This is a genomic window from Shewanella sp. DNRA4 (assembly GCF_012843185.1).
GTDB classification, from domain to species: domain Bacteria; phylum Pseudomonadota; class Gammaproteobacteria; order Enterobacterales; family Shewanellaceae; genus Shewanella; species Shewanella xiamenensis.
In genome coordinates, this window is record NZ_JABAIP010000015.1 from 115,343 (window position 1) to 156,641 (window position 41,299).

The window sequence follows — 41,299 nt, forward strand, 5'->3', positions numbered from 1 at the left end:
CAAAAAGCCGAGCTTCCCACGGAATTACTCGCCATTCTAAAACAACACGAGCAAGCTTAAGCTACCGAGTCGATGGCTACATTGCCATAACACTTTAGGCCATATCAGAGGGAGGCTGTATGTCAGAAAAAGCACCAATTGAAATCACCGTTGAACACCAACAGGATAAACAACGCTTTGTGATCCCCGTTGACGGTCATGAAGCCGTGCTGGAATACCGACTCAATGGCCAGCACATCGATTTTAGTTGCACCTTTGTACCCAACGAGCTGCGTGGCAAAGGTCTTGCCGAACGTTTAGTCCGCCACGGTTTGAAGTGGGCAAAAGCCCAAGATTACGAGATAGAAGCCAGTTGCTGGTATGTGCAGAAGTTTTTGAAAAACTAATTTCACAACGACTTAGTGATATCGCCGCAAAGGAATGCCGCCACGTGAAACTATCTCAATTCTGCCATGGTTTACTACTTGTTAGCCTAACGCTCTTGTCCGGCTGCCAACAACGCCAAGCCATTTTGATCGTTCAAGGTGTTGAGCCCATAAAAGTAAAGGCTATTGAAACCGCCTTAATACAATCCGGCTGGCGGGTGAGCCAAAGCCCTATTGCTATTCCGGCAGAATTCCCTGATGCGGTACTTGCCACCAATCCCGCTTATCGTGATACCCAAGCTATCTCTGATATTAAAAATATCCTCAAAGGCCAAGGTTTTACCGAACCGACAGAGTATAAATTTGCCGAAGGTAAGCACTTTTTCAGTATGAATAATATCGGTATTGACTTACGTAACAGTGAACAGGCTTTGCAACCTTTGCAACCAGACTTTATCAGAACAGATCATTGTGCTGCGGGCGATGCAACCCTGAATCTTTCGCCTCAAGGCCAAGCCGTGCTCGAATATGAGAGGCCCATTAATGATAATTTTGAATTAGAACAACACACAGGAACTTGGCAATTCGATGGTGCGCAACTCAGTGTCACATTAAATCGAGCCCAGCAGGTGTTTAAGTTAACCCACGAGCAAAGGCCTATTTGGTGTGGTCTCAGCCCTGCGGATATCTACACGCCAATCCAAGATTCTAATTTCAAAGTGCTTAACTGCACCCTTTTGCTTATCTATCTTGAGTAGAGCCTTAAGCCGTATCCGAGCTTAAGCCTTTATTTTTACATTTAAAAACACTTGTACTGCACAGAGCTAAATCCAATACACAGGGTAATGGCGCTTGGGATCGGTGGAGAGATTATTCACGACCAGCGCCACCAGCAATAACAGTAGTGAGCCGAGGAATACTGGCATCAACGCATAGAGAAACCCGAGTTGATGTACGTTCTCACCGCCTATCACAGCAATTAATGCCGTTGCACCGCCCGGTGGGTGCAGCGTGCGAGTTAAATACATCAATGCGATGGCTAGTGATACGGCTAGAGCACTCGCGAGCACCATATAATCGGCAAACACTTGATAAACAGCCACACCAATCAGTGCCGATAACACACTGCCGCCAATCAAGTTACGTGGCTGAGAAAACTCTGCCAGTGGCGCGCCATACACTAATACCGCCGACGCCCCAAATGAGCCAATCACAAACATAGTACCGAGTAGATTATCGCCCATATAAGTGGCTAGGCTGGCGACTAAATAAATGCCACAAAAGGCCCCGACCCATGACCAAACGATCTTTTTCAGGGGTTGTCGTGGCGGACAGATGTCCTTAGAACGCATTCGGGTGAAGTAAAATCTCATGCTAAATCCGGCCAAGAGGAATAAAGGCGCGGATAAGTGATCCGCATCACATTTGCGGCCGACAAGGTAGCGTTTTCACCACGTAATTGCAATTACGTGGTGAAAGTGAACGCGAATTTAAGCCGCTTCACCATTGAGGCTGGCTAAGATTTCACGAATATCTTCGGGAATAGGGCGACTCTTCTCGCAGCTGTAGTCGTAGTGGACTAAGGTGGTTTTCACTTCCGCAGTTTTACTGCCAGCTTGCCAACAGGTTTGAGTCAGTTCGAAACTGCTATTGCCGATACGACTGACATAGGTTTTCACCGTCACGCTCTTGCCGTAATAAGTCGGCGCGATAAAGGCCACGGTAAAGCCTGCCACTATGAGGTTCCACTGATGCAAATCCAACTCGGGATTAAAAATCTCAAAGATTGGCGTGCGTGCTGCCTCGCACCACACGGGGATCACTGTGTTGTTGATATGACCAAGGCCGTCGGTTTCGGTAAATCTTGGCTGGATGTCTAGGCTGTATTCGGTGACTGACATGCACACTTCCCTTTTGTTGTTCTTATACTTTTATGCTGTGAATGGGATAAACAAGGTGATTGCCCCGTTTATCCCTACCAAGCCTAACAGAAATAAGAAGCGCGATGCTAGAACTGGCAGCTCGCGGTATCTGGGGTTTGCTTGCCGTTAGCATCGTACTTTTTCATACAGCCAGCTTTACCCATATCATAGATTTTTTCGTATTTGAGCTTGCCACTGCTGTCGTAGGACTTAAACACACCATGACTTTTTGGGTTTTCTAGGTGATAGATTTTGCGCCCCTTGGTCACATGGGAAAAATCCGAGAACCCAGGTTCCTCTTGATAGATCACTCCGTTGATATAGCGCTTATGCACCACATGTTGCTCATCAATCCGCACCATTTCATTCGCTAACTTGCCATTTTGGTCATAGCAGACTTTATCCACGGCATAATTACTGTCGAGATCCTCGATACAACTCACGGCACCATTATCAAAATACTCCCGCTGGATACCGCAGCGTGCAATGGCGTTATCCCAGAAATAAGGTTCACCGTTCCAGGTTTCGCCTTCTTGCTGGCAATAGTTCCACAAGCTCTTTAACTGGCCGTTCGGGTAGAAAGTGTAATGGGGGCCAGAGAGGCGGTTATTGATAAGATGACCATATTGGACGAGCGAATAGCCGCCGTCGGTAGAATAGCGGATGCTTGGGCCATATTCCTTACCCGCTTTATAGGTCTGCAAGGACATTAAGCGGCCGTTAGAATCGAATCGATATTCTTTATCGACCGACCCATTGGTGTAATAGGTTAATTCGGATAGCAGGCCGCCACGATATACCCGCTGCTCACCGTCTTTAATCGAGCTAGTCTCGGTATTTTTTGCGTTTAACACGCCCTCACAATCGCCTGCGTAGGGCTCTTTTCGCATCATGCATTCATCCTGCGACGGTTTAAGTTTTACGGCGTCATTAAACTTATACTGACTCAACTCATTCAGATCGCCGTTAGGCTCGAGCCACATTTGTGGGCCATCCAACTCGCCTTGACGATAGTTAGCTACATTGCTGACGATATTTGGCGCTGAGTACCATAAACTTTCACCGTGGAGTCTGCCCTTATCATAATGTTTTAGGGCAAACATAAAATTATCTTTATTGAATAACTTTGCTTCACCTTGGCGTAGGCCATTCTCATAGTTGACTTCGGTCTTATAGAGGTAAGTCACTGATTGTTTGGTGGTAAATGCATCATTCGCATCTGGCGTTCGGATATAGACCCAAGAGCCTGAACGTTTACCATCGAGGTAGCTGCCTTCACCGCTTTGAAAGCGATAATCCCCTTGGGTGACCTTTTCCACCCAAGCGCCTTGCTTCACACCCTTTTGGTATTGGCCTTTGCTGCCATCGGACTCAAGCCACTCACCGTCTTTTACGCCATTCAGATAAATGCCCTTTTCGGACAATTTCTTCGCGCCTTCGGTGCCAGAATCGTAATCAGGGGTATAAATCTCGCTCGGGCCATCGGGCACGCCCTTGTTGTAATGGATAAAGCCGTAGTTATCGGCGTCATCCATAATGGACTGCAATACCCATTTACCCTGTTTCTTACCGTCGAGGTACTCACCCTCCCAATAGGTTTCACGGCTGTCGGCTTCCATCCACTTACCGACTTGTTTACCCAGCTTATAGTCACCGGCATACATCACACTGCCATTGCGGGCATCGTAGGCGGCAAAGTGACCATCAAGTTCGCCTTGAACATAATTGGCTTCACTGGCAACACCAGCCCAAGTACTGCCCATGCTCATGAATTCGTAAAAAGGCCCTGTTCGCGGGATTTTTTCGCTGCCATTTTTAAGCCAATCGACATCGTCGGCCTCATAACCAATGGCGACTAACATAAAACTGCCATCTTCTTCGACGTAGGCACTGCGATCAAACGTGGCGACTAGACTGTATTTTCGTTCACGCCCCTCGGCATCCTTATCGGTGCGAGTCACGGGATAGCGCAGCTTGTATTCCACTGCGGTTTTTACATCCGCCGCTGTGCCTTCAGAATTGCGATAACCAATTAGTGTTGGTTTGAGCTTAGAGGTACCATCCAAAATCGCTTTAATATCAGGATCTTTTACCCCTTCCGCCTCATAGGTCATACGATACTGCTGTGGTGGCAGCTGGCTTAACACCTTGCGAACCCCACCCACGGTAAAGGTGCTAATGGTTGGTACAACTTCATCGAGCACGGCTTGCAAGCGTGGCAATTTAGTTAGCTCTTCACCCTCAAAGCCATAACCCCGTAAATGCTGACCATCGGCATCCTTGAGCATGACGATAACTTCCTTAGTACCGCCCTTGTCAAAGTCATGGTAAAACACCGCCACGATTTCAGCGCGGCCGTAATCGTCAATACGCACACCGGGCGCATCGCCATAGAGCATTTCGCCCCATACCTGTTGATCTTTTTGATAAAAATTAAGCCATTGGCCATTGGGAAGATCCACAGGACCGTGAACCATTTTGTCATATTCCGCCGCAACCGCAGCAGGAATGACCACAAAAGAAGATAACCACACCGCACCGACAGCGGCGCATAAACGACGAATCGAAAGTTCCATTTAACTATCCTTTACACCGACACCTTGCGCCTCGTGCGCACCAGTAAACGGGGCGAATTTTAAGCTAAGAACTATGCGTCAGGAAGTAGTTGAGACAAAAAAGGCCGCTAAGCGGCCTTTTAAGATCAAATATTTAACAATCAATTATTATACATAGCATTAATTTCATGGGCGTACTTGTGATAAATCATTTTGCGACGCAACTTAAGCGTCGGCGTGATTAATCCTGCCTCCATCGAAAAAGCTTCCGGCAGCAGGGTAAACTTTTTGATTTGCTCAAAACTAGCCAACTCCTGCTGGAGCTGTTTGAGACGCTGCTCGAAATGCTCAACCACATGGCTATGGCGCAGCAGCTCAATAGGCGACTCATACTTTAAGCCTTTTTCCTTTGCCCATGCTTCGAGGGATTCAAAGGCTGGCACAATTAGCGCCGTCACATAGTTACGCGCATCGGCAATCACCGCCACTTGTTCGATAAAAGGACAACACCCAACAGCACCCTCAACCCTTTGCGGTGCAATATATTTACCGTTAGAGGTCTTCATCAATTCTTTAATACGATCGGTAATAAACAAATTGCCGTGGGCATCGAGTCGTCCCGCATCACCGGTTTTTAACCAGCCGTCTTCAAAGGCGGCGGCAGTATCTTCAGGGCGATTGTAATAACCGCGCATCACAGTGTCGCCACGGACTAAGATTTCATCGTCTTTACCCAGTTTAATTTCGATTTCGGGCAAGACTTTACCATTTGACCCCGCGACACGGTTATCCAAAGTGTTACAGGTTACAGTAGCGTTTGTTTCGGTCATGCCATAGCCACAAAGCACAGGAATACCAATAGCATGGAAAAAAGACGCCACATTTAAATCAAGTGCAGCACCGCCACAGGGCATAAACTTTAAGCGTCCACCGAGCACTGCCTGCAACTTGCTGTAAACCAATTTGTTCGCCAAACGCCATTGCAAGGATAACCACAAACCGCCCTTAGCGCGGCCTTGGCTCACTTCAAACTGACGCTCACCAACCCCCATCGCCCAAGCAAATAATTTTTTACGACCCTCTGCGGATTTCGCGACCTTATCCTGTACTGCGCTGTAAACCTTCTCGAGGAAACGCGGCACCACACACAAGGTATGCGGACGCACAGCACTTATCGCTTCTTTTACTCTTTGGGTATTTTGCAGATACACATTATGGCCACCACGGCATAAAACGTAGAAACTCCAGCTACGTTCAAACACATGGCTTAGCGGTAGGAAAGCTAAAGACACATCGCCAGCATTAAAAGGCAAAATCTGATCGTGCTGACGCACAGTCGAAGCCATATTGCGGTAATCCAGCATGACGCCTTTAGGATCACCCGTGGTGCCAGAGGTATAAATCAGGGTTAACAGATCATCAAGATTCGCGTCTTTTAAACGTTGCTCCAGCTCGGCACTTTGGTCATATGCCTGCGCTAGCACGTTATCTAAATGCCTATGTTGAGGTTTATCCTGAGCCAACTGAACTGCGGCATCGAACACAATCACATGCTCTAGGGTTGGACACTGTTTTTGTAGCTCGCAGGCCAGCGCATATTGCTTAGCGTCGTCGACAAAAATCACCTTAGCCGCCGCATCATTAATGATAAAGCTGGCTTGCTCTAAGGTACTGGTTGGGTAAATAGGCACGACAATGGCACGGCTTTTCAGAATGCCGATATCGGCACAGGTCCATTGTGGGCAGTTTTGTGACAGGATCACACAGCGGTCTTGCACTTGTACGCCGAGTTGAATCAACACTTGTGCAATTTTATGGCTGATCTCATCAAATGCCTGCCAACTGACTTGATGCCAAGGGGCTGCCATTTCAAAACCTTCCAGCGCAATAGCCTCCTTTAACGACTGGCTTTGCTGCTGTAATAGTCGAATTACGTGATATTGTTCGAGCGACATGAGTGACTCACCTTTTAGCTTACAAGTGTTCCGCTTTTGCAGCATTCTACCTGAAGGCAAGCTAAAAACTAAGAGTTTTTGCTCTAATCTTGTGCAAATGTCGCCCAAATCACGTCATTTAAGGCCGATTACAGCCCAACGATATCGCCCCGCCATAACTTTTTACGGCCGCCAAACAGGGCAATTTGCCCCAACACAACCAGTAAAAGATCGCCTATTAACCAATAATATAGATGACCATCATGCTGCAATGCCGCTAAACTGATAGACACCCATAGTGAATGCCCCAGCACCACCAGCATAGTCAAGCTAACCTGTAACACTCGGCGGCACAGGCAACCTAGCCCTAACACCAAGGCACAAGCCCAATAGGTGCTCATCACTAAATGCGCCAGCAATGGCGCACTTATCCCGCCATTGAGCCAAGTAATAAACACACTACAGAGCAACATGCCGACACTGATGAGATACAGCAATCGTTGCTGCCCTCGGGCAAAAGCATTAACCAAACCAGTTCTGCCATCAAAACCCGGCATCAACAACAGTAACTCTGTTGCACGCGCTCGTTGCACCCGACTCCAATGCACCAGCGAACAGCTGATCACACAAAACTGCGCCAGTAGCAGTAACACCGGAAAATCCCAATTAAACTGATGGGATAACACCCCCAGCGCCAATGTCAGCACGGGCAGCAACAATAGCAATACGGTTAACATCGGCCCGATAAAAAAGTTAACCGGATGCAAATAACGCTCGAAACGGCTCAAAAACCGCATGGATTGCAGATTAGGCAACCAAAACCAGCCCATTTCTAACCCGTTGAGATACACACTGCGTGCTTCCACCCGCCAAGGTAACACTAGGCAGCGGCGCCAAATCAGCACTACCAACACAAACAACACTATGATGCTCAGCCACAATGGTACTTGCTCAGCCAAAGCGCTAGAAAACGGCACTAAAATAAACAGTAAAAATGAGGAGTAAAACCATTGGGTTTGCCGCAGACACAGCAAGATAAAACCTAAGCTTATCCCTTGGGCAAACACCAGTAACGACAGGCTAGAGGTAAAGTCAAACAATACGCATAAAAGCACCGCAAGGCTAAACACGCCAATGAGCATCACCTCGCACTGGATAAAAATATTCTGCCGATAACGGGGGATTAAGATTGAGCACTCACTCGCCATCAAGCGAATCAACTGCCATGCGACCGCAGCTGAGGTAGAGACAATCCCCATGCCGACAAAAATATCAAAACTCTCCTTCTGCCCAGCCCATCCCGCCAAAACGCTCAGGGCTAAGCCAAATAATCCGGTACCCAAAAAACTCACACTGCCCACGTCAAATAACCACAGGCGCAGCATGCCGTTAAAGGGATTGATTGAATGCTGTGTTGCAGGCTTATCAGTAGGTTGCACAAGCGGTTTAGCTGAACTCATTTGTGTAACTCCACAAAGAGTTGCTCCAAATTAAGCGCTTCGCTTCGCTGCACGCCGGGAAAATTGAGATCGACAGCACCACTATCCACCAGCACAGAATCACCATCACGGCTCAAAATACGCACCTGCTCAGGCAACTCCGTACCCGCCGCGAGTTTGAGTAGACGCACCTCTTCCCGCAGGGCATCGATTTCCTTAAACAGCACTAATTCGCCCTGTTTAATCAGTGCCACATGACTCGCGACCCGCTCTAAATCTGAGGTGATATGGGATGAAAACAGCACCGCCGAGCCGGATTCGAGGGCCAAGTCGAACAAATCGACCATAAATTTGCGTCTGACGATAGGATCGAGGCTGGCCACAGGTTCATCGAGGATCAACAGTTCGGGGCGATAGGCCATTGCCATGATCAGCGCCAAGGATTGGCGCTGGCCGACGGACAGACGTTGTACCTGTTGGCTGACATCTAACTCAAAGCGGGCAAGCCAATCTTGCTCTAACTGCATGTCCCAATGGGGATAAAAGCTGCGGTGTAAATCAAGGGCGCGCTCAACGGTAAAACCTTCATAACCAAAGGGCTGTTGTGGCACATAACCAAGGCGCTCCTTTGCGGCTGACGAAAGTTGCTCCGGCGTCTCACCTAAGGTGCGGATTTCGCCAGAATCCGGCGAGAGGATCCCCAAAGCGCAGCGCATTAAGGTTGATTTGCCCGCACCGTTTTGTCCCAATAAGCCAACCACCATCCCGGCAGACAAGCACAAGGACAGATCCTTTAACGCCTGTTTTTCAACGCCATTTTTTCCACGAAAAACTTTGTTTACCTTAGAAAACTCAAGTATTGGGGGAAACTCTTGATCCATCGAATTGCGTCCTTTTTATTCTCGTTTTCGCTTGGGCCGACTAGGCTTGCCAGCGATCGTTAATCAATTGCAGCAACTCGGGCAGGCTCACGCCCAGCTGCTTGGCTTGTGCCAATAAGCCATCTAATTGCGGCTCAAGCAGACTCACGCCCGACTCCATCGCCTCGGTACGGGCAGCAACCCGAGTCGCCTGCCCACGGCGGCGTTCTAACCAGCCCTGATCCACCAATTGCTGAATTGCGCGAGATACTGTCATCGGGTTCACCGCAAGGTATTCCGCAATCTGGCGCACTGAGGGTAATACGTCTTCCTCTTGCAGTTGGCCGCCCACAATCAAGCGCACGATTTGCTCGTGTAATTGCTTGTAAATTGGCTCACCACTGCTGGGGTTGACATTTAAAAGTTCTAACATTAGGCTTTACACACTGTATTAATACATTGATACACCGATACACTGTATTTAAAGTATCACACTCATCCTGAAATGCAAAAAGGAAAGCGCTCATGATAGATAGCATGATCCACAGGAAGTCCCATAATACCAGCGCTTGCGTTGCGATTAAGCGTTCAAATACAGGCTGGCATAAACATATTTCAACTCGCAAAATCATAGGCTTGAGCACACTTATGCTCGCTATGGCAAGCGCAACGGTTTGGGCAAGTGAAAAATCAGCGCCTTCAACAACCCCCACAAATACCTGTTATGTGGACGGTGTTTCGGACCGTTTAAACTGCGGCTTTGTGACTGTGCCAGAGAATCCCAACAAGCCCGATGGCAAACAGATCCAAGTGCATTATGTGGTCCTGCCTGCGGTGAAAAATGTCAATCATGAAGAAGCACTGCTGGCGATAGCAGGCGGCCCAGGTCAATCGGCCATCGATAATGCGGCAAGCTTTGATAGCATGCTGAATAAAGTGCGTCAGCAGCGGGATATTTTGCTGATTGATCAACGCGGTACAGGTCGTTCGAATCCACTCAATTGCGACCCTGGTGCACAAACCCCACTCGCTATCAACGATGACAATGTTGACAGCGTAGTCGAAGCGCAAAAATGTCGCGATCAATACCCCGACACAGACGTCACCCAATACGGCAGTCTCAATGCCGTGGCAGACTTCGAAGCCGTGCGCGCTCATTTAGGCTACAAAAAGCTGCACTTATACGGCATTTCTTACGGCACACGCATGGCGCAGCTCTATATGCGTTTGTATCCCGAGCACTTAGCCACAGTTACCTTAGACGGCGTAGTGCCGATGCAGCAAAGCGTATTAGAAATCGGCTCGGCAATTGAGCGCGGCTTTGACTTATTGTTTAAAGATTGTCAAGACACCGCGGCCTGCCATGCCGAGTATCCAGAGCTCAGGGCCGAGTTTGACCAAGTGGTCGCAAGACTGACCGAAGGGCCAGTGATGGAGCAAGTACACGACCCGGTCACGGGTGAAAAGACCTTACTCACGCTCACCCGCGCGAAGTTTTATGGCGCGATCAGAATGGCACTGTATCAAACCAATGTGCGCGCCTTAGTGCCCCATGCGATTCATCAAGCCGCCAAAGGTAACTATCAACCGCTACTCGGATTGTATGCCTTAACTACCGATGGTGCAGGCATGGCAATGGGCATGCACGCCTCCGTAGTTTGCGGTGAAGACATCCATCGCATCACCCCAGCGATGCGTGAACAGGCAAAAACCTCCTATGTTGGCAAATCTATGCTCGAAGGCCTAGAGGCATCATGCTCTGTGTGGAAAGTGCCGCCCGTCGATGCCAGCTTTAGCGAGCCTATTAAGAGTGCTATCCCCACACTGTTGCTGTCGGGCGAAATAGACCCTGCCACACCACCAAGTTGGGCGGAACTTGCGATGGGAAAACTCACCAACGCTAAACACTTGGTCGCGCCATACGCCACCCATGGCGTGGCCTATCAGTCCTGTGCCAATAACTTAATCGCCGAGTTAGTGCGTACTGGTTCGGTTAAAGATCTCGATGGTGAATGTTTGAAAAAGGATGTGCGCCGTAGTTTCTATTTAAATGCCAGCTCGGTTGAGCCACTCGCGACCGAAGATGCAACCCAATCTGCCAAAGATAAGCCCAGCACTGGAGCCAAGGAGTAAGTCATGATCAAAGTATCCCATCTTTCTAAGCGCATCGGCGAAGTGCAGGCCTTAAACGATTTGAGTTTTGTTGCCGAAAATGGCCAGATCACCGGCCTACTCGGCCCTAATGGCGCGGGTAAAACCACCTGTTTACGCACCATTTTTGGCCTGTTAAAGCCCGATACTGGCACGGCTGAAATTGAAGGTATCGATGTCGCCATCGACCCGATTGGTGCTAAGCAGCAACTCGGCTTATTCCCCGATCCATTTGGCCTGTATGAGCGCCTCACGCCGCGGGAATATATCCGTTACTTCGCCGAACTCAGCGGGTTATCTGCGAGCGACGCCAAAGAAGCCACCAGCAAGGTTATCGCCAAACTGCGCCTCGAAGATATTAGCGATCGCCGCTGTAAAGGCTTTTCCCAAGGGCAACGAATGAAAACCGCCCTCGCCCAAGCCATAGTCCACAGCCCGAGCAATATTATCCTCGACGAACCGACCCGTGGGCTGGATGTAATGAGTACCCGTTTGCTGCGCGATATTCTTATCGACCTTAAAAACCAAGGGCATTGCGTGCTGTTTTCCAGCCATGTGATGCAGGAAGTCGCGGCGCTGTGCGACCAAGTGATTGTGATGGCACAGGGCCGAGTGGTGGCCATCGGCAGCCCAGAACAGCTTTGCGCCCAAACGGGTAAAGCCTCACTCGAAGATGCTTTTATCCAGCTGATCGGCACCGATGAGGGCATTGCCGCATGATGACTCACAGCATCAACGCTCACACAAATTGCGATAACACCTGCTTCGACTTAAATAGCGAACAGATAAACTTGGGATAAGGAATAATCATGAACAAAATCATCGCAATGGTTCGCAAGGAACTGATAGACGCCGCCCGCGATAAACGCTCTGTGATGGCGGGGCTCTACTACGCCATCGGTACGCCGCTGATCATGTGCGGCCTGTTTATGGTGCTTATTGGCCAGCTGACCAGCCCGGACGATCTTAAAATCAGCATCACTAATCCCGACAAAGCGCCGGATTTAGTGCGTTTTTTATCTAACAAGGGCATTACCCAAGGCGAAGCTGGCGCGAAGGATTTGAAAGCCATCGAGCTGATTATCAGCCCCGACTATGCTAAGCAGATGAACCAAGGCAAAGGCGCAGAGATCACTATCGTGGCCGATAACTCAGAGGAAAAACTGCAAAACTCGATTCGCCGCTTAGAGAAACAGTTGCAGGCCTACAGCGCCGAAATGGGCAGCCTGCGCTTAATCGCCCGCGGTATCGACCCTCGCGTGGTGCAGCCCCTGAAAGTGAATGTGCACGACCAAGCCACCACCGACTCTAAGGGCGGGATGATCTTAGGCATCGCCATTTTCACTATGATTTACTCAGTGTTTATCTCGGGGATGAACTTGGCCATCGACACCAGCGCCGGTGAGCGTGAACGTAACTCTTTGGCATTGTTACTCAGCCATCCGCTAACCACGCGCCAATTAGTGCTCTCTAAAATCATTGCTGTCGGTCTGTTTGCCCTACTCGGCTTAGTGTTGATTTTATTAGTATCTAAGGTCGCCTATACCTTCGTGCCTTGGCAGGAGCTCGGCTTTAGCGTCAGCATTACCAGTGAATTTATGGCGTTGATGCTGCTGGTCGGTATCCCAGTTGCCCTGATGGCTGCCTGTTTGCAATTGTTTGTGTCCTTTATGGCCAAAACCTTTAAGGAAGCCCAGTCCTATCTAACCATGGTGCTGTTTGTGCCCTTGGCACTGTCGATGGCCGCCAGCTACAACATCGCGCCCGACGTCCTGCAATGGTTGCCCGTCTCGGGTCAGCAACAGGCACTGATGGACTTTATTAAAGGTAAAGATATGAACATGCTGCAATTGCTGGTATCGACGCTGGGCACACTCGCCATTGCGGTAATACTGGCATTCGGCATGGAAAAATCGTTAAAGAGCGAAAAAGTGATCTTCGGTTTATAACACTATCAACCCACAGAGGGCGCGCCGCGCCCTAACATTGAGTTAAGGAGCCAATCATGGAAAAAGAATTTATTATCATGGTCATTATGGTGACCTTTATTATCGGTGTAAGCGCTACAGAGATGTTTAAGCATTACCTAAAAATGCGCCAACTGGGTGGCGGAAACGATCGACAGCTTGAGGATAAACTCACCCAGCTGAGTCTACAAAATCAGGTACTGATTGAACGAGTACAAGTGCTGGAGCGCATAGTGACAGATGCAGAGGACAACGCCGCTAAAACCACACTGGCACAGCAAATTGAGGCATTAAAATAGTCGTTAATGCACCGCAGTTAAACTCGTATTACAGAGTATTAAAGCTGTGTCTATAGGCGCTAAGTCAAGCTGCGTAGTTGCGACTTAGCGCGACCACAACAGCCCACAACGAATGCCAATAAAAAACCCAAGCTAGACTTGGGTTTATGCAATCTTACAGCGCGGATTATTTTGCCTTAGGTCTAAAAGGCTTAATCACGGCCTCGTTACACTCGAGGTACGGCCCTTCCATCAGGTCGATACAGTAAGGAATCGCTGGGAATACCGCATCTAAACATTCGCGGATTGATTTAGGCTTGCCCGGCAGGTTCACAATTAATGAATCCCCCCGTAAGCCCGCGGTTTGGCGCGAGAGAATCGCCGTCGGCACAAACTTTAATGACTCAGCGCGCATCAACTCGCCAAAGCCCGGCATCATGCGATCGCACACGGCCTCAGTTGCCTCGGGCGTCACATCGCGTTTTGCTGGGCCAGTACCGCCCGTGGTCACAATTAAGCAGCAATCCAGCTCATCGGCCATCTTGATCAGGGTCGCTTCAATCACATCCTGCTCGTCGGGGATCACTTGATAAATCGGCTCCCACTCGCTGGTGAGATAATCATTGAGGGTGTCGATAATCGCCTTGCCCGAGATATCCTCATAAATCCCCGCGCTGGCACGATCGCTCACCGTTACAATCCCGATTTTTGCTTTGCTCATAGGAAATCCCCAATCATGTTGAAATAAAACCATATCGACCGAAAGCAGAGGAGAAACCTATGCTCCTTCGACTATAAGCCGCAGCTAAAATAGCATAAATGCTCGGCCAATGGGGCAAGTAAAACGTGATGAAGTTCGCGCAATATGCTCGAAAAAAGCTAAGACAAGCCATAGCTCACCTTAGCTTAATAGTTTGGAGTGAAGGGTTAACTCACCTGCGACAATGTGGGTAAAGCAGGGAAAGCGCCCTTCTGACAACAGGTTACGGCGCCGCAACGCACCGCAAACTCAACCGCCTTGCGCAACTGTGCCTGACATGCAAGTCGATGTTTTAAGGTTAAATGCTCGAGATCAAACTCCAACTCAGAACCCAGTGCAAACAAAAATCCCGCCATAAAGCTGTCGCCCGCCGCCGTGGTATCTACGGCTTTAATTTGGGGGACTGGCACGCTAAATCGCTCATCTACTGTGATGCACTGCACTGGATTGCCGCCGTCAGTAATTAGAATCACTTCAACACCTTGCGCCAAAAAAAACTGCAAATAATCTTCGAAACTCTTGTTCCGCGTTAAGGCTAAATAGTCGGCCTCTTCACGGCTCATTTTCAGCACTTGTGTGTAACGAAAACACTGCTCTACTCGCTCTGCAAGCAATGCGGTATCGGGCCAGAGTGATAAGCGCAAGTTAACATCAAAACTCACTATCTTATTGAATGAATTAGCGCAACGGGCACCATAGATGCTCGCGTTAAAAATGCTCGCTTCGGTAAAGGTGTTGGAACAGAGATGAAAAACATCCATCTGTGGCCATGGAATGACATCGAAATGGCGCTGACTATAGCAAAGATCGGCAGTCCCTTGGCGGTTAAACTCGAAGGTTCGTTCACCATTCTCATCCAAATTTACCACCACTGTCGCTGTAGGCACACCTGGCACTTCGGCCAAATAATCTGTAGCAACGCCTTCGTTTTCGAGGGATTGTTTTAACATTACGCCATAATCATCGCTGCTAATGCCGCCAGCAAAATAACTCTTACCGCCCAGTTTGGCATAACCTACAGCCACGTTTGCAGGCGCGCCGCCCGCAATGGCTTGATGAGATTTGTCGTTAGCCTCTGTGGGTAATAAATCCACTAACACCTCTCCAAAACTGAGTAATACCGTCATATGGATCCCTTTATATTTCTATTAGTTAAGCAAAAAGCCCATGCTGGATGGGCCTTTTAAATTGTCGGTTTTAAACCTCAAACCCGCCGGAGTTAAAACTCGTATTTCAAGGTTGCACTCGTGGTTCTGCCATTTATGGTGCGAGCGCGGATAATATTGTTATCAGGAATCGAACCTTCCTCAGCCTCTGTGATACCCGTGGCGTCAAACAGGTTGTTGACGTTTAAGGAGACACTTAAGGCCTGAGTTAAGTTGTAGGTTGCAAAGGCATTGACCTGATTATAACCATCAAACTTGAGGTCATTATTATCTTGTGCATAGGAGTCAGTAGTGCCAATCAGGTTGATGCCCACTGAACCTTGGTCAAAGTTATAACGGCCCATCAGTGAATAGATAAAGTCGGCCTGTCTTCTTGGAGTATTACCCACAACATCTGGTGTTAAAGCGTCCTTAGCAATCTCAGCATCGGTCCAAGTGACATTGCCCCTAAAATCGAAGTCACCGATAAAATAGGCCGATTCAATTTCAATTCCTTTGGCTTTGTACTTACGGTCGAAGAAACGCTGACTCGTCGCCTCAAAGTTTTGCTCTTCGGTCTCGGAGTAGAAAGCGGTCGCGAACACCGATAAGTCATCGTAACGGTACTTAACGCCTAACTCATATTGATCCACATTATCGACCGCATCTTCTTTTGCCACTGAACCATCGGCACGAACCTTACCAAATAACAGGCGATCCGCGTTGGCACGGCCGCCATGACTCAAGCGACCAAAAGCAGCTAAATCGCTGTCAAACTGATAGTTTGCGCCGAGTGAATAGGAGGTGTAGCTCCAGTCATAATTCACGGGTTGCGGATTGGCATTATCAATAGAAGAGACACTTTGCTCAGGAATAGAGATTACGCCATCCAAGTTCATATCGACTTGCGATTGCACATTGCCAGCGTAGAAACCACTGGCATCGCCGCTGTCGTAACGCACACTGGCATCCAGCGATAAATCCCCAAAGCTTGACGCGACCGCAAGATAAGGCGCCTTAATGTTGTATTCTGTATCGTAATTACGTTGGCAACAATTACCCCAATAAGGCACACCATAGCCGTAGAGCCCAGCATCGGAATAGGCGGTACCATCGGCAGCCACAACATCAAGCAATGCGGCGTTATCCCCTTTGACTTCCATCAAATAGGAGTTCCACATCCAAGTCATATTGATATTTTGGGTAGCATTGTAATAACCCAAAGTAACGTTGGTATCGTCAAAGGTTTTCGTTAATTTTAAGTCGTTTACGATTGAGCCAAAGTCATTCATCTTAACGTCGAAGGTATGGATCCGCATGGCGAGTCCATCCATAGGATTGCCCGCATCAGGGCCATTGGCATAAATCAACTTGGCGCCAGTGCCCGCAATACTGGCCGCAATGTCGGCACCATTAGCCACTTCGGCTGGGAATGGCGCCATAAAATTGCCGCTCACATCCGAGAAACGGAAGCGGTTTTCGACCTGCCAGTCATTGCCTAAATCAAAAGACGCTTCTAATCCCACTGAGTTAACCTCAGGATTCATCCCATCGCGCATATCACCGCGACGACGCTCACCATCGGCGCCTAAACTCAGGGTTGAGAGAAAATAAGCTGACTGGATGGCATCGGATTTCGCATTAAAACCTGGAACAGAGCTACCGTCCAAATACATTGGCATGGGTAAGTAGCCAATACTTTTATCATCTAAATGTTTGAAATAAAGACGAACATAGCCACTATCGAACTCTTTGGTTATGTTAGCTTTTACCTGACCACCTTTGTTGGCGTCATAACCTGCTTGGCGAGGGCCTTCACCAGTACGCACAAAACCACCCACATGGAAACGCAGGCTGTCATTGATGCTGGTGCCATATTCAAAGTCGGTACGGAAGGTATCGTAGTCCAAGCCAAAGGTGGTCGACACGCTGCCAGCATCTGAACTTCCGGTTTTACTGATCACGTTAATAATGCCACCGGGAGCATTACTCGCCGCAGTGGATGCCGAACCACCACGAATAGATTCAATGGTTTGTACTGTAGAGTCTAAACGTAAAAAGATATCCGCATTACCAAAGGCAATATCGCCAAACTGTAGAATTGGTAAACCATCTTCTTGAATTTGAAGAAACTTAGCACCACCCGATGCCACAGGTAAGCCACGTACAGCAATGTTAGCATTACCTTCGCCGCCCGTTGATTCCACCTTCATCCCTGGAATGATCCGAAATGCTTCGGCGGATGAACGTGGAGTACTAACCTCCAACTCGGCGAGTGATACGCTGCTGACTGACACGCTCGAGTCCATGACGCGGGTGCCACGGGCCACGCCCGTAACAGTAATGCGCTCAAGGCCTAACGCATCTTTCTTGGTTTCTTCCTGTGCAGGTGCATCGGCAGCCCAAAGCTGAGAACTCACCAAGACGGCGATTGTGCTTAACAAGAATTGTTGTGATGTGCGATTTATCATTTTTATGTCCCCACCCATATTTGAGAAGCCGCCCCTCTCCCCACGGCGACTTCTACTGAAATTGTTGTTAATCGATTAGCCTGTTATTTCACTTTACTAAAAAACATCTTAATCGATTAAGTTAACAAGTTAGCAACTAAATAACAAAAAGCAAGTGTGTTTTTTGTACAGACCCACAAACTTAAAGTGAGAACAATAGATAGTTAATTGATTAATCGGAGAAATGTGACAGAAAAAATTTTTCTTTCACATTCCAATTTAAGCGGTTTCACGGCCCAACAATGATTGGGTAGGATCTTTAATCAGATTAACGCCCGCTAACAGGCACAGTAAAACGGCAAACCCAGTTGCGAGGTAAAAGCCATACTTCACATGGCCGAAAATATCCCCAACTAACCCCATACAAAGGGGAGCCAGCGCCGCAGAAACCGCGGTAAAAAACAGGATTACCCCTGCCACAGAACCGTGCTGCGCCACGGGGAAACAACTGATCCCCTTGGAGTTTAAGGTGGGATATATCATTGACATAAACAGCCCAGAGAGGGGCAAGAGAATAACGGCTGCCTCAACCCCATAGAGCATAGAACCGAGATAGCAAAGGCTAATCGCTAAGCTAAACCAAAACATAACCTGTTGCCACGAAAAGTGATTTAGTATCCATCCGCCCAAAAACCGCCCACCTGCTCGCAGGGTAAAAAAGAGGGTCAAGGCATAAGCCGCCAGTGCAGTGTAATCCCCCTGATACTCTTGCAGCAGGCTAGGCATCCATACATAAATCGCCACTTCGGTGGCCACATACAAACCAATCGCAAGGGAAAACCCTAATGCATAAGGGTTTTTCATCATACTGAAGGTGTTCGCCAGATTAATTGTTTCCGTCGAGGATTGCTTAACCTGCGGATAATCGGCCCTAAACGCCAACCAACAAAGCAGCAGACAAAATACACCCGCCCCAAAATACAAATACTTCCATGACACACCACTGATAAGCAGATAGCTGACGATGGCTGGCCCCACCATCGCGCCAACCCCAAAGAATCCTTCGACCGTGTTCATGGTGCTGGAATGTTGTTTTGGTGACCGAGAGATATCACCGATCAGGGCTAAAGCCCCAGTTTTAAATACCCCAATTGCCAAGCCCACCAAGGCCAATAGCATCAGGAAATAATAAAACGACTCCCCAAGCGCAAATAAAAAACAGGCAATAGCGAACAACAACAACCCTAATAAAATGGTTAGTTTACGCCCTATTTTATCCGCCAAAAAACCCAGAAACAGGCCACTTATTGCGATAAAAATCATCGGCATATAATGGAAGGCGCTCGCCTGAGACAAAGAGAGGCCAAATTCAGCAATCAGCTGCGGGATGATCACGCCCACGGCATCGGAGGTCATAGCAAACATAAAAAACATTAAATACGTCAGCACTCGAATACGAGTGTGATGGCGATTTTCTACAGAATTTGAATCACTTACCATACTGTTTCACCTTATCGTTATCGCGCCTAACTCCCTTTGAAGCTGGCTAAGCCCCAAACAGCTTTAGGCATTATTTATGTACAGCAGTGAGCTAATCCCCCCAAAACCTAAGACTAACTCAAAAATAAAACAAACCACTTGAATAATGTTTCACATTGGTTAAATATACAACTTAATCGATTAAGTTTGTTTGCGCAATTTATAAATAAACGCGGGCAAACTTTACTCTGGGAAGGCTACTCAAACGTGGGCAAAGTATGAAAAATCAAGTGCAATTGATCACCTATGTCGATCGGATAACCGGTGCCGGACTCAAAGAACTCAAATCCTTGCTCAATAACGAGTTACAGGGGTTATTTGGGGGCGTTCACCTACTGCCCTTTTACTATCCTATCGATGGCAGCGATGCGGGTTTTGATCCCATAGACCATGTGCAAGTGGATTCACGCTTAGGTGATTGGGACGATGTCAAAAGCATAGGCGAAGAGTTCGACATTATGGCCGACTTGATCGTTAACCATATGTCTGCGGAGTCTCCCGAGTTTAAAGATGTGCTCAAGCATGGCAAACAATCGGCTTACTGGGATTTATTCCTAACCAAGGACAAGGTATTCCCCGAGGGATTAAGCGAGCAGGATCAAGAAGCTATCTACCGCCCCCGCCCAGGGAGCTGCTTTAGCACTTACACCTTAGCGGATGGTTCAACGGAAGAGTTTTGGACCACCTTTACCCGTAACCAAATCGATATCGACGTACACTCCGCAGCAGGTAAAGATTACTTAAACCGCGTATTGGCGCGATTTAACCACAGCAAAGTCAATTTAATCCGCTTAGATGCCGCAGGTTACGCGATCAAAAAACCCGGCACTAGCTGCTTTATGATTGAGGAATCCTTCGAGTTTGTGGATAAATTAGCAAAGCAAGCCAATCAGTTAGGCATGACAACCCTAGCCGAAATTCACTCCCATCATATGACGCAAATCGATATCGCCAAACGGGTCGATATGGTTTACGACTTTGCATTACCGCCGCTGATTTTACACACGCTCTTCAGCCAAGATTGTCGTGCCCTGAGCCACTGGCTTGAAATGGCGCCTCGCAACTGCATTACCGTTCTCGATACCCACGATGGTATCGGCATTATCGATGTGGGCCCAATGGATGGCTTACAAGGATTATTGGACGAAAAACAAATCGATAATCTGGTTGAAACCATACACAGCAACAGTCAAGGCGAGAGTTTACAAGCCACAGGGGCAGCCGCCAGCAATGTCGACTTGTATCAAATCAACTGCACCTATTACGATGCCCTCGGGCAAAATGACCTAGATTACTTGATGGCTCGAGCGATTCAGTTTTTCGCACCGGGTATTCCGCAGGTGTACTACGCAGGCCTGCTTACCATACCCAACGACATGGTATTGCTAAATCAAACCCATGTTGGCCGAGATATTAATCGCCCCTATTTAAACCGAGAAAAAGTGCAACAAGCCCTGCAAAAACCAGTGGTTAACGCTCTTATTCAATTGATTAAACTGCGTAATAGCAGCGCCGCATTTAATGGCCGTTTTACGATGGCAGCCAGTGGAAAATCACTAACACTCACATGGTCTGCGGTAAATGCGCAGGCGAGTCTTAATCTCGACTTTGCCAATAAACAAGGGCTGATCACCCTGCTTGATGAGCAAAGCATCGAAACCCAAATCAGCTTAGCCGACCTGCTCACCCCAGCGCAGGGATAAATACCAAACATAAAACAAAAGGCGCTTTAACAGCGCCTTTTGCATTTAAAAATCAATATATTAACAGCTTTTACCTAAACGTAATTCATACCCTAATACCTGAGCATGTACGGCATCGTCGATAAACATCTGCGCCGCCATTTGGCCTTTTTGTTCAGAGTATTGATAAACCGTAGTCAGCGGAGGATTCGAGCGAGTCGCCTCATCAATACCATCAAACCCCACTACACGAATATCCTCAGGGATCGCTAATCCCATCGCCTGCGCCTCACCCAGCACACTAAGAGCAATTAAGTCACTCATGCATAAAAATACGTTGGGTCTTGGGGTCGAATTCAGCGCCTCCTTGGCCGCTATCCGTGCATATTCCGCATTACTTTCAGGAATATTCCAAATCCGATCATTGCCAAGGGTAATACCGGTTTCCTCAATTGCCTGTAAATATCCCTGCAACCTCTGGTGTGCAATCGACATATCGATTTCGAGCAAATTCAAATCGTAAACTCGGCAGGTTAAATGGGTATCGAGCAGTCTTAGGCCTAATATTGCAACCTGATCGGTAGGTGATTTTAATGCCAATTTTGCCACTTCATAGGCGGCTAACTTATTGTCAATGCTGACAGCGGCGTTGCGGTGGATATCAAAATCCACTGTAACCACCTTTTTCTTAACCTGTTTCAATTGCTCAGCAAGCAAGGCATTGCGGGGGCGACCATAACAAATAAACCCATCCACAAAATCTGCCACCGCATTTACACTGTCAGAGCTGCCCGAAAACAGCAATAAGTTGAGTTTTTCCCGCTCCAATACCGAAGCCACCCCCTTCATAAACTTACTGGCGACAGGATCGGACACCATATATTCAACACTATCGGACAATACCAGCGCGACGGTATCAAATTTGCCTCGGCGTAAGGATTGCGCCGCCTTGTTTGGGCCAAAGTAACCCAATTTAGAACAGGCGGCTAAAATTTCGTTGCGGCGTTTTTCCGATAGTTGATCGGGACGATTAAAAGCATTAGAAACAGTGGCGTTAGAGACACCTAGCTCGTTAGCTATGCTTTTTAAGGTCCAGTTTTTAGTTGTCATGCAGAATTCCTGGCAAAGAATGGGGTCACAGCGGAAGCTAACCTATCGCAAATACTACACAGCTTAAATCCGTCGTGCACCAACAAATCTACTCATGATCCCTAAGCGCTGTGGCGGGCGAGAGATACCCTACAATCGCAGAGCTGAGCGCCACCAAGGCCGCCGCGATAAAACCCCATTGGAAGGCGTGATGCACAACCTCAATGGGTAGCTTTTTTATCGCCGCAATCCCCACCTGCGCCCCTTCGAGCGGTAACAAGCTATATAGCAACAGGCTGAATAAGGCCGTACCAATTGCCGCGCCCATGGAGCGACACAAGGACACCATAGCGGTAATTTGGCTTAAACGCGCCTTGCCCGACACACTCTGCACAACTAACTGCACGCTGGGCATCACGGTTCCTAACCCTATGCCCACCAGCACACCTAATCCGCCAATAAGATCCGCATTGGGCGGGACTAAACCGATAGAGAGTAAACCGATAGAAGCCAGCCCCATCCCGAAGGTCGGCAACCATTTAGGTGCTACATCTCGGCTCAACAACCGGCCCGCAATAGTAGAACCTGTCACTATACCAAAGGTCATTGGTATCAATAGCAAGCCCGTTTTGGCCGGATTGGTTTGCAGACCAACCTGTAAGTAAATGGGTAAAAAGAAGATCATCGCAAACAGACAGGCGGCAAACAGCGCAGCGGTTAATAGCGGCATATAAATGGCTTTGTTGGCGAGTAAATCCAGCGGCAAAAAAGGACTCTCACGCTGACGCTCCCACCACAACAGCAAGGCGGCGCCCACAAAGATGAATCCCATAAAGCCTAAGCTTGTGGCCGATAGCCAAGCAAAGTCTTGCCCTGCCACAGACAACCAATACAGCAGCGCCGTAATGATAGAAGGAAATAACAGCACGCCAAGCAAATCAAACCGACCCAGTCGTACAGGTTTAATACTCTGTTTATGCAAGCGATTAAGTCGCCAAACCGCCAGCATAACCAAGGGAATATTCGCCCAAAATAACCAGTGCCAAGAATAGGCATGCACCACAAAACCACCAATCACTGGGCCGCCAACACTGGCGAGGGTAAACATAGCGGCAAAATAGCCCTGAAAACGCGCCCGTTGCCGTATCGGCACCAATTCCCCCACCAGGGATTGGGACAGACTCATTAGCCCGCCACCGCCGAGGCCTTGGAGAATCCTTCCGGCAATCATATGGTCCATCGTCCCAGCGCTGGCGGAGACAATTGAGCCTAACGCGAACACCGCCAAGGCAATCATCAAGATTTTGGCGCGGCCAAAGTTATCCCCCAGCCAGCCATAAATAGGCACACTGGCCGCCATTGCCAACATATAGCCGATAGTGATCCACGAGGCTTGCCTGAGGCCACCCAAATCTTCAACGATGGCAGGGGTTGCGGTGGCGAGTAGGGTTTGATCGACCGCCGCCAAAAACATGGGTAAGAACACGGCGGAGAAAATCGCCAGAAAAACCGAAGTGGGTAGAGGCTCATGTTGGGACGAAGCAGACGCTGGGGTCATAGAGTCTCTACCTGTGATTAAGGCTTAAATTCGCCTTGCATTCCAATACTTTGATGCCCAATAGCTATTAAGTAGGCTCGAAATTTTTACCCCTTGGCTCGTCGAGACATGGAGAAAATTATTCCCGCCCACATAAATGCCGACATGGTGCGTGCTCCAGCCAGTTTTAAAGAACACTAAGTCCCCCTTACGCAGTTGATCCCGCGCCACGGGTTTACCAAGTGCTTGCTGCTCCTCCACTGTACGCGGCAGAGTCATACCCAACATTTTTTGGTAAGCGACCGACACAAAGGCCGAGCAATCGATGCCTTTCTTGGTCGCCCCCCCCAAACGATAAGGGACGCCGCGCCATTCGGAATGCAATTCGGCGATATTGCTATCGTTCCATACCGAGACGGGTTCAACTTGCTTGACCACAGGCTTAGGTTCTGGCGCGCTCGCACAGGCACCAAGACCTAAGGCTAAGATAACTATCAGTAATCGTTTCATTAGCGTAAAACTCATCGCGGGCAATTCTTGCGTAATATCGGGTGCTATCAAAGCGATAACTAACATACCGTGAAAAAATCGATGGTAACAGCCTAAGCTAATCTCAAGCTTAAAACTATAACGCCGTCCACAATAAGCGAATACCCACCAGCACCATTAAAATCAAGATGATGCGTTTAAACAACCTATCGCTGATCTTATCTTGGATCGACAACCCCAGTTTTACCCCTAACCAAGCCAAAGGCGCAAGTAACAGAGAAATCAGAATGTTACCTTGGTTAATTTGCCCGAGCAGACTGTAGGGCACTAACTTAACCAGATTCACCACCGCAAAAAATACCACTGCCGTGGCTAAAAACTCTTGTTTGGCCAAGCGTAACGGCAGCAAATAGGCATTGAGTGGCGGCCCGCCTGCATGGGCCACAAAGCTGGTAAAACCTGCGGTTAAGCCGCAGAGTCGCCCCACCAAATGTGAAGGGGTAGCTTGGGTTTTATCCCCTAAAACCAAGCCATAAAGACCAAATCCTAAGGACACACAGCCCAAAATCGCCCGTAAGTAATCTTCGTTTAATCGGTCGAACAACCAATAGGCTATGCCTATACCCACAATCGCCGCGGGTAAGAGGATCCATAATTGGCGTGGATTATGTTGGCCCCACCACGAACGAACACTTAAAAAATCCATATAAATCAGCAGTGGTAACATGATTGCCGCCGCTGTCGCCGGGCTTATGGCCAGCGCTAACAGGGGCACAGTCAAGCCACCGACGCCACCAGCAAAACCCGATTTAGAGATCCCAGTGATCAACACCGCAGGAATCGCCACTAGCCAAAAAACAGGGTCTGTTAACATCCCTTATTCCCAATATTGCGTTAAAGTCATTAAGGTCGAGCGTGAGTAACAGAGCTTGAGGGCGATAACACGCCTCGCTGCACCAGCATAAATGTTAAATCTATCCGTGTCTAAATGAAGATAAGGAGTCGATATGAGTCAAATGCAAACGTCGCCGTTTTACGGCGGCCCAAGGGAATGCCCCGTCGAAGATGGGCGGATCCAAATCCAACATATAGCCTCCAAAATCGGTGATGTAGGCGGGATACCCGTAGCGCGGGCTATTCCACAAAAACCGCGTCGACTCATAGGCCCTTGGTGTTTTCTGGATCATATTGGCCCAGTCACCGACGGCCCCTTAATGAATGTGGGCGAGCATCCCCATATCGGCCTTCAAACCTTCACTTGGATGCTGGAGGGGGAAATCATGCACAGGGACAGCCTAGGTAGCGCCCAAGTGATCCGCCCGAGGCAAGTAAACCTGATGACCGCGGGCCATGGCATAGCCCACACCGAAGAGTCCGTCGAAGGTCATCGTATTATGCATGCGGTGCAGCTATGGATTGCGCTGCCGCTGGAACACAAAGACACAGCCCCGAGGTTCGACCATTATCCCCAGCTGCCGACTTGGCAGGAGGCGGGCGCCGAATTCACCCTATTAATTGGCTCGTGGAAAGATAAACAAGCGCCCACACTGCACTTTTCGCCGATCGTCGCGCTTGATATCTTCGCAGCAGAGGCCACTCAACTAACGCTCAGGCTGGATCCGCGATTTGAATATGGCCTAATGCCGCTCGAGGGCCGATTCGATATCGACGATGAATCCTTTGATAACAATAATCTCGCTTACCTTGGCATGCTGCGCGAGAGCGTAACGCTCGACCTTCACCCTGGTGCACGTTTACTGCTGATTGGCGGTGCACCCCTCGCCGACACCGTCAGTATTTGGTGGAATTTTGTCGGCCACAGCAAGGAAGATATCGCCAGCGCCCAAGCTGATTGGGAGGCCAAGTCCCCACGTTTTGCCACTGTGCCGGGTTATAACGGCAAACGCTTAATGCCGCCGCCCATCCCTTGGTAATCTCGGTCATTAATCCCTGCCGTTAACGCGTTAACGCGAGGCAATCGAGCTAGATTGCCTCGCTTAATGGCGGTATTGCAGCCCTTATCTGATGCAAGGCGGCGAGCAAAACCGCCAACCTGACGCTAAAGCCAGACCACACCCACACGCCAAACCCCAGAAAATTTTACGGATTTTTTACGCGCTATCCCCACAGGCCTTTGCTAAAGTACCCTTAATTTCCGCAACGCCTTAGCCGTTATGACTTTTGCAAACACAGTATCCATCAACCAATTCTGGCGCTCGCATCCCGCGTTATTTACCGCCATATTGTTAGTGGTCGTACTGATAACTAGCTATTTTATTGATGTATTTTCAGGCTCAGCCATTGCTGTACTGCTTATCCTGCAACTCGCTGTGGTCGCTGTGGCCCTGCAATGCAATGCTAACTACGCCTACTTTGTGGCCGTGTTTGGCGCTGTAAGCTTTAATTTTTTGTTTACTGCGCCACGCTATTCGTTGCAGATGTTTAATATCGAAGACATAGTTAATCTAAGCGTGTTTTTGCTGGTCGCCCTGACTAGCAGCAAATTGGCCGAACATTACCGCCTCCAGCAGCACGCACTCGAACAGGCACAGCTCAGAAACAGCATTTTGCTCTCGGTCTCCCACGATTTACGCACGCCCCTTGCGACCATTATCGGCACCTTAACCACACTGAAGGAATACCAAGCCAAGCTCAACCCAGAGCAAACCGAGGAGCTTATCGACTCGGCCGCCGCCGAGAGTCATCGCCTGCACCAATATATCGAAAATCTTTTGCAAGCCACTAAGTTACAACATGGTGCGCTCAAATTTAGCCTAGATGAAGCCAATCTACGCGAAGTGCTACAGCGCACTATCGCTCGCTTTCAAACTGAGCAACCCAGAATCAAAATTCATACTGAGCCAGAGCTACCACCATTAATGATTTGCAGCTCTTTGATTGAACAGGCGATTTTTAATGTGCTCGATAATGCCCTGCATTATTCCCCCACCAACCAGCCTGTGATCGTAAGCCTCTATCGCCACCAAGATATGCTGCGTATCGATATTCAAGACTTAGGACAAGGCATAGCCCCATCTCAAAAGGAGGCGATTTTCGAACTGTTTTACCGCCAACATCCCTCTACCGATGGCGGAGCTGGATTGGGTCTGCCTGTCGCCAAAGGGATTATTACTGCCCATAACGGGCGTATCAGTGCCGAAAATGTTGCTCAAGGCAGCCTGATCCGCATCGCGTTACCGATAACGAAGGAAAGTGCATAAATGGCTTACAAGGTATTAGTGGTGGATGATGAGCCGCAAATCCATACCTTTATGCGGATCTCACTCGAGGCGGAAGGCTTTGAATACATAAGCGCCACCAGCATAGCCACGGCGCTCAAACAGTACCGCAGCCATCAGCCACACCTTATCGTGCTCGACCTCGGCCTGCCTGATGGCGATGGTATCGAACTACTCCATGCACTGCGCCTGCAAGATAAGACCCCCGTGTTGGTTTTAACCGCCCGCGATCAGGAGGAAGAAAAAATCCGCCTACTCGAGGCAGGCGCTAACGACTACCTGAGTAAACCCTTTGGCATCAGGGAATTAATCGTGCGTATCAAGGTATTAGTCCGTGACCTTGTGGATACCTCAAGCACTATCGATATGCTGCAATTTGGCCCGCTCACTCTACAAAAGAGCAGCCATCAATGCTGGCTTAACCAGCAGGAAATCGCCCTCACCAAAAAAGAGTTTGCCCTACTGGTTCAGTTAATGTCCCACCCTGGGCAATTGCTGAAACAGAGCGAACTGCTGCGCAATATCTGGGGCGAAACTCACCAAGAAGATAGCCATTATCTGCGGATTTTAGTCAGCCAACTGCGTAAAAAGCTTAACGATAGTGACGAACAACAACTGATCAAAACCGAGCCCGGTTTAGGGTATCGACTCACCGACCTCGGCCCGCCCTAGGCCAGCTCACCTCACTCTTTAGCTCAACCTCAAAAGGATATGAAATGGCACATTTTACTGTCATCGGATTAGGCCGCTTCGGCGTTGCCGTAAGCAGAGAACTGATCCACTTAGGTCATACGGTTACGGGTGTCGACAATGACCATAAAGCTGTTGAAAAATATGTAGAAAGTCTTACTGAAGCGGTAATTTGCGACTGCGCCGATGAGGCGTCGCTGCGGGAACTCGATCTTACCAGTAGTGAAGTCGTGATTGTCGCTATCGGTTTTGATATGCAATCGAGCTTACTTTGTACCCTGGCACTGAAAAATCTCGGCGTGCAAAATATTTGGGTTAAAGCCAGCAATAAAGCGCACCACACCATATTGTCTAAACTCGATGTCGCGCGGATTATTCACCCCGAGGAAGATATGGGGATCCGCGTCGCCCAGTCGCTAAACTACCCTATGGTGAATAACTTTCTCGCCATCGGCGATGGGCTCTATATTGTTGAAATCCATATTAAAGCCCATTTACATCAAGTCACAGTTGGTCAACTACTAGGGAGCCTACAAGAGAAAAACACCGATGAGCAAACCAATGTGCAACGCAGCCCTAAGGGCAAAGTCGCGCCGCTGATGATTAAGCGCGGGCAGAGCGTATTTAGCAAGATTGATAGTGACTTTAGCCTGCACACTGAGGATGCTCTATTCCTCTGCGGTAGCCGTGCCGAGTTAAAACAGCTCGCTCCAAGGTTGGTGTAACGTGGTTCAATGGCATCCTTCGCTCACCCTAGAGCACACACCTAAAACCAGTAAAAAACTCTTTGGCGCGCCGCCCTTTATCTTAAGTGCAAGCTTTGCTCTGCTGATCTTACTTGGCACTTGCTTGCTAAAACTACCCATCGCCACCGAGTTGCCCATTACTTGGCTGCAAAGCCTCTTTACCGTGACTTCGGCGGTGACGGTCACAGGGCTAGTTGTTGTCGATACCGGCAGTGTGTTCACGCCCTTTGGCCAAGTGATTATCGCGCTGTTAATTCAATGCGGCGGCCTAGGCTTGATGACCTTTGCCATTGTCACTCTGATAGCGCTGGGCGGTAAGATAGGTTTCTTGCAGCAAACAGTGGCGAAAGAAGCGTTTAATCAAACCGATACATCTACCTTAGTCTCGACTGCTAAGGCCGTACTGGTGTTTTCGCTATTGGTTGAAGCCGTGGGTATGCTGATTTTATCTGTCTACTGGAGCGGCGAATTGGGTTGGCAAACTAGCCTGTTTCGCGGCTTCTTTTATACCATTAGTGCCTTTAATAACGCGGGTTTTGCCCTAAGCCCAGATAGCTTAATCCCCTATGTAGCCGACCCAGTCGTTAACCTCACTATTACAGGTTTATTTATTGTGGGCGGCCTTGGGTTTTCGGTGTGGATTGACCTTAAACGCAATAAACGTTGGTCGAAACTCACAGTCTACAGCCGTATGATGATCACCGGCACCATACTGATCAATGCCGTGGCCGTGGTAGCCATTTACCTGATTGAGTACAACAACCCCAACACCCTCGCGCCCTTAAGCGAACTCGGCAAATGGTTAGCCTCTTGGTTTCAGGCCGTAACCCCGCGCACCGCAGGCTTTAATACACTAGCCATAGACAAACTCGAAGACGGCACAACGCTATTAATGCTTGTATTGATGTTTATTGGCGGCGGATCCCTCAGTACCGCCAGCGGCATTAAAGTCGTGACCTTTATGGTGTTAATCCTCGCCACCTACGGCTATTTACGCCGCGATGAAGCCGTGTATGTGTTTAAGCGGGAAATCCCCAAAGACACCATTAGCAAGGCACTCGCCCTGACGATGATCTCCATCGGCGTCACTTGGCTGGCAATATTCGCCCTCGTGCTTACCGAAAAAGCCCCAATGATGGATATCGCCTTCGAAGCCGTATCCGCCCTCGGCACCGTTGGGCTATCCCGTGGATTAACAGGCAATTTATCCAGTGCAGGCCAAGGGATTATCATCTTTATGATGTTTATGGGGCGCCTCGGCCCACTGATGTTGGCCTACTTCCTTGCCAACCCAAGGGTAAAAAAGCTGCGCTATGCAGAAACCAAATTAGCGATTGGGTAAGAAAGGAAGTTGGCTAGTAAATATTTCAAAAGAATTAGCATTTACGTTTAGTATTATGCGTCCATAAATACCTTACTTAATGGATATGTTAAAATTACTACCCAATATGATCTCCTTTTTAATTTCATCGAATTAACTAGAGTTATTGGATTGAGTAAATAGTGCTTGAACTATTTCTAGGTGGTCAACTATACTAGGCGCAAGTGGATTGGGAGTGCCCGGTCGGCGTTACAACCTCGGTGAGATTCATCGAGGTTTTTCGCTATCTAGGGCTGGCAAAAATTAGCCAATAGAGCAATTAAGGGAAATGTTTTAATCCCCATTGATCATATCCTTGTCCAACTGCACAACGCCCACCTTCACAGTAAAATTTTTTGAGCAATATATTGAACGCCTGATTTTCTTGCTGTGAATTAAGAACATGACGACCAATAGGCCTTGCAACTAAGTCAGCTAACTGCAATCCAGCAGAGTTTGACGTTTTAGATGCCATTCTGATTTTAAAAGGCAAGTCTTGCTGGTATTTGTTTTCACCATCACAAATACGACGAAACTCCAATTCAAGCGCATTGTCTTCTTTCTTACCTCGACACTCGACGATAACATGAGTTTCAAGCTTTTCTTGTCCCTTTTCCGAAACTAAGTCGTATAAGGTTTCCAAACAGTGTTTTAATGCTATATGGTAGGGATTTCCAACTTCTTCTGGATTACGAATCTTGTCTTTCTCAATAACACAAGAAGCAAGAATAAAGTTACTACTATCAATAAGTTCACTTAGCCTACCTAAAAACTGGTTCTTATCCGCTCGGTTTTTGAAGATGGTAAAATCACCTTTCTCCTTACGGATTTCATGTTCATGTAGAATCACTAAATCATGACCAAAGTAGTCAAATTTAAGTTGCTGCAATTTAGGAACAACATTTGATAAATAATGCCCTTTGTAAAAAATACAAAATGCTAACACAAAAACAGGGTAGTCCTTATCTATTGAAGTCAGACTGTGATCTCCACTTTCATCGACATAAACCACAAAATCACTAAACCCTCTCTGTTGACCGATTAGTGGGCGCAGTTCGCTTGGCTGGAGGTCATTATTACTCATGCTTTCACAATCCTTTTCTTCTTTCTCGGCTTAAGTTGCCACAACACATTAAGCCTTAATCTTTCCGAGGGAATACTTTAAAACTAGCTCGATAATAGCGGACCCACACCATTTATCACAAACCACTGGTAATTTGATATTTCAGAATAACAATATCAGCACACAAGTGCGTCTTAACTTATAATAACCAGGGTTAATCTCATAAAATCAGCAATGTAGCGGCAATTAAGTTTTGCCATTATTATCAATTACATAGTGACAACAAAGGGGTAAACAAGTCACCCAAAGAATACAAACTTTATTGTTCCCAAACAGACTAAACCGCTTGTCCAGCTGCCACGCCAGATGCCCAGGCCCATTGAAAATTAAACCCGCCTAACCAACCACTTACGTCCATCACTTCGCCGATAAAAAACAGGCCGGGGACTTTTATGGCTTCCATGGTTTTGGAGGACAGTTCATGGGTATCCACGCCGCCGAGGGTCACTTCGGCGGTGCGATAACCTTCGGTGCCATTCATTAAGACTGTCCAGCGGTGCAGATCGTCGACCAGCTTGGCGCGCTCTGCATGAACCAGCTGATTTAAGGCTTTGTTGAGTAAAGCCTCATCGAATAACACTTCCACCAGCCGCTTAGGTAACCACTGGCTTAAGGTATTACGCAGACTCTGTTTAGGATGTGCGGCCAGTTGTTGCTCTATGGCCTGTGCGGCATCCATATTGGGTAATAGATTGATTTCTATAGTTTCGCCCGCTTTCCAATAGTTGGAAATCTGCAAAATAGCGGGGCCAGATAAGCCTCTGTGGGTGAAAAGTAAGGCTTCGCTAAAGGCTGTGCCATCTTTGGCGGTAATACGGCTCGGTACGGCAATGCCCGATAGCGGTTCGAAGCGAATTTTATCTTCACTGTGCCAGGTAAAAGGTACAAGTCCCGCGTGGGTTGGCAACACTTTAAGGCCAAATTGCTCGGCCAGTTGATAACCGTAAGGTGTGGCGCCCAGCTTTGGCATAGATAAGCCGCCCGTGGCGATCACTAAGGAGTCGCAACTTAACTCGCCATTTGAGGTGTTTAGCTCAAAGCGGCCAGCCTCGGTTTTGCTCACCGCCAGAATATCGGTACGCAGCTTGATACTCACGCCCGCCCACTCACATTCGGTCAGCAGCATAGTGACTATCTCTTTGGCCGAGTCATTACAGAACAGCTGGCCATGATCGCGCTCGTGGTATTCAATGCCGTGGCGCTCAACCAGTTCGATAAACTGCTGCGACGGATAACGCGCCAATGCGGATTTGACAAAGTGCGGGTTACCACAGATAAAGTTGGCGGGTTCGACTTTAAGGTTGGTGAAGTTACAACGGCCGCCACCGCTGATAAGGATTTTACGCCCAGCCTGCTTGGCATTATCGAGTACCAGTACATCACGACCTCGGTAACCCGCTGTTGCAGCACACATTAATCCTGCGGCGCCGGCTCCGATAATAATTACATCATGATGTTTCACACTTATACTCCAGTCGATAAATTGATTTGGCTATTGCCATCATCCCAAATAGTTCAAAGACTGAGTTACGCTATTGGTCTTTGATATTGGGGTAGATATTCCGCGTTCAGCATCCAGCCTTAATGGATACAGCCAATGCAGACTGCTGCCAGTACATTAAGGCGATAGCGATCGGACATAAAAAAGGGCGCTATTTTAGCACCCTTTATTTTATTCAGCATCATCACGACTCGCGCTTTATTGCGCTGGCGTTTCTGATTTCTTTTCTCTGCTGAGCAGTTCTTTGGCGGCATCCAAGGGCGCTTTGCCTTGGTATAACACTTGGTAGATTTGCTCGGTGATCGGCATTTCGACGCCCATGCGCTTCGCCAGGGTAAACACTTCTTTAGTATTGCGATAACCTTCAACCACTTGGCCAATTTCGGCCTGGGCGGTATCCACATCGCAGCCTTTACCTAAGGCTAAACCAAAGCGGCGGTTACGGGATTGGTTGTCGGTACAAGTTAACACTAGGTCGCCTAATCCAGCCATGCCCATAAAGGTGGCAGTACTGGCGCCTAAGGCTTCGCCTAAGCGGGTTAACTCGACTAAACCACGGGTAATTAACGCCGTTCTGGCATTAGCACCAAAGCCAATACCGTCGGACATCCCCGCGCCAATGGCGATAACGTTCTTCACCGCGCCGCCTAATTGCAGGCCGATAAAGTCGTCGTTAGCGTAAACACGTAAACGTTTAGGGCTGTGCAGCAATTCCACTAGCTCAGCGGTAAATTTAGGACAGGTGCCCGCAACCGAAATCGCCGTAGGTAACCCCATGGCTAATTCTTTCGCAAACGTCGGTCCTGACAATACCGCCAGCGGATATTGCTCGCCTAACACATCACGGGCCACATCTTGCAGCAAACGTCCGGTTTCAGGCTCGAGTCCTTTGGTCGCCCATACGATGCGAGCATCTTGGCGTAACAAAGGTTTCGCTTGGGCCAATACCGAGCCAAACACATGGCTAGGTACGACAATCAGCACATTATTGCTGGCCGCTAAAGCTTTGGCTAAGTCGGCTTCGATATGTAAACACTCAGGAAAGGCAATACCCGGCAAGAACGCTTGGTTGCATTTATCCTGAGCGAGCGTCTGCATATGGGCAGGATCGTGCCCCCACAACAAGGTTTTATGACCATTGCTGGCTAAAGAGATGGCAAGGGCGGTGCCGTAAGAGCCCGCCCCTAACACCGTGATATCGGCAGAGTTTTTCATGTAATTAAGCGTTAGCTTCTTCGGCTGCGGGTGCAGCTGCTGCGGCTTGACGTTGTTGCACGTATTGTGCGAACAGCGCGTCGAAGTTTACTGGTGCTAAGTTCAGTTGTGGGAAAGTACCACGACCCACTAAGCTACCTACAGCTTCACGCGCATATGGGAATAGAATGTTAGGGCAGTATGCACCTAATGAGTGAGCCAGTTGTGGCTCAGTCAGACCTGCGATTGAGAAGATACCCGCTTGTTGTACTTCACACAGGAATGCAGTTTCGCCAGCGTTTTGTGCAGTCACAGTCAAAGACAGAACCACTTCGTATACGTCGTCGGCTAATTTAGCGCTGCGAGTGTCTAAATCTAACTTAACTTCTGGATTCCATTCTTTTTGGAATACAGCTGGGCTGTTAGGTGTTTCGAAAGAAACATCTTTAGTGTAAACACGTTGGATGTTGAATTGTGGGGCTTGTTGTTCGTTGTTTGCTACTTCAGCCATAATTTCCTACCTATCCTATCAATGTTATGCCAGCGCTTTTGTGGCTGGCTTTTTGTCAATTTGCTCGGGCTTATTACGAGGCCTGTATTAGATCTCAGTACCGTCCCTACTTTCCCTTAACGGGTACTTGTGAAGTCAATCTAAACACTTAATAAAGCCCTTAGTGACTGCAGGATTAGTATGCCAAACAATGATGACGCTACTGCTGCACAATCAATTAACTATGCAGCAGAGCGCATAACTGCCGCCGACAACTTATCTTTTGCTTTTTGAAACAGGCATATTCGCTGCCTGCCATTCACCCATACCACCTTTCAAGTTATACAGGTTTTCAAAACCTTGTTTACTTAAAAGCTGAGCCGCTTGAGACGAGGTCATGCCAGCATTGCATACCAGTATAATGGGACTACCTTTAAACTTTTCAAGGGCAGAAACCTGATTATTTTTGATATCCGCGAGCGTAACGTTAACTGCATCAACAATATGGCCCTTGCGGAATTCGTCATTAGAACGCACATCCACGACTTTGGCGTCTTGTCGGTTCACCATAATAGTGAGTTCTTGATGAGTAACATTTTTGATTTTTGAAAAGCTCGATTTGATCACACTGACCACAAGCATTACAAACAAACCCACCCAAGCCAGACTTAGCATAGTGTGAGCCTTAAAAAATTCGATATATTCTTGCATGGTTACAGCCCGTATAAATGGCGAAAAATTCGATAAGGGCACAGAGTATACCCATTGCCTTGGCAGATTGCAGCAGTTTAGTCACAGTTCTAGAACACAGCTCAGCCCTTGCGCCATCTCGCTTCTCTTGGCGCTCACAGAATCCGCTGAAATAGCCATTCGATGACCTTAATCTAGGTAAAGCGCTTTTTCGTACCCCGCTTACGTAGTAATATTTAACCAATTTCAGATTTCTTTAGCTTCTTTAAACTTTAAAGGTATCACCATGACGACAACTAAACGTCCAATCGCGTTGTTGATCCTCGATGGCTGGGGTTACCGTGAAAATACGCATATGAATGCGGTTTACCACGCTAACACGCCAGTGCTCGACCGTCTCAACGCCCAATATGCCCACGGTTTAATTTCTGGCTCCGGCTTAGATGTAGGCTTGCCCGATGGACAGATGGGGAACTCTGAAGTCGGCCATATCAACTTAGGTTCTGGCCGAATCGTTTACCAAGAACTGACGCGCATCAGTAAAGCCATTGCAGATCATGAGTTTGAACAAAATCCCGCCCTATGCAATGCCGTAGACGCTGCAGTTAAAACCGGTGGTGCGGTGCACATTATGGGCCTGCTCTCTCCCGGTGGCGTACACAGCCATGAAGAGCATATCGAAGCCATGTGCCGGATGGCCGTTGCTCGCGGTGCCACTAAAGTGTATTTGCATGCCTTTTTAGACGGTCGTGACACACCACCCCGTAGCGCCAAAGGTAGCCTAAGTCATTTTGATGATCTGTTTACTACATTGGGCCATGGCCGTATTGCCTCGATTATCGGTCGTTACTTTGCCATGGACCGCGATAACCGTTGGGACCGCGTGTCACAGGCGTACGATCTGATCACCCAAGGCAAGTCAAAATTCCAATACGACAACGCTGTTACCGCATTAGAAGCCGCCTACAGCCGCGATGAAAACGATGAGTTTGTGTCTTCATCGGCAATTACCGATGCGAGCGGCCAAGTTGCGACCTTGCAAGATGGCGATGCACTGATATTTATGAACTTCCGTGCCGACCGTGCCCGCCAAATCACCCGCAGCTTTATCAATCCAGATTTTGACGGCTTTGCACGTGCGGTAACGCCAAAGGTTAACTTTGTCACCCTGACGGAATACGCCGCCGATATCAAAGCGCCGATTGCCTACCCGTCTGACAACTTAATCAATACCTTAGGTGAAGTGCTACAAAATCGCGGTCGTACTCAGTTACGTATCTCCGAAACTGAAAAATACGCCCATGTAACCTTCTTCTTCAACGGCGGTAAGGAAGAGCCATTCAACGGTGAAGATCGCATCCTGATCAACTCACCTAAAGTGGCAACCTACGACTTACAACCCGAGATGAGCTCAACCGAGTTGACGGATAAGTTAGTCGCGGCGATTGAATCCGCCAAATACGATGTGATTATCTGTAACTATCCGAACGGTGATATGGTGGGTCATACTGGCAACTTCGATGCGGCGGTTAAAGCCTGCGAAGCTGTTGATGCCTGTATCGGCCGCGTAGTTGATGCACTGGCGAAAGTAGGCGGCGAATGTATTATTACCGCTGACCACGGCAACGCCGAGCAGATGACCGACGAGACCACTGGCCAAGCCCATACGGCGCATACCAGTGAACTTGTACCCTTTGTGTTTGTTGGCCGTGACGCCACCATAGATGAAGGTGGTAAACTGAGCGATGTCGCCCCAACGATTCTGCACCTGATGGGTGAAACCATTCCCGCAGAGATGACGGGTAAGCCCTTAATCCACGTAAAAGAGTAGTTGTTACCTAGTGAGCACTCGACTCCCCGTTAAAGCCAGCATTATTGCTGGCTTTATGATGTTATCTTTCTCGGTCTACGCTTCTGATTTGGAGAAGCGTCAGTCCGAGTTGAAATCCATTCAAGCGCAAATCAACCAACAACAAAGCGCGCTCAAAAACACTAGTAAACAGCGGGAAAAGTTACTCGCTCTGCTGCGTAGCGATGAAGAGGCGATTGCGGCGGCAGCCAAAAAGGTCAATAGCACCAAAAACAGTTTGGCGCAGATTGATACTAAACTCGCCGAACTCAAACAACGCCAAGAAGAGTTAGAAACCCTCAAGGTCAGCCAGCAAAAAACGCTCTCAAAACAACTCTCGAGCGCCTATCTTGCCGGTAACCACGATTACACTAAGATGATGCTGAATCAGCAGAGTCCCGCCACGATTGAGCGGATGTTGGCCTATTACCAATACCTCAACAAGGCACGCATGAACTCGATTAACGAGTTAAAGAAAACCATCACCGAACTAGATGAAATTAAAGTCTCGCAAACCAGCAAGCAAAAACAATTAACTAAGCTGATGGCCGAGCAACATGTGCAATCTAAGCGCTTGAACCAAGAACAAGATCAACGCCAGCTCACCCTAAAAGAATTACAGCGCACCCTGAACACCAAAGGCGCCGAACTCGAACAACTGCAAATTGAAGAGGCCAGCTTAAAACGAGTGGTTGAGCAAGCGCTTAAGGCGATGCGTGATAACCCCTCGATGGAAGGCTTCGATAAACAAGGCGGAAAACTCAAATGGCCGACCAAAGGTCGCGTCAGTGCCAGCTTTGGCAGCCCGAGATCCGGCCAAGTGGTGTGGAAAGGCACTATGCTCTCAGCACCCGAAGGGCAAAATATTCGCGCGGTTTCCGGCGGTAAGGTCATCTATGCCGACTGGCTAAAAGGCTTTGGCATGGTGATGGTGATCGACCATGGTAAAGGTTATATGAGCCTCTACGGCCATGCTCAGGCCCTGTTAAAAAGCCCTGGGGACATGGTCAAAACTGGTGAAGCGATTGCTTTAGTCGGACGTTCGGGTGGACAGACAGAGCCTGGCCTATACTTTGAAATAAGGTATAAGGGGCAAGCGGTCGATCCAGCCAAGTACTGTCGTTAATCAGTACTGTTGCTAAGGTAGCCGTCCCCATCAACATCGGGGACGGCTATGAAACATCTAATCCGCAATATCGTCTGCCTTGGACTCGGCCTAAGCCTAGGCCTGTCCATTAGCCTCTCCAGCCAAGAGAATGCCAAATCATATCAGAGTGACTTCGACTACCCGCTATTGCAGGATGTATTAGAAACGGTCGAAACCTATTACGTTAAAACCGTTTCCAAAGATGAGCTGGTGCAAGCGGCCATTAAAGGGATTTTTGAGCACTTAGATCCCTATTCCAGCTTTTTAAATCACCAAGAGTTACTCGACTTAAAAGACTCAAATCGCGGCGAATACTTCGGCTTTGGTTTTGAGGTCGCTAGCGATAAAGACCATATCAGCATTATCGCGCCCTTTGCGAACTCGCCCGCCGAACAGGCAGGTATCCAAGCGGGTGACATCATTATCAAGCTAAATAACACGCCAACCACCGAAACCAATCTTGCGGATATCCTCAATCAAATCAAACAACATAGCCTCAGCAATCAGAGTATTCACCTCTCACTGAAGCACCATAATGATGACGCCCAGTTCGAGGTATCCCTTAAGCCCAGCACTATTACGATTCAATCTGTCGCCAGCAAATTACTGGATGGTAATATCGGCTATATTAGGCTCAGCAGCTTTCAAGAAAACTCCACCGAGGATATGGTGCGCAGTTTAAGCCAGTGGCAAAACGCGCATCTTACGGGCTTGATTTTAGATTTACGCAATAATCCCGGCGGCTTGCTGGATCAGGCAATCAAAATTGCCGACCTGTTTCTAGCTAAAGGACGAATCGTCTCTACCTCAGGCCGCTTCTTCGATGCCAATTCCGACTATTACGCCTCCCCCCAAACCATGCTGACCAATGTGCCTATGTTAGTGCTGATCAATAAAGGCTCAGCCTCCGCCTCCGAAGTCCTCGCCGCAGCCCTACAAGAGAATGGTCGCGCCAAGCTGCTCGGTGAAACCAGCTTCGGCAAAGGCACAGTACAAAGCCTGATCCCCATACTGAACGACGGCAATGCCATCAAGCTCACTATCGCCCAGTACAACACACCCAAAGGGGAAAACATCCACGCTATCGGCATAGTGCCAGATATCAAAGTTGCAACCGAAACTGGCTCCAATCAAAAGAATATGGCTATAATCGACGCCATCTCAGCACGAACCGATGTCAGCCAAGACAACATAGTCATTTCCGCTATTTCTTGGATACAACATCATGACTAATAAGAAGAAATAGTGCGTCTATTTTATATATTGGCCCTTTGGGCTATCAGTATTGCGCCAAGCAATGCAGCTCAAATCGCCTTGATCATCGATGATATCGGCTATCGTCACACCGACGAAGCCGTGCTTTCACTCCCCAGCGCAGTCACCTTATCGGTGCTGCCACACACGCCGCTCAGCAATAAGCTAGCCAAAGCCGCACACGCCAAAGGCCACGAGATTATGCTGCACTTACCCATGCAGGCGCTCAATGGTAAAGCCTTAGGGCTCGGCGGTTTAACCAACAAAATGAGCGAAGCAGAGATACGTAGCAGTGTACTTACTGCTATCGCCAGCGTGCCCTTCGCTAAAGGTGCCAACAATCATATGGGGAGCCTGCTGACGCAGCTCGATGATCCTATGTTATGGGTAATGGAAACGCTAAAGCAGAAGCAGCTCTACTTTATCGATAGCATGACAACCAAATTCACTAAGGCGGGAGATAAGGCAGATTTACTCGGCGTGCCACTGCTACGACGCCAACTCTTTCTCGATAATGACGTCAGTGCAACAGCACTGGAAAAACAGTTTAACTTGATGATAAGCCAGGCTCACGCGCAAGGCAGTTTAGTGGCCATCGCGCATCCTTACCCCGAAACCATTCACTTCTTAAAAACGAACTTAGCACGCCTAAAGGCGGAAGGAATTGAGCTAGTACCGACATCACGCTTGTTGCCCATCGAACTAGCCCATGAGAAAGGCGCTAATCCAACTGTAAGACAGAAATAGTCATATCTGGCAGCAATGCTAGCAACTCATTTCGATTGCTTACAATGTCCTCCAAGCTGTATTGATCGAGCACACTTAAATACGCCTCAACCGCTTTGGCTAATACGCCCTTCAACTGACAGGCGGGAGTGAAGCGGCAGTAAGGTTTGCTGCAATCAATCGGTGCCAGCGAGTTCTCTAACGCACGAATGAGTTGCCCAAGATTAATCTCGCTCGCTGGTTTCCCTAAACGAAAGCCCCCCATCTTACCGCGTATGGTTTCTAGATAACCTAACTTGCCTAAGTGATGCACAATTTTCGAGACATGATTTGGTGACAAATCGAAGACCTCGGTAATCTCAGCGATCCTAAAAAGGGTTGTTCTATCGGGCTGAACCGCCAAATACATCAGCGTGCGAACACCAAAGTCGGTATAGCGTGTTAACTGCATAATTCACCTGTCAGCAATAAACTATTGAGATGTTTGAGATTCAAGGTTTGTGATCAACCAAAGCGCCTCTTCGTTAGAATCCCCACAGACATCTAAAGACGCTTCAAAATCACTACAAACCGCAGGACGATCAGGCGAGCCGAAAATCAAACACAAATTATCATCACTGAGCTGCACACAGCGCTCCCCAGCCGCCTTACCATTTGGCATTCCAGGGATCCCACTGCTAATTGAAGGTGCAATACAACAAGCACCACAGCCTAGGCGACAATTCATTTTATTACTCGTAAAAATTGGTAAACATTATACCGTTTAATTTATCTGTGGGCAGAAACACAGTTCAATACTGCCAAGTGGCGCACAACCACCTCACCCACAAATGAAAAACTGACCTGTCCAGCCGTAAAAACAAGCTGTCTATCATAACGAAAACGGCTCAATTCTTTTAATAAAAATGATGATATCAGAATAACTTACAAGAATGAGACAGAGTACAACACCGTTGATAGTTAGTCTGAGTAGATTTATCCGGCGAATAAACGAAAAAAGCCTCATCTTTCGATGAGGCTTATTTCTTTATGTTGGCGGAGCGGACGGGACTCGAACCCGCGACCCCCGGCGTGACAGGCCGGTATTCTAACCAACTGAACTACCGCTCCTTTAACTTAACGTTTGCA

The 41,299-nt window shown here is 48.3% G+C and carries 39 protein-coding genes and 1 tRNA gene (1 of these 40 only partly in view); 17 read left to right on the top strand and 23 right to left on the bottom strand.

Features of this window, described 5'->3' with window-relative positions:
• The 3 genes in view from HG547_RS16765 to HG547_RS16775 are tightly spaced (at most 59 nt apart) and all read left to right on the top strand, a layout consistent with a single transcriptional unit that may run on beyond the window.
• Positions 1-60, top strand: the final stretch of a protein-coding gene (locus tag HG547_RS16765) for a thioesterase family protein (RefSeq protein ID WP_169548491.1). It extends 369 nt beyond the left edge of the window; only the last 60 of its 429 coding nucleotides appear in the window; its start codon lies off the left edge, out of view; the stop codon is at positions 58-60.
• Between the two features lie 59 nt (positions 61-119).
• The gene (locus tag HG547_RS16770) at positions 120-386 is read left to right on the top strand and encodes a GNAT family N-acetyltransferase (RefSeq protein ID WP_169548466.1); all 267 of its coding nucleotides are present in this window, start codon (positions 120-122) and stop codon (positions 384-386) included.
• A gap of 44 nt (positions 387-430) precedes the next feature.
• Positions 431-1,123: a hypothetical protein gene (locus tag HG547_RS16775; RefSeq protein ID WP_169548467.1), complete on the top strand. Its 693-nt coding sequence runs from the start codon at positions 431-433 to the stop codon at positions 1,121-1,123.
• A 66-nt stretch (positions 1,124-1,189) separates the two neighbouring features.
• Here HG547_RS16775 and HG547_RS16780 read toward each other — a convergent pair whose 3' ends face one another.
• The 7 genes from HG547_RS16780 to HG547_RS16810 form a co-directional block, all read right to left on the bottom strand.
• The gene (locus HG547_RS16780; protein WP_037416221.1) at positions 1,190-1,738 is read right to left on the bottom strand and encodes an HPP family protein; all 549 of its coding nucleotides are present in this window, start codon (positions 1,736-1,738) and stop codon (positions 1,190-1,192) included.
• A gap of 117 nt (positions 1,739-1,855) precedes the next feature.
• Complete coding sequence (locus tag HG547_RS16785) at positions 1,856-2,266, bottom strand: thioesterase family protein (RefSeq protein WP_169548468.1); 411 nt, start codon at positions 2,264-2,266, stop codon at positions 1,856-1,858.
• Positions 2,267-2,373: 107 nt separating this feature from the next.
• Positions 2,374-4,863, bottom strand: coding sequence for a hypothetical protein (locus HG547_RS16790; RefSeq protein WP_169548469.1), 2,490 nt, complete (start codon positions 4,861-4,863; stop codon positions 2,374-2,376).
• A gap of 140 nt (positions 4,864-5,003) precedes the next feature.
• A complete protein-coding gene (locus HG547_RS16795; protein WP_037427964.1) occupies positions 5,004-6,797 on the bottom strand; it encodes a long-chain fatty acid--CoA ligase in 1,794 nt (597 codons plus the stop codon).
• Positions 6,798-6,925: 128 nt separating this feature from the next.
• Positions 6,926-8,236: an ABC transporter permease gene (locus HG547_RS16800; RefSeq protein ID WP_169548470.1), complete on the bottom strand. Its 1,311-nt coding sequence runs from the start codon at positions 8,234-8,236 to the stop codon at positions 6,926-6,928.
• Entirely contained in the window at positions 8,233-9,096 is an 864-nt protein-coding gene (locus tag HG547_RS16805; protein WP_169548471.1) for an ABC transporter ATP-binding protein, read from the bottom strand. Before HG547_RS16805 ends, HG547_RS16800 begins: the two co-directional genes overlap by 4 nt.
• Positions 9,097-9,136: 40 nt before the next feature.
• A complete protein-coding gene (locus HG547_RS16810) occupies positions 9,137-9,508 on the bottom strand; it encodes a GntR family transcriptional regulator (RefSeq protein ID WP_037416203.1) in 372 nt (123 codons plus the stop codon).
• Between the two features lie 92 nt (positions 9,509-9,600).
• Between HG547_RS16810 and HG547_RS16815 the strand changes: the two genes are divergently transcribed.
• The 4 genes from HG547_RS16815 (at position 9,601) to HG547_RS16830 (ending at position 13,492) form a co-directional block, all read left to right on the top strand.
• Positions 9,601-11,208 carry an alpha/beta hydrolase gene (locus HG547_RS16815; protein WP_169548472.1) on the top strand — a complete coding sequence of 536 codons (1,608 nt, stop codon included), beginning with the start codon at positions 9,601-9,603 and terminating at the stop codon, positions 11,206-11,208.
• Positions 11,209-11,211: 3 nt separating this feature from the next.
• On the top strand, positions 11,212-11,946 hold the full coding sequence (locus HG547_RS16820) for an ATP-binding cassette domain-containing protein (RefSeq protein WP_037416198.1): 735 nt from the start codon (positions 11,212-11,214) through the stop codon (positions 11,944-11,946).
• Positions 11,947-12,035: 89 nt separating this feature from the next.
• Positions 12,036-13,175: an ABC transporter permease gene (locus HG547_RS16825; RefSeq protein WP_037427971.1), complete on the top strand. Its 1,140-nt coding sequence runs from the start codon at positions 12,036-12,038 to the stop codon at positions 13,173-13,175.
• Positions 13,176-13,231: 56 nt separating this feature from the next.
• A complete protein-coding gene (locus HG547_RS16830; protein ID WP_037416192.1) occupies positions 13,232-13,492 on the top strand; it encodes a phage-shock protein in 261 nt (86 codons plus the stop codon).
• Positions 13,493-13,658: 166 nt separating this feature from the next.
• Here HG547_RS16830 and mog read toward each other — a convergent pair whose 3' ends face one another.
• The 4 genes from mog to HG547_RS16850 all read right to left on the bottom strand — a co-directional run bounded on the left by mog (position 13,659) and on the right by HG547_RS16850 (position 19,326).
• Positions 13,659-14,192 (bottom strand): molybdopterin adenylyltransferase, encoded by a 534-nt coding sequence (gene mog, locus HG547_RS16835; RefSeq protein WP_047540360.1) that lies wholly within the window; start codon positions 14,190-14,192, stop codon positions 13,659-13,661.
• 206 nt (positions 14,193-14,398) lie between these two features.
• The gene (locus HG547_RS16840; RefSeq protein WP_169548473.1) at positions 14,399-15,358 is read right to left on the bottom strand and encodes a carbohydrate kinase; all 960 of its coding nucleotides are present in this window, start codon (positions 15,356-15,358) and stop codon (positions 14,399-14,401) included.
• Between the two features lie 92 nt (positions 15,359-15,450).
• Positions 15,451-17,847 carry a TonB-dependent receptor gene (locus tag HG547_RS16845; RefSeq protein ID WP_169548474.1) on the bottom strand — a complete coding sequence of 799 codons (2,397 nt, stop codon included), beginning with the start codon at positions 17,845-17,847 and terminating at the stop codon, positions 15,451-15,453.
• Positions 17,848-18,105: 258 nt separating this feature from the next.
• Positions 18,106-19,326, bottom strand: a complete 1,221-nt coding sequence (locus HG547_RS16850) for an MFS transporter (RefSeq protein WP_169548475.1) — start codon at positions 19,324-19,326, stop codon at positions 18,106-18,108.
• Between the two features lie 257 nt (positions 19,327-19,583).
• On the opposite strand from HG547_RS16850, the gene gtfA reads away from it, so the two are divergent.
• On the top strand, positions 19,584-21,068 hold the full coding sequence (gtfA, locus tag HG547_RS16855) for a sucrose phosphorylase (protein WP_055646920.1): 1,485 nt from the start codon (positions 19,584-19,586) through the stop codon (positions 21,066-21,068).
• 60 nt (positions 21,069-21,128) lie between these two features.
• Here the strand turns inward: gtfA and HG547_RS16860 are convergent, their stop codons facing one another.
• The 4 genes from HG547_RS16860 to HG547_RS16875 all read right to left on the bottom strand — a co-directional run bounded on the left by HG547_RS16860 (position 21,129) and on the right by HG547_RS16875 (position 25,036).
• Positions 21,129-22,157 carry a LacI family DNA-binding transcriptional regulator gene (locus HG547_RS16860; RefSeq protein WP_037416178.1) on the bottom strand — a complete coding sequence of 343 codons (1,029 nt, stop codon included), beginning with the start codon at positions 22,155-22,157 and terminating at the stop codon, positions 21,129-21,131.
• Positions 22,158-22,245: 88 nt separating this feature from the next.
• Positions 22,246-23,694 (bottom strand): MFS transporter, encoded by a 1,449-nt coding sequence (locus HG547_RS16865; RefSeq protein ID WP_169548476.1) that lies wholly within the window; start codon positions 23,692-23,694, stop codon positions 22,246-22,248.
• 24 nt (positions 23,695-23,718) lie between these two features.
• The gene (locus HG547_RS16870; RefSeq protein WP_037427995.1) at positions 23,719-24,183 is read right to left on the bottom strand and encodes an NlpC/P60 family protein; all 465 of its coding nucleotides are present in this window, start codon (positions 24,181-24,183) and stop codon (positions 23,719-23,721) included.
• Between the two features lie 115 nt (positions 24,184-24,298).
• On the bottom strand, positions 24,299-25,036 hold the full coding sequence (locus HG547_RS16875; RefSeq protein WP_169548477.1) for a sulfite exporter TauE/SafE family protein: 738 nt from the start codon (positions 25,034-25,036) through the stop codon (positions 24,299-24,301).
• 133 nt (positions 25,037-25,169) lie between these two features.
• Between HG547_RS16875 and HG547_RS16880 the strand changes: the two genes are divergently transcribed.
• From HG547_RS16880 to HG547_RS16900, 5 genes are all read left to right on the top strand, one after another.
• Positions 25,170-26,096: a pirin family protein gene (locus HG547_RS16880; RefSeq protein WP_169548478.1), complete on the top strand. Its 927-nt coding sequence runs from the start codon at positions 25,170-25,172 to the stop codon at positions 26,094-26,096.
• Between the two features lie 240 nt (positions 26,097-26,336).
• Positions 26,337-27,383, top strand: a complete 1,047-nt coding sequence (locus HG547_RS16885; protein WP_169548479.1) for an ATP-binding protein — start codon at positions 26,337-26,339, stop codon at positions 27,381-27,383.
• Positions 27,384-28,073 (top strand): response regulator transcription factor, encoded by a 690-nt coding sequence (locus HG547_RS16890; protein WP_169548480.1) that lies wholly within the window; start codon positions 27,384-27,386, stop codon positions 28,071-28,073.
• Positions 28,074-28,117: 44 nt separating this feature from the next.
• A complete protein-coding gene (locus tag HG547_RS16895) occupies positions 28,118-28,816 on the top strand; it encodes a TrkA family potassium uptake protein (RefSeq protein ID WP_169548481.1) in 699 nt (232 codons plus the stop codon).
• A 1-nt stretch (position 28,817) separates the two neighbouring features.
• Positions 28,818-30,179, top strand: a complete 1,362-nt coding sequence (locus HG547_RS16900; protein WP_169548482.1) for a TrkH family potassium uptake protein — start codon at positions 28,818-28,820, stop codon at positions 30,177-30,179.
• A gap of 298 nt (positions 30,180-30,477) precedes the next feature.
• On the opposite strand, the gene HG547_RS16905 is transcribed toward HG547_RS16900, so the two are convergent.
• From HG547_RS16905 to HG547_RS16925, 5 genes are all read right to left on the bottom strand, one after another.
• Positions 30,478-31,281 carry a DUF3800 domain-containing protein gene (locus HG547_RS16905; RefSeq protein WP_169548483.1) on the bottom strand — a complete coding sequence of 268 codons (804 nt, stop codon included), beginning with the start codon at positions 31,279-31,281 and terminating at the stop codon, positions 30,478-30,480.
• A 316-nt stretch (positions 31,282-31,597) separates the two neighbouring features.
• Positions 31,598-32,782 (bottom strand): NAD(P)/FAD-dependent oxidoreductase, encoded by a 1,185-nt coding sequence (locus tag HG547_RS16910; protein WP_011715342.1) that lies wholly within the window; start codon positions 32,780-32,782, stop codon positions 31,598-31,600.
• 237 nt (positions 32,783-33,019) lie between these two features.
• Positions 33,020-34,036 carry an NAD(P)H-dependent glycerol-3-phosphate dehydrogenase gene (gene gpsA / locus HG547_RS16915; protein WP_037431152.1) on the bottom strand — a complete coding sequence of 339 codons (1,017 nt, stop codon included), beginning with the start codon at positions 34,034-34,036 and terminating at the stop codon, positions 33,020-33,022.
• A 4-nt stretch (positions 34,037-34,040) separates the two neighbouring features.
• Positions 34,041-34,526 (bottom strand): protein-export chaperone SecB, encoded by a 486-nt coding sequence (gene secB / locus HG547_RS16920; protein ID WP_011620882.1) that lies wholly within the window; start codon positions 34,524-34,526, stop codon positions 34,041-34,043.
• A gap of 255 nt (positions 34,527-34,781) precedes the next feature.
• Positions 34,782-35,216, bottom strand: coding sequence for a rhodanese-like domain-containing protein (locus HG547_RS16925; RefSeq protein ID WP_037414466.1), 435 nt, complete (start codon positions 35,214-35,216; stop codon positions 34,782-34,784).
• A 265-nt stretch (positions 35,217-35,481) separates the two neighbouring features.
• Here HG547_RS16925 and gpmM point away from each other — a divergent pair, with 265 nt between their 5' ends.
• From gpmM to HG547_RS16945, 4 genes are read left to right on the top strand one after another with little or no spacing between them, the layout of a single operon-like run.
• On the top strand, positions 35,482-37,026 hold the full coding sequence (gpmM, locus tag HG547_RS16930; RefSeq protein ID WP_169548484.1) for a 2,3-bisphosphoglycerate-independent phosphoglycerate mutase: 1,545 nt from the start codon (positions 35,482-35,484) through the stop codon (positions 37,024-37,026).
• A 10-nt stretch (positions 37,027-37,036) separates the two neighbouring features.
• Positions 37,037-38,170: a peptidoglycan DD-metalloendopeptidase family protein gene (locus HG547_RS16935; RefSeq protein ID WP_169548485.1), complete on the top strand. Its 1,134-nt coding sequence runs from the start codon at positions 37,037-37,039 to the stop codon at positions 38,168-38,170.
• A gap of 48 nt (positions 38,171-38,218) precedes the next feature.
• Positions 38,219-39,424, top strand: coding sequence for a S41 family peptidase (locus HG547_RS16940; protein WP_169548486.1), 1,206 nt, complete (start codon positions 38,219-38,221; stop codon positions 39,422-39,424).
• A gap of 12 nt (positions 39,425-39,436) precedes the next feature.
• Positions 39,437-40,192, top strand: a complete 756-nt coding sequence (locus HG547_RS16945; protein WP_169548487.1) for a divergent polysaccharide deacetylase family protein — start codon at positions 39,437-39,439, stop codon at positions 40,190-40,192.
• Here HG547_RS16945 and HG547_RS16950 read toward each other — a convergent pair.
• The 3 genes from HG547_RS16950 to HG547_RS16960 all read right to left on the bottom strand — a co-directional run bounded on the left by HG547_RS16950 (position 40,167) and on the right by HG547_RS16960 (position 41,281).
• A complete protein-coding gene (locus tag HG547_RS16950) occupies positions 40,167-40,622 on the bottom strand; it encodes an Rrf2 family transcriptional regulator (protein WP_169548488.1) in 456 nt (151 codons plus the stop codon). The two genes, HG547_RS16945 and HG547_RS16950, sit on opposite strands and share 26 nt — an antisense overlap.
• A 21-nt stretch (positions 40,623-40,643) precedes the next feature.
• The gene (locus HG547_RS16955; protein ID WP_011624688.1) at positions 40,644-40,898 is read right to left on the bottom strand and encodes a YkgJ family cysteine cluster protein; all 255 of its coding nucleotides are present in this window, start codon (positions 40,896-40,898) and stop codon (positions 40,644-40,646) included.
• A gap of 306 nt (positions 40,899-41,204) precedes the next feature.
• Positions 41,205-41,281, bottom strand: a tRNA-Asp gene (locus HG547_RS16960).
• Positions 41,282-41,299 lie beyond the last annotated feature (18 nt).

Bases quoted from the DNA above. Each gene is read 5' to 3' on its own strand.
- HG547_RS16870 (WP_037427995.1), bottom strand. From the start codon at position 24,183: ATGAAACGATTACTGATAGTTATCTTAGCCTTAGGTCTTGGTGCCTGT.
- HG547_RS16955 (WP_011624688.1), bottom strand. From the start codon at position 40,898: ATGAATTGTCGCCTAGGCTGTGGTGCTTGTTGTATTGCACCTTCAATT.
- HG547_RS16770 (WP_169548466.1), top strand. From the start codon at position 120: ATGTCAGAAAAAGCACCAATTGAAATCACCGTTGAACACCAACAGGAT.
- gpmM (WP_169548484.1), top strand. From the start codon at position 35,482: ATGACGACAACTAAACGTCCAATCGCGTTGTTGATCCTCGATGGCTGG.
- HG547_RS16885 (WP_169548479.1), top strand. From the start codon at position 26,337: ATGACTTTTGCAAACACAGTATCCATCAACCAATTCTGGCGCTCGCAT.
- HG547_RS16825 (WP_037427971.1), top strand. From the start codon at position 12,036: ATGAACAAAATCATCGCAATGGTTCGCAAGGAACTGATAGACGCCGCC.
- HG547_RS16820 (WP_037416198.1), top strand. From the start codon at position 11,212: ATGATCAAAGTATCCCATCTTTCTAAGCGCATCGGCGAAGTGCAGGCC.
- HG547_RS16875 (WP_169548477.1), bottom strand. From the start codon at position 25,036: ATGTTAACAGACCCTGTTTTTTGGCTAGTGGCGATTCCTGCGGTGTTG.
- HG547_RS16785 (WP_169548468.1), bottom strand. From the start codon at position 2,266: ATGTCAGTCACCGAATACAGCCTAGACATCCAGCCAAGATTTACCGAA.
- HG547_RS16860 (WP_037416178.1), bottom strand. From the start codon at position 22,157: ATGACAACTAAAAACTGGACCTTAAAAAGCATAGCTAACGAGCTAGGT.
- secB (WP_011620882.1), bottom strand. From the start codon at position 34,526: ATGGCTGAAGTAGCAAACAACGAACAACAAGCCCCACAATTCAACATC.
- mog (WP_047540360.1), bottom strand. From the start codon at position 14,192: ATGAGCAAAGCAAAAATCGGGATTGTAACGGTGAGCGATCGTGCCAGC.
- HG547_RS16830 (WP_037416192.1), top strand. From the start codon at position 13,232: ATGGAAAAAGAATTTATTATCATGGTCATTATGGTGACCTTTATTATC.
- HG547_RS16805 (WP_169548471.1), bottom strand. From the start codon at position 9,096: ATGGATCAAGAGTTTCCCCCAATACTTGAGTTTTCTAAGGTAAACAAA.
- HG547_RS16850 (WP_169548475.1), bottom strand. From the start codon at position 19,326: ATGGTAAGTGATTCAAATTCTGTAGAAAATCGCCATCACACTCGTATT.
- HG547_RS16880 (WP_169548478.1), top strand. From the start codon at position 25,170: ATGAGTCAAATGCAAACGTCGCCGTTTTACGGCGGCCCAAGGGAATGC.
- gtfA (WP_055646920.1), top strand. From the start codon at position 19,584: ATGAAAAATCAAGTGCAATTGATCACCTATGTCGATCGGATAACCGGT.
- HG547_RS16950 (WP_169548488.1), bottom strand. From the start codon at position 40,622: ATGCAGTTAACACGCTATACCGACTTTGGTGTTCGCACGCTGATGTAT.
- HG547_RS16800 (WP_169548470.1), bottom strand. From the start codon at position 8,236: ATGAGTTCAGCTAAACCGCTTGTGCAACCTACTGATAAGCCTGCAACA.
- HG547_RS16895 (WP_169548481.1), top strand. From the start codon at position 28,118: ATGGCACATTTTACTGTCATCGGATTAGGCCGCTTCGGCGTTGCCGTA.
- gpsA (WP_037431152.1), bottom strand. From the start codon at position 34,036: ATGAAAAACTCTGCCGATATCACGGTGTTAGGGGCGGGCTCTTACGGC.
- HG547_RS16795 (WP_037427964.1), bottom strand. From the start codon at position 6,797: ATGTCGCTCGAACAATATCACGTAATTCGACTATTACAGCAGCAAAGC.
- HG547_RS16790 (WP_169548469.1), bottom strand. From the start codon at position 4,863: ATGGAACTTTCGATTCGTCGTTTATGCGCCGCTGTCGGTGCGGTGTGG.
- HG547_RS16780 (WP_037416221.1), bottom strand. From the start codon at position 1,738: ATGAGATTTTACTTCACCCGAATGCGTTCTAAGGACATCTGTCCGCCA.
- HG547_RS16890 (WP_169548480.1), top strand. From the start codon at position 27,384: ATGGCTTACAAGGTATTAGTGGTGGATGATGAGCCGCAAATCCATACC.
- HG547_RS16815 (WP_169548472.1), top strand. From the start codon at position 9,601: ATGATAGATAGCATGATCCACAGGAAGTCCCATAATACCAGCGCTTGC.
- HG547_RS16925 (WP_037414466.1), bottom strand. From the start codon at position 35,216: ATGCAAGAATATATCGAATTTTTTAAGGCTCACACTATGCTAAGTCTG.
- HG547_RS16940 (WP_169548486.1), top strand. From the start codon at position 38,219: ATGAAACATCTAATCCGCAATATCGTCTGCCTTGGACTCGGCCTAAGC.
- HG547_RS16810 (WP_037416203.1), bottom strand. From the start codon at position 9,508: ATGTTAGAACTTTTAAATGTCAACCCCAGCAGTGGTGAGCCAATTTAC.
- HG547_RS16840 (WP_169548473.1), bottom strand. From the start codon at position 15,358: ATGACGGTATTACTCAGTTTTGGAGAGGTGTTAGTGGATTTATTACCC.
- HG547_RS16845 (WP_169548474.1), bottom strand. From the start codon at position 17,847: ATGATAAATCGCACATCACAACAATTCTTGTTAAGCACAATCGCCGTC.
- HG547_RS16865 (WP_169548476.1), bottom strand. From the start codon at position 23,694: ATGACCCCAGCGTCTGCTTCGTCCCAACATGAGCCTCTACCCACTTCG.
- HG547_RS16905 (WP_169548483.1), bottom strand. From the start codon at position 31,281: ATGAGTAATAATGACCTCCAGCCAAGCGAACTGCGCCCACTAATCGGT.